At 69.8% G+C, this 57,671-nt stretch carries 43 protein-coding genes (1 of these 43 running past the window's edge); 26 read left to right on the top strand and 17 right to left on the bottom strand.

What is annotated here, in order from left to right:
• Together BQ8420_RS00475 and BQ8420_RS00470 are read left to right on the top strand one after the other, a co-directional pair.
• Window positions 1-2,970, top strand: partial view of a BTAD domain-containing putative transcriptional regulator gene (locus tag BQ8420_RS00475; protein WP_160049259.1) — the 3' portion only. The gene continues 138 nt to the left of window position 1, outside the view; only the last 2,970 of its 3,108 coding nucleotides appear in the window; its start codon lies beyond the left edge, outside the window; the stop codon is at window positions 2,968-2,970.
• 374 nt (window positions 2,971-3,344) lie between these two features.
• Entirely contained in the window at window positions 3,345-4,586 is a 1,242-nt protein-coding gene (locus BQ8420_RS00470; RefSeq protein ID WP_087095794.1) for a hypothetical protein, read from the top strand.
• A gap of 405 nt (window positions 4,587-4,991) precedes the next feature.
• Here the strand turns inward: BQ8420_RS00470 and BQ8420_RS00465 are convergent, their stop codons facing one another.
• Entirely contained in the window at window positions 4,992-7,127 is a 2,136-nt protein-coding gene (locus tag BQ8420_RS00465; protein WP_235005842.1) for a tetratricopeptide repeat protein, read from the bottom strand.
• Window positions 7,128-7,380: 253 nt separating this feature from the next.
• Here BQ8420_RS00465 and BQ8420_RS00460 point away from each other — a divergent pair, with 253 nt between their 5' ends.
• Entirely contained in the window at window positions 7,381-7,644 is a 264-nt protein-coding gene (locus BQ8420_RS00460) for a GlsB/YeaQ/YmgE family stress response membrane protein (RefSeq protein ID WP_087095793.1), read from the top strand.
• Between the two features lie 23 nt (window positions 7,645-7,667).
• Here BQ8420_RS00460 and BQ8420_RS00455 read toward each other — a convergent pair whose 3' ends face one another.
• The gene (locus tag BQ8420_RS00455) at window positions 7,668-8,603 is read right to left on the bottom strand and encodes a Gfo/Idh/MocA family protein (RefSeq protein WP_087095792.1); all 936 of its coding nucleotides are present in this window, start codon (window positions 8,601-8,603) and stop codon (window positions 7,668-7,670) included.
• An 84-nt stretch (window positions 8,604-8,687) separates the two neighbouring features.
• Here BQ8420_RS00455 and BQ8420_RS00450 point away from each other — a divergent pair, with 84 nt between their 5' ends.
• The 3 genes from BQ8420_RS00450 (at window position 8,688) to BQ8420_RS00440 (ending at window position 12,680) form a co-directional block, all read left to right on the top strand.
• Window positions 8,688-9,866 carry a macrolide family glycosyltransferase gene (locus BQ8420_RS00450; RefSeq protein WP_087095791.1) on the top strand — a complete coding sequence of 393 codons (1,179 nt, stop codon included), beginning with the start codon at window positions 8,688-8,690 and terminating at the stop codon, window positions 9,864-9,866.
• Between the two features lie 325 nt (window positions 9,867-10,191).
• A complete protein-coding gene (locus tag BQ8420_RS00445) occupies window positions 10,192-11,223 on the top strand; it encodes a tetratricopeptide repeat protein (protein WP_143847035.1) in 1,032 nt (343 codons plus the stop codon).
• Between the two features lie 302 nt (window positions 11,224-11,525).
• On the top strand, window positions 11,526-12,680 hold the full coding sequence (locus BQ8420_RS00440) for a polysaccharide lyase family 1 protein (protein WP_087095789.1): 1,155 nt from the start codon (window positions 11,526-11,528) through the stop codon (window positions 12,678-12,680).
• An 82-nt stretch (window positions 12,681-12,762) separates the two neighbouring features.
• Here the strand turns inward: BQ8420_RS00440 and galK are convergent, their stop codons facing one another.
• Genes galK through BQ8420_RS00420 form a run of 4 tightly spaced genes read right to left on the bottom strand, consistent with a single transcriptional unit; the run spans window position 12,763 to window position 16,704 of the window.
• Window positions 12,763-13,929: a galactokinase gene (galK, locus tag BQ8420_RS00435; RefSeq protein WP_235005841.1), complete on the bottom strand. Its 1,167-nt coding sequence runs from the start codon at window positions 13,927-13,929 to the stop codon at window positions 12,763-12,765.
• Complete coding sequence (gene galE / locus BQ8420_RS00430) at window positions 13,926-14,891, bottom strand: UDP-glucose 4-epimerase GalE (RefSeq protein ID WP_087095788.1); 966 nt, start codon at window positions 14,889-14,891, stop codon at window positions 13,926-13,928. Before galE ends, galK begins: the two co-directional genes overlap by 4 nt.
• Window positions 14,888-15,919 (bottom strand): galactose-1-phosphate uridylyltransferase, encoded by a 1,032-nt coding sequence (gene galT / locus BQ8420_RS00425; RefSeq protein ID WP_087095787.1) that lies wholly within the window; start codon window positions 15,917-15,919, stop codon window positions 14,888-14,890. The genes galE and galT overlap by 4 nt, the downstream gene beginning before the upstream one ends.
• A complete protein-coding gene (locus tag BQ8420_RS00420) occupies window positions 15,916-16,704 on the bottom strand; it encodes a DeoR/GlpR family DNA-binding transcription regulator (protein WP_087095786.1) in 789 nt (262 codons plus the stop codon). Before BQ8420_RS00420 ends, galT begins: the two co-directional genes overlap by 4 nt.
• A gap of 223 nt (window positions 16,705-16,927) precedes the next feature.
• Here BQ8420_RS00420 and BQ8420_RS00415 point away from each other — a divergent pair, with 223 nt between their 5' ends.
• Together BQ8420_RS00415 and BQ8420_RS00410 are read left to right on the top strand one after the other, a co-directional pair.
• The gene (locus BQ8420_RS00415; protein ID WP_087095785.1) at window positions 16,928-19,078 is read left to right on the top strand and encodes an alpha-galactosidase; all 2,151 of its coding nucleotides are present in this window, start codon (window positions 16,928-16,930) and stop codon (window positions 19,076-19,078) included.
• A complete protein-coding gene (locus BQ8420_RS00410; protein WP_087095784.1) occupies window positions 19,078-21,990 on the top strand; it encodes a glycoside hydrolase family 2 TIM barrel-domain containing protein in 2,913 nt (970 codons plus the stop codon). Before BQ8420_RS00415 ends, BQ8420_RS00410 begins: the two co-directional genes overlap by 1 nt.
• Here the strand turns inward: BQ8420_RS00410 and BQ8420_RS00405 are convergent.
• Entirely contained in the window at window positions 21,898-22,872 is a 975-nt protein-coding gene (locus tag BQ8420_RS00405) for an EamA family transporter (RefSeq protein WP_087095783.1), read from the bottom strand. The two genes, BQ8420_RS00410 and BQ8420_RS00405, sit on opposite strands and share 93 nt — an antisense overlap.
• A 129-nt stretch (window positions 22,873-23,001) precedes the next feature.
• Between BQ8420_RS00405 and BQ8420_RS00400 the strand changes: the two genes are divergently transcribed.
• Window positions 23,002-23,529: a MarR family winged helix-turn-helix transcriptional regulator gene (locus BQ8420_RS00400; protein ID WP_087095782.1), complete on the top strand. Its 528-nt coding sequence runs from the start codon at window positions 23,002-23,004 to the stop codon at window positions 23,527-23,529.
• 59 nt (window positions 23,530-23,588) lie between these two features.
• On the opposite strand, the gene BQ8420_RS00395 is transcribed toward BQ8420_RS00400, so the two are convergent.
• The 3 genes from BQ8420_RS00395 to BQ8420_RS00385 all read right to left on the bottom strand — a co-directional run bounded on the left by BQ8420_RS00395 (window position 23,589) and on the right by BQ8420_RS00385 (window position 26,161).
• Window positions 23,589-23,786 carry a CsbD family protein gene (locus tag BQ8420_RS00395; protein ID WP_087095781.1) on the bottom strand — a complete coding sequence of 66 codons (198 nt, stop codon included), beginning with the start codon at window positions 23,784-23,786 and terminating at the stop codon, window positions 23,589-23,591.
• A gap of 121 nt (window positions 23,787-23,907) precedes the next feature.
• Complete coding sequence (thiD, locus tag BQ8420_RS00390) at window positions 23,908-24,702, bottom strand: bifunctional hydroxymethylpyrimidine kinase/phosphomethylpyrimidine kinase (RefSeq protein WP_087095780.1); 795 nt, start codon at window positions 24,700-24,702, stop codon at window positions 23,908-23,910.
• A 160-nt stretch (window positions 24,703-24,862) separates the two neighbouring features.
• Entirely contained in the window at window positions 24,863-26,161 is a 1,299-nt protein-coding gene (locus BQ8420_RS00385) for an NAD(P)/FAD-dependent oxidoreductase (protein WP_087095779.1), read from the bottom strand.
• Window positions 26,162-26,268: 107 nt separating this feature from the next.
• Here BQ8420_RS00385 and BQ8420_RS00380 point away from each other — a divergent pair, with 107 nt between their 5' ends.
• The 3 genes from BQ8420_RS00380 to BQ8420_RS00370 all read left to right on the top strand — a co-directional run bounded on the left by BQ8420_RS00380 (window position 26,269) and on the right by BQ8420_RS00370 (window position 29,357).
• Window positions 26,269-26,934 (top strand): TetR/AcrR family transcriptional regulator, encoded by a 666-nt coding sequence (locus BQ8420_RS00380; RefSeq protein WP_087095778.1) that lies wholly within the window; start codon window positions 26,269-26,271, stop codon window positions 26,932-26,934.
• Window position 26,935: 1 nt separating this feature from the next.
• Entirely contained in the window at window positions 26,936-28,135 is a 1,200-nt protein-coding gene (locus tag BQ8420_RS00375; protein ID WP_087095777.1) for a DUF418 domain-containing protein, read from the top strand.
• A gap of 67 nt (window positions 28,136-28,202) precedes the next feature.
• Window positions 28,203-29,357 (top strand): hypothetical protein, encoded by a 1,155-nt coding sequence (locus tag BQ8420_RS00370; protein ID WP_087095814.1) that lies wholly within the window; start codon window positions 28,203-28,205, stop codon window positions 29,355-29,357.
• A 32-nt stretch (window positions 29,358-29,389) separates the two neighbouring features.
• On the opposite strand, the gene BQ8420_RS00365 is transcribed toward BQ8420_RS00370, so the two are convergent.
• Complete coding sequence (locus tag BQ8420_RS00365; protein ID WP_087095776.1) at window positions 29,390-30,208, bottom strand: TIGR03084 family metal-binding protein; 819 nt, start codon at window positions 30,206-30,208, stop codon at window positions 29,390-29,392.
• A 105-nt stretch (window positions 30,209-30,313) separates the two neighbouring features.
• On the opposite strand from BQ8420_RS00365, the gene BQ8420_RS00360 reads away from it, so the two are divergent.
• The 3 genes from BQ8420_RS00360 to BQ8420_RS00350 all read left to right on the top strand — a co-directional run bounded on the left by BQ8420_RS00360 (window position 30,314) and on the right by BQ8420_RS00350 (window position 32,692).
• Window positions 30,314-31,477 (top strand): acyl-CoA dehydrogenase family protein, encoded by a 1,164-nt coding sequence (locus BQ8420_RS00360; protein WP_087095775.1) that lies wholly within the window; start codon window positions 30,314-30,316, stop codon window positions 31,475-31,477.
• A 40-nt stretch (window positions 31,478-31,517) separates the two neighbouring features.
• Window positions 31,518-32,141 carry a TetR/AcrR family transcriptional regulator gene (locus tag BQ8420_RS00355; protein WP_087095774.1) on the top strand — a complete coding sequence of 208 codons (624 nt, stop codon included), beginning with the start codon at window positions 31,518-31,520 and terminating at the stop codon, window positions 32,139-32,141.
• A gap of 119 nt (window positions 32,142-32,260) precedes the next feature.
• A complete protein-coding gene (locus BQ8420_RS00350) occupies window positions 32,261-32,692 on the top strand; it encodes a DUF2000 domain-containing protein (RefSeq protein ID WP_087095773.1) in 432 nt (143 codons plus the stop codon).
• Here the strand turns inward: BQ8420_RS00350 and BQ8420_RS00345 are convergent.
• Window positions 32,667-33,500: an AraC family transcriptional regulator gene (locus tag BQ8420_RS00345; protein WP_087095813.1), complete on the bottom strand. Its 834-nt coding sequence runs from the start codon at window positions 33,498-33,500 to the stop codon at window positions 32,667-32,669. The two genes, BQ8420_RS00350 and BQ8420_RS00345, sit on opposite strands and share 26 nt — an antisense overlap.
• 192 nt (window positions 33,501-33,692) lie before the next feature.
• Between BQ8420_RS00345 and BQ8420_RS00340 the strand changes: the two genes are divergently transcribed.
• The gene (locus BQ8420_RS00340; protein ID WP_087095772.1) at window positions 33,693-34,547 is read left to right on the top strand and encodes a trypsin-like serine protease; all 855 of its coding nucleotides are present in this window, start codon (window positions 33,693-33,695) and stop codon (window positions 34,545-34,547) included.
• Between the two features lie 294 nt (window positions 34,548-34,841).
• Entirely contained in the window at window positions 34,842-35,501 is a 660-nt protein-coding gene (locus BQ8420_RS00335) for a peptidoglycan-binding protein (RefSeq protein ID WP_087095771.1), read from the top strand.
• Window positions 35,502-35,602: 101 nt separating this feature from the next.
• Here BQ8420_RS00335 and BQ8420_RS00330 read toward each other — a convergent pair whose 3' ends face one another.
• Complete coding sequence (locus BQ8420_RS00330) at window positions 35,603-40,315, bottom strand: hypothetical protein (protein WP_087095770.1); 4,713 nt, start codon at window positions 40,313-40,315, stop codon at window positions 35,603-35,605.
• 87 nt (window positions 40,316-40,402) lie between these two features.
• Between BQ8420_RS00330 and BQ8420_RS00325 the strand changes: the two genes are divergently transcribed.
• From BQ8420_RS00325 to BQ8420_RS00315, 3 genes are all read left to right on the top strand, one after another.
• Entirely contained in the window at window positions 40,403-41,137 is a 735-nt protein-coding gene (locus BQ8420_RS00325; RefSeq protein ID WP_087095769.1) for a DUF6882 domain-containing protein, read from the top strand.
• Window positions 41,138-41,266: 129 nt separating this feature from the next.
• Entirely contained in the window at window positions 41,267-43,654 is a 2,388-nt protein-coding gene (locus BQ8420_RS00320; protein ID WP_087095768.1) for a M20/M25/M40 family metallo-hydrolase, read from the top strand.
• An 80-nt stretch (window positions 43,655-43,734) separates the two neighbouring features.
• Window positions 43,735-45,129, top strand: a complete 1,395-nt coding sequence (locus tag BQ8420_RS00315; RefSeq protein ID WP_087095767.1) for a CoA transferase — start codon at window positions 43,735-43,737, stop codon at window positions 45,127-45,129.
• 56 nt (window positions 45,130-45,185) lie between these two features.
• On the opposite strand, the gene BQ8420_RS00310 is transcribed toward BQ8420_RS00315, so the two are convergent.
• Both BQ8420_RS00310 and BQ8420_RS00305 read right to left on the bottom strand, forming a co-directional pair.
• On the bottom strand, window positions 45,186-47,612 hold the full coding sequence (locus BQ8420_RS00310) for an FtsX-like permease family protein (protein ID WP_087095766.1): 2,427 nt from the start codon (window positions 47,610-47,612) through the stop codon (window positions 45,186-45,188).
• A complete protein-coding gene (locus BQ8420_RS00305) occupies window positions 47,609-48,373 on the bottom strand; it encodes an ABC transporter ATP-binding protein (RefSeq protein WP_087095765.1) in 765 nt (254 codons plus the stop codon). The genes BQ8420_RS00310 and BQ8420_RS00305 overlap by 4 nt, the downstream gene beginning before the upstream one ends.
• Before the next feature lie 111 nt (window positions 48,374-48,484).
• Here BQ8420_RS00305 and BQ8420_RS00300 point away from each other — a divergent pair, with 111 nt between their 5' ends.
• Both BQ8420_RS00300 and BQ8420_RS00295 read left to right on the top strand, forming a co-directional pair.
• Entirely contained in the window at window positions 48,485-49,690 is a 1,206-nt protein-coding gene (locus tag BQ8420_RS00300; protein WP_087095764.1) for a sensor histidine kinase, read from the top strand.
• Window positions 49,687-50,340, top strand: coding sequence for a response regulator transcription factor (locus BQ8420_RS00295; protein ID WP_087095763.1), 654 nt, complete (start codon window positions 49,687-49,689; stop codon window positions 50,338-50,340). The genes BQ8420_RS00300 and BQ8420_RS00295 overlap by 4 nt, the downstream gene beginning before the upstream one ends.
• Window positions 50,341-50,648: 308 nt before the next feature.
• Here BQ8420_RS00295 and BQ8420_RS00290 read toward each other — a convergent pair whose 3' ends face one another.
• The gene (locus BQ8420_RS00290; protein WP_087095762.1) at window positions 50,649-51,260 is read right to left on the bottom strand and encodes a helix-turn-helix transcriptional regulator; all 612 of its coding nucleotides are present in this window, start codon (window positions 51,258-51,260) and stop codon (window positions 50,649-50,651) included.
• Between the two features lie 148 nt (window positions 51,261-51,408).
• On the opposite strand from BQ8420_RS00290, the gene BQ8420_RS00285 reads away from it, so the two are divergent.
• A complete protein-coding gene (locus BQ8420_RS00285; RefSeq protein WP_160049258.1) occupies window positions 51,409-52,896 on the top strand; it encodes an alpha/beta hydrolase in 1,488 nt (495 codons plus the stop codon).
• Window positions 52,897-53,051: 155 nt separating this feature from the next.
• On the opposite strand, the gene BQ8420_RS00280 is transcribed toward BQ8420_RS00285, so the two are convergent.
• Entirely contained in the window at window positions 53,052-53,867 is an 816-nt protein-coding gene (locus tag BQ8420_RS00280) for a hypothetical protein (protein ID WP_087095760.1), read from the bottom strand.
• Window positions 53,868-54,014: 147 nt separating this feature from the next.
• Here BQ8420_RS00280 and BQ8420_RS00275 point away from each other — a divergent pair, with 147 nt between their 5' ends.
• The 3 genes from BQ8420_RS00275 to BQ8420_RS00265 are packed head-to-tail and all read left to right on the top strand — an operon-like array spanning window position 54,015 to window position 57,025.
• Window positions 54,015-55,808 carry a carbon starvation protein A gene (locus BQ8420_RS00275; RefSeq protein WP_087095759.1) on the top strand — a complete coding sequence of 598 codons (1,794 nt, stop codon included), beginning with the start codon at window positions 54,015-54,017 and terminating at the stop codon, window positions 55,806-55,808.
• 3 nt (window positions 55,809-55,811) lie between these two features.
• Window positions 55,812-56,093: a cory-CC-star protein gene (locus tag BQ8420_RS00270; RefSeq protein WP_087095758.1), complete on the top strand. Its 282-nt coding sequence runs from the start codon at window positions 55,812-55,814 to the stop codon at window positions 56,091-56,093.
• Complete coding sequence (locus BQ8420_RS00265; RefSeq protein WP_087095757.1) at window positions 56,084-57,025, top strand: ArsA family ATPase; 942 nt, start codon at window positions 56,084-56,086, stop codon at window positions 57,023-57,025. The genes BQ8420_RS00270 and BQ8420_RS00265 overlap by 10 nt, the downstream gene beginning before the upstream one ends.
• The last annotated feature ends 646 nt before the right edge of the window (window positions 57,026-57,671 follow it).

Genomic DNA, 57,671 nt, shown 5'->3' with positions numbered 1-57,671 from the left:
ATCGACCGTGTCTGGGGCGAAGCGCCGCCCGACTCGGTGCACACGAGTGTCTACGCCTATTGCAGCCGGATTCGGAGAAGCCTCAAGGACGCGGGCGTGCCGACCGACATCAAACGTCGGTCCAGGACCTACACCCTGGAGGTCGATCCCGACGCGGTCGACTGGCATCGGGCCCGGAGCCTCTCCGCCCAAGCACGCAAGCTCACTCAACGGGGAGAGCACGCGGCGGCATTCGCGCTCCTGGAAGAGGCCCTGGAGCTGTGGGACGGCGAACCCCTCACCGAGTTCTCCGGGGTGTGGGCGGACTCCCTGCGGCGGCGCATGGCGCAGGGGCACCGCCGTCTGCTCGGTCAGTGGGCGGAGGTGGGGCTCGTCCTCGGTGGTCCCGAAGAGACCCTCCTCCGGCTGGAGGACCACCCTGGTGACGAGACCTTGGCGTACCTGCACATGAAGGCCCTGGAGATGTGCGGTCGGCACACCGAGGCGATCGAGTGTTACACCGATCTACGGGATCACACGATCGCCGAGTTGGGCATCCAGCCCAGTCCCCGAACACGAGCGCTTTTCCAACGAATCCTTACCGAGGCCGACGGCGATGAAGGCCAATGGGTCGAACCCGTTCCCCTCGCGGAGCCACGTCGGGAGGTAGTGGACACTCTTCGAGCCGACGTCTCCGACTTCCTGGGGCGGGACGAGGAACTGGAAACCCTGCTCACTTCAGTGCGTGCTTCCGAGGGTCGAACAGCGGTGCACTTGATCCATGGCTTGGGAGGAGTCGGTAAGACGACTCTGGCCGCGCACGCCGCTCATCGCCTGCGAGACGCCTTCGACGTCAGATTGCAGACCGATCTGACCGGAGCGAGTTCGGACCAGGTCCTCTTCCGCCTGTTACTGATGCTCGGGGTTTCGGGCAGCGGTATCCCCACAGAACCCGAGGCGCGTGTGGCGCTGTGGCGCAATCAGGTCGCGGGTCGGCGGGTGCTCCTTCTTCTGGACAACGCGGACCACCACGACCAGGTGATGCCGGTGATTCCGGGGGCCGCTGGGAGCGTCGTACTCGTGACCAGCAGACGCAGCCTCGCCGGACTCCACGGAGCTCGTCGGCTGTGGCTACGACCTCTGGACGAAGAAGACGCCATACGGATGTTCGCCGTCTTCAGCGGGCGTGACGTCGAGGAAGAGGGCATGAGCCGAGTCGTGGCCTTGGCCGATCGGTTGCCGCTCGGGTTGTGGATCGCTTCGGCCCAGCTGCGGCGCCGATTCACGTGGAGCCTGGACCGTCTCGCAAATCACCTTGAGAGGCATACGAGGGCGTCCGAACAAGGTGCGGATTCGGAGGCTTTGGCGGTCTTCATCGACACCTACGAAGCTCTGGACGTATGGGCCCGACAGGTCTTCCTTTGTGTGGGTCTGCACCCCACGACGGTGGTTCCGGATCACGCGGCGGCGGCATCCGTAGGTGACTGGGACAAGACGGAGAAGGCCCTGGATGAGCTGATCGACGTCCATTTCCTGGACGAGGTCAGCCCAGGGCGTTACCGGATGCACGATTCCGTGAGGCGATTCGCCCGCCAACGTGCGGCTCGGACGATGTCCGAGCGACAGCGGTGGGAGGTGGAACGGCGCATCTTGGACTACTACCTGGCCACCGTGGACAACGCCGATCGCACGGCGATGCCGGGGCGCCGCCGAACGGAGCGCCCGATCACGCGTAGTTCGGCCACTCCGGGCTTCGAGAGCCCGAGAGAGGCACGAGAGTGGTTCGCGGACACCTTTCCATCGGTGGAGAGGGTCATCGAGCACGCCCGGGAACGAGGGTTCACGGAGTACGTGGCGAGGATTCCACTGGCCATGGCCGGGCTCTTGGAGACCAACGGCCCCTGGGACCGGGCGGAAAAGCTCTTCGTCGATGCGGTGGAGGCCTGGCGTGGGTTGAGAGATCCCCTCGGCACGGCGGACGCTCTCTACGAGTTGGCCGTCATGCGGTTGAAGCTGATGGATCGGGGTGAGGTCGAGGAACTCCTCGGTCGTGCGATCGCGCTGTGGGAGGAGTGCGGTCGTCGGCAGAACATCCCGTATGCCCGGGACCAGGTCGGTCTTCTCCACGCTGACCAGGATGATCACCTGCGAGCGATCTCCGAGTACAGGGCCTCTCTCGACGAGTTCCAGGCTTTGGGGGACCAAAGGGGCATCGCGAAGGTCTACAACCATCTCGCGCTGAGTCAGAGCGAGACCGGAAGGCATCACCGCGCCTCCAGCCACTTCCTCGTTTCCAAACAGCTCTACCAGGCGTTGGGGGATGAGCACATGGCGGCACGCGTGGCCATGAACCTCTTCCAGATGCGCTTCGGGGAGGGACGTCACAGAGAAGCACGCGCGATGAACGAGCGCTGTATGTGGGTGTTCCGGGCCCACGGCGACGCTCTCGGTATCGCGAGCACTCAGCACAACAGGGGTCTTCTGGAGAGCTATCTGGGCAGGTACGGGGACGCCTACGACAGTTTCCAGTCGGCCCAGAGAGGGTTCTGGTCCGCCGGCGACGTCACGGGGATGATCAGGAGCAAGGTCGGTGTGGGAACCGCTCTGTTGGGTCTGGGCAGGATTTCCGAGGCCGAGCGGACCTTGTTGAACGGTCTCGAACTGGCCGAGACGCATGACCTCGCCCTCCCGAGATCACCCCTTCTGCGAGCTCTCGGGGATGTGCGGTCGGCACAGCAGCGTCGTTCCGAAGCCGAGGTGATGTACCAGGAGGCCAGGGGAGTCGCCGCCAGAACGGGTGCGCATCAGAACGAGGGGATGTGCTGCTCACGTCTGGGAGACCTCAGCAGCTTGAAGGGCGACTCGGAAAAGGCGTTGTCGTACTGGGCGGCGGCGGTGCGGCACCTCGAACGGAAGCCGACGCCCTACCTGGAGCAGGTGCGTTCCAAGATCAAGTGGTTCCAGTACGTAAGGGGCCAAGCGGTGGGTTAGGGACCTTCGGGAGGACTTTCTCCAACCACCTGCGGTGCGGACAGATGTGCGGTTAAGGTGCCTGCTGGTACTGGAGCAATGTGGCTACCGGTGCTTATTTCCCCCCTTCCCTGGAAAGTCCTGCCTTGTTCGCTTCGCAGAGCACCGTTGCCCCGGATCTGACCCCTCTTCCTTCGCAGGTGTCCAGCGACGACTCGATAATCGTACACAAGTGAGCTGAAAGCGGACATACCTCGACAAGGTCCGTGCAAGGTCGGGGCTTGTCCGCGATGAGGTTTTCAAGCTCTCTGCAAGGTCTCCCACCAGCCCCTGTTCAGCCGGTCGGCGCAGGGTGGGACCCGGATTGAGTCATCAACCGGGAAGGTCCACAGGCGATGGGGCACACGCAGCACTGGAGACGAGACAATCACGGACCGGTCGCCCCGGTCACCCTGCCCACAGACAAGACGGTCGCGGTCGTGGTGGAGAACCACCAGGCCGGAGACCGGTTGGGAGACGTCGTCTCCCTCTTCGAACACGACCCCAGGATCCAGGTCGTGTACGTGTTGGCTCAGAACTCCAGGTTCTCTCCGAGCGCGGCGAGCTACCTGGAGCGATTCGACGGGCTGCTCCTGACCTGGGAACAGGCTCTCCGCTACGACTTCGATCTCGCCCTTGCCGGTAACAACGGGCACAACAGCCACCTCGAACAACTGCGGGCCCCGGTACTGGTGACCCCGCACGGCATGGGGTTCAGCAGTGTGGTCCCCCCGGGTGCCGGGTTCGGGCCACCGCTCAGGAAGCCCCCCATCGTCGACGCGATCTACTCGACCCTGGTGCGCTATGGCCGGGTGTCGGCGGCGGCGATAACGGTTCCCCACGTGAACCACAGGCACACGATCGGTCGAGTGGTCGCCGAGGCCCTGGAGATCACCCACGTGGTGGGGGATCCGGCCTATGACCGGGCCGCCTCTTCCGCTTCGGAACGAGACCGCTTCCGACAGGCCGCCGGTGTCGACGCGGACGAGAGGCTGGTCGTCCTGTCGACCACCTGGGGCGGGGAATCCCTGATCGGCATGGAGACCGGCCTGGTCGAGCGGGTGATGACGGAACTCCCCGACGACCACGTCGTGGCACTGCTCGTCCACCCCGGCGTGTGGTCGGCCCACAGTCCACGGCAGCTCCTGGCCTGGCTGGCCACCGCGCGTCGACGAGGGCTGCGGGTGTTGGAACCGAACTCCTCATGGCTGGGGCTGCTCATGGCCGCCGACGTGGTGATCGGCGACCACGGCAGCACCACCTACATGGCCGCTGCACTGGGGAACCCCGTTCTGTTGACGGGAGGGGGCCTGGAGGGGGTGGCGCCGGGGTCCCAGTCGGAGGTGCTGTTGCGGATGGAACGGCGTCACGACCCGGAGAGGTCGTTGCCGGCCCAGCTGGAGACCGTGATCAATCGGCACGACCCGGGCGTGACCGACCTCTACCGCTCGCTGCTGACCTCCGAGCCCGGTCGGGCCGCCGCGTTGGTGCGCGAGCTGATCTACCGCCTCCTGGACCTCCCGGAACCGGGTGACACCGCCGTGCCGGCTCCGCTCCGCCCGCCCACCTTCTTCCACTACGGAACGGAGGACCGGTGAGAGCCCCGGCGGAGGGCTCGGCGCCCCGGGTGACGTGGTGCGCGGTCGAGTTGCGCTCGACCCGTGGCGGAAGCGGTTTCGTCGACGAACACCTGTTCGTGGTCGCCGACGGACGGCCGGCGGATCGGTGGCTCCGGGCGGCCGACGTGGTCCTGTCCATCCAGGGGCAGGCAGCGGACGCCGATCGTCTCCTGGCCGTCCTCCCAGGGTGTGCGGTCGTGGCCGGGCCGGACGGAGGAATCCGTGCCAGGGCTTGGACGGACGATGTTCGCCGGCGTCTTCCGTGCCTACCCGGGGAGGAAGCGGGACAGGGCGTGGCGCGGCTGCTCGCGTCCTTCGCCCACGCGTGGTGGTCGTGGAATCTCATGGGGGTCGCACCGGGCCGTTGGCCGATCGGGTTCGACCTCACCCGTCCTCGTTGGGAGCCAGGGAGTCGAGTCGCCGTCGGGTTCCTTCGGTCCGAGGATCTGCGAGTGATGTGTAGATGGCGAGTGCCCGAGTGAGTTCCACGCGTGCGCCGTCGGCGTTCCCACTCATGAGGAACGCGTCGGCGCGCATGACCCTCAGCCCGGCGATCTCGGCGGAAGCGCCGACCCTCGTCGCCAGGGTGAGCGCTTCGTCCAGGTGTTCCTCCGCCCGCACCGCGTCTTCGAGCGCGAGGTGGGCGGCGGCGAGTTCGCCAAGGGTCCTGGCCCTCATGTAGGCGTCGTCCTCGGCGCCGAAACCCTCCAGAGCCCTCAGGAAGTAGGGAATGGCCGCTCGGTACTCGCCCGAGTCCCGGGTGGCCCTCCCCAGACGACGCAGCATGAGGGTGACCCCGCGTTCCGGACCGGCGGCCTCGTATATGTCGATCGCCTTCCGGAAGTGCGGTATCGCCCGGGCGGGCCTGCCCAGGTCCAACTCGCTCATCCCGCATCCCTCCAGGCTGCTGGCCGCACCATCGAGATGACCGATGCGCTCCCACAGTTCCAAGGAACGGTGGTAACCGCCGTAGGCCTCCTCCGGGTCTCCCATGCTCCGTTGGGCGTCGGCCAGGGCCAGCAGCATGCAGGCCTGCACCCCCGCGTCTCCGAGTGCGTCGCCGGAGGCCAGGCCGATCGTGTAACACTCGTGCCAGATCAGGTAGTGCCGTCGCAGGGTGAACAGGTTGCGGAGGGTCTCGCACAGCTGCCAGCAGGTCGAGTGACGTCCGCTGTCATGGGCGGCGTGCACGCAGGACCGCAACGAAGGCAGTTCCTCCGATAACCAGTTCAGGGCATCGTCATGGGTGTCGAAGTCACGGACGGGTGTGCGATCGAAGACCGGTGCCAGAACCCAACGATGGGGGTTGATCGTCCGGTCGGCCGCGGCGGCGGTGGTCAGGTAGTACTCCAGCACCCGATCCAGGGCGTCCTCCACAGCTCCCGCCGGCTCGTCCTCCTCGGCCCGCGCGCGGGCGTGCAGCCGGATCAGGTCGTGCTGACGGAACCGGCCTCCCGGGATCTCCTCCAGGAGGTTGGCCGCCATCAGGTGAGCCAACAGGTCCTCGGCGTCGGGCGGGTCCGTGGCCAGCAGCGCCGCCGCGACCTCGACGGTCAGGTCGCGGGCCGGCAACACTCCGAGCAGCCGGTACAGACGTCGGTCGGGTTCGGCCAGCTCCCGATAGGAGGTGGTGAACACGCTGTCCACGGAGGGCTCCCGGGTGTGGCTGAGCGCGGCGAGACGCTCGCCCTCGTCGGTCAGACGCGAGACCAGTCGATCCAGGGGTTGGTGGGGCCGCAGGGCGAGGCCGCTGACGGCGGCGCGCAGGGCCAGGGGAAGCCGTCCGCACAGGCCCACGAGACGCCGGGCCGAGGCGGGATCGGTGTCGGCGCGGTCGTCGCCGAGCATGCTCGTGACGAGTTCGAGGGCTTCCTTCTCACCCAGTGGCCGGATGTCCAGGAACTCCGCCCCGTCCAAACGCAGGCCGGTCAGGTGCAGCCGTGTGGTCACCACGACCAGATGCCGCCCCTGTCCCGGGGTGAGCGCCCTGACCTGGGCCGCCGACATGGCGTTGTCCAGCAGGAGGGCGATCCGTCCGCCGTGGGTGCGGCTGCGGAAGGCCGCTGCCCGGGCGTCGAAGGACCGGGGGATCGCGGCGGGATCGGTCCCGAGGGCTCGCAGGAAGGTGTCCAGGACGTCGGAGGTGTCGGTGGGTCCGGCCTCGGTGAACCCCTGGAGGTCGGTGTACAGGGTGCCGTCGGGAAAGTGCTCCGCGATCGTGCCGAGGAAACGGGTGGCCAGGGCGGTCTTGCCCACGCCTCCGGTGCCGGTGAGCACCATGATCCGTCCGTGTCCCTCACCGACGATCTCGTGCCGGAGGGTCTCCAAGCGACGGAACTCGTCCTCGCGGTCGGTGAAGATCCGCGGCGGCATCGGTAACTGTCGGGGGACGGGGTCGGAACGGGTGGACGCCAGGTGCACGGAACCGTGGATGGTCCCGGTCTGGATCACCGTTCCGCCGTGCACGGCCCCCGTGGTGTTGTCGACGGGGGTGCGCCGGTCACCTTCCTGAGGGGGCATGACGGGCTTTTCTCTCGACATCGACAGAGGGGATCGACAGAAAGGATTGTGCCCCGAGACGTCGGATGTATTCCGTGCACAGTCATATGCACATGCAGTCGCGCGGCATGCACGGAGCGAGGGTGCTGGAAGGGAGTGAAGTGTCCAAAATGCGGCAAAGGCTTCGAATCGAGGGCGATGTAGACGGGTGTGAGCGGGATTCAACCCGGTGTGTTCGGGAACGAGGGGGGTGCGTCCAACTGTGGGAGGACTTGTGGAGATCACCGGCATTATCACCGCACTCATCGTCGGTCTCATCATCGGTGCCCTGGGGCGGCTCATCGTCCCCGGTAAGCAGCACCTACCGATCTGGCTGACCTTGGTGCTGGGCATCGTGGCCGCGTTCCTGGGCGGGTGGATCGCCAGCTTCTTCACCACCGCTTGGTTCCTGGTACTGATCGTCCAGGTACTGGTGGCGGCGGCGATCGTCTACCTCGCCGACGGGATGTATTCGAAGAACACGGGCAAGACCGCCTGACCGCCCGCGTTCACTCACGACTCTCAGCCCGAGGTCACCGGATCCGATCCGGTGGCCTCGGCCACGTGTACGGTCCGACCGGAACGCGCGGACTCCTCGGCGGCGACCAGCACCGCCACGACGTCGCGGCCGAACCTCAGGTCGCAGGGGTCGCCCAGGTCCCCCTTCGCCTGGGTCAGCAGTCGGTCGATCGCGACTCCGAAGGCCTCCGCGGCGCTTCGATCACCCCCGGGGACCGAACGCCACCCGGGCTCCCCGTACAGGTCGATGGCGAACGCTCCGGCCTCGGGGGCCGCGTCCAGGGTGACCGAGAAGGAACCGACGGCCCCGTCCCGGTGGCGGGTCAGCAGGTGGACGCTGTCCCGTGGGCCGTTCAGCGCGGTGACCTCCTCGACCGGACCGAGCACGGGCAACACCACCGAGAGCAGGTGCGGGCCCACGTCCCACAAGCCGCCCTTCTCTCGACGCCAGGGCGACGCGCCGTACGGGTTGCCGGGCTGGAAGATCGAAGCGAACAGGGTGGCGCGGGCGCCGTGCCACCCGCCCTCGGACGTGGCGGTGCGCAGGAACTCGTTCACGTTGTCGGAGAAGCGGTTGGTGAAGAACACCACCGACGCCAGCCCGCGCGACTCGACCTCGGCCACCAGCTCGTCGGCCACGTCCAGGCCCAGGGACACCGGTTTGTCCAGCAGCAGGTGACGGCCGGCCCTGGCCGCCCGCAGCGCCAGGTCCCCTTGGACGTTCGGGGGCAGGGCGATGGCGACGGCGTCGACATCGGCGATCAGCGCGTCCACGTCGTCGTAGGGCCGAGAGCCCAGGTGACCGGCCAGGTCGGCGGCCTTGGCGGGGTCGCGGCCCCATACGCCGACGAGCTCCACCTCCGGGTGGGCGGCCAACGCCGCTCCCTGTGTCTCGCGGGCCCAGTAGCCGGTGCCCAGCAGTCCGAATCGCAGTCCCATGCGTCTCTCCCAGGTCAGGAATCCACTCTGAGCACCTTGACGTATGGGAACGCTCCCAACAAGGGGGAGGGGTAGATTGCCCGCATGGCCCACATCGCCTTCTTCGCCCCCAACGGTCCCGGACACGTCAACCCCCTGCTCGGACTGGCCACCGAGCTCGTCCGGCGCGGGCACCGGGTCACCTTCGCCGCCCCCGAGTCCTTCGCCGACCGGATCACCGAGACCGGCGCCGAACACGTGCCCACCCCCACGACCTGGAAGGGGCAGGGCGAAGCCCCGCAGATGCACGGCGCGGAGCTGATCCGCGCCATGGGATCGCTGCTCACGGAGATCAAGGTCGTCCACGCCGACCAGGTCGATCGGCAGGCCCCCGACCTGGTCGTGCACGACGCCACCCTCGCCTGGTGGGGGCGGCTGCTCGCCCATCGTTGGGGCGTCCCGGCCGTCGAGAACTGGCCCAATCTGGTGAGCAACAAGCACTGGTCGCTGCACCACGACTACACCACGATCAAACCGATGAACCCGAGGTTCCTGCTCACCGTGTTCCGGATGATCCGCTACGCGCGCTCCCAGGGGTACACCGACGGGGGTGCGTTCATGACGGGCACCAACGCGGCGTTGCGCCTGGTCACCCTGCCCAAGGACTTCCAGTACGAGGGCGAAGCCTTCGCCGACACCCACCTGTTCGTCGGCCCGACCCTCACCGACCGTTCCTTCCAGCGGGACTGGACGCCACCCTCCGACGACCCGGTCCTGTTGGTCTCGTTGGGCACCGCCTACAACGAGCGTCCCGACTTCTACCGGGAGGTCGCCCGCGCCGCACGGGAGCGCCCCTGGCACGTGGTCATGTCGATCGGCGGGACGGACCCCGCCGAGCTCGGTGACCTGCCGCCCAACGTCGAGGTCCACGCCCAGGTGCCTCAGCTCGCCGTCCTGCGGCACGCCACCGTCTTCGTCACCCACGCCGGGATGGGCGGCACCATGGAGGGTCTCGCCCACGAGGTGCCCATGGTCGCTCTGCCCCAGATGGCCGAGCAGCGCGCCAACGCCGACCGGATCGAACAGCTCGGACTCGGCCGCGCCCTGGACCCGGACACGGTCGACGGCGCGTCCCTGTGGAAGGCGGTCGAGGAGATCGCCCACGATCCGAGCGTTCGGGAACGCCTTCGGTGGATGCGTGGACGGATCGACGAGGCGGGTGGCGCCGAGGCCGCCGCCGACGCCGTGGAAGGGCTTCTCGACGGGGGCACGGCCACGAGCTGACGTGGCCGGATGCGGACGCGGCCCCGCGACCGTCATCGACGAAACCACAGGTCGTCCGGGCTTTCGCCGACGCGCGAGCACCGCGATGGCCGGCGCGGATTCCGTAATGGCCTGGTGGTTCCCCTTCGCCTCCCCCATCATGGGTTCTCTGGGACCCAGCGTCGAGGAACGGACCGGAAAGGGAGCCGGCGTACCTCGGCCCGAGGGAGGGAAGCGCGCGGAGGGGGATACCCCCGCCGCGCGCGGTGTTCCCGCCTGTCCAACCCCGATGAACGCTCCCCGACGCACCCCGCATGCTCTGCGCTCACCATCCAAGGGGGACGACATGGTGAGACTTGACCCGATGAGCCTCGACCCCGAGCCGACCGTGGACCGGGAAGCGCTCGAATCCGTGTTCGCCGATCACCTGTCCGAAGCCGCGGTCCGTGCCGCCGCCCTCCTCTCCGGGGGGTGGAGCCTCGCCCTGCCCGACGAGTCCGCCCACCTCGACCTTCCCGTTTTCGCGGACGCGGCGGACGCCGGGAACTGGATGGCCGCCAACACCGAGGCCCTGGTCTCCTGCGCCCGTGGGGCGAGGGAGAGCCGCAACCATCTGACGGTCTGCCGGATCGCCGAGTCGCTGGAGGTGCATCTGCGAGGTACGGGCCGATCCTCGGAACTGGTGGAACTGCTGCGATCCGCGTCGGCGTCCGCCCGCGACCTGGAGGACACGGCCTGGGAGGCCCGCACACGCAACCTCCTCGGCCTGTCCCTGCTCGAAACCGGAGAGCTCGCCGGCGCCGACCGGGAGTTCGAGACCGCCCTGGCCCTGGCCGACACCGACGAGGACGACCGTGGACGTGCCACCGCCCTGGAGGGGCGGGGCATCGTGGCCCAGCGGGACCGCCGGGACGACGAGGCGCTGGCGCTGTTCGAACGCGTCCGCCCCCTCAAAGAGGCGCTGAAATGGACACACGGGATCGCCGTCCTCGACCTGTTGGCCGGTCGCTCGCTGCTCAACTCGGGCAGGTTCGAGCACGCCATGGAGCGGTTGGACGCGGCCATGGCGGTCTTCGACGCCACGGGTGAGGACGCCGTGCCGGACGAGGTGAACGCGGCCAAGGTCCGATCGGAACGAGGTCGGGCGCTCATCGCCGCGCGCAGGTTCGTCGACGCCCGCGAAGAGCTGTACGAGGCACGGGAGGGTTTCGAGAAGCACGACCAGGTCTCGCCGTCGGCCCGGGTATGCGAGCTCCTGGCCGGTCTGGGCCAGCTGAATCGGGAGGACGGCTGGCGCAGGCACCTCGTGGAAGCGGAACGACTCTACGAGCGCATCGGCGACACCGCCGCCGTCGAACGGGTCCGCCGCCACCTCTAGCGTCGCGTCAGGCGGGGGGCGGGGAGGTCCGTCGTCCCCGACCCGGACGAAGAAGGGGTTCCCTGGTAGGGCGGCTGTCCTCTGGGTGCACCCGTTCTCAGGACGATCCGGAGCGTCCACGGTTCCCGGGTTTTCGCGGGGCACCGCCCTTGACAGTGAGTGCGCGGGCCTTCACGATGGGGCGACTGCAACCGTTTGCACCTTCTGGTCGCATTGTCGGTTGCAGAGATGGGTCACACGGCCGGTGCGGACGACCCCCGCTGACGTATCCCTCACCCCCACCGGCAGAGAGAGGCACCCCCATGTCCATCCAACGCAGGAGACGACCCACCACCGTGGCCATGGCCGCCGTGGGCGGCGCGGCACTGCTCGCCGGAGCCTGGTTCGTGGTCCCCGGCCAGCAGGCCGACGGCGAACTCACCTCGGGCTCGGACCCGCAGGCCCTGGCCGACCCGCATAGCGACACCCCCGTCGGCTACGCCTCGATGAACGGCGGCACCACCGGCGGGTTCGGCGGCGACGGCGTCGAGGAGTACGTCCTCAGCGAGTACGCCTCCTGGAGCGAGGAGAGCACTCCGGGCGAGGCGCTGTACGAGCTCCTCAACGACCACGACGACGGTGGCGACGGAGTGGTCGTCCACGTCGACGTCACGGTCACCTCCGACCAGGTCGACGAGCAGAAGATCGACGTCAAGGACCTCGCCAACGTGTCCATCCTCGGCGTCGGCGACTCGGGCGAGTTCGACGGGATCGGCTTCAAGGTCACCCGTTCGGAGAACGTCGTCTTCCGCAACCTGAACATCCACCACGTCTCCCAGGGCGAGGGCGATGCCCTGGAGGTCACCGAGCAGAGCTCCAACGTGTGGATCGACCACAACGACTTCGGCAGTGAGAAGGAGGGCGTCGACAAGGACTTCTACGACGGCCTGGTCGACATCAAGCACGGCTCCGAGTACGTCACCGTCTCCTGGAACCGGTTCAGCGACCACTGGAAGACGTCGCTGGTCGGCCACAACGACTCGGCCGACGCCGCCCCGGACCTCATCACCTACCACCACAACCACTTCAGCAACCTCAACACCCGAGTGCCGCTGATCCGGCACGCGGACGTGCACATGCTGAACAACGTGTTCGAGGACATCGACGGTTCGGCCATCAACGCCCGCATGGGCGCCCAGGTGCTGGTCGAGGGCAACCACTTCGACAACGTCGGCTCCGGTGACACCGACAGCCAGGACGGCCAGATCGAGGGCCCGGTCGGCTGGTGGTACGGCAGCTCCGAGACCGGCTACTGGAACTTGGTGGACAACGAGTTCACCAACGGAACCCCGCACGAGCACCTGGAGTCGACCACCGACTTCACCGTGCCCTACGACTACACCGCCCAGAGCCCGGCGGACGCCAAGGCGGACGTCGAGGCGTACGCGGGCACCGGGGTCATCGACACCACGTCCTGACCCGGTTCGATCGATCGGTGGCGCCGGACTTTTTCGGATCCGGTCCGGCGCCACCCCACAAACGCTTGCAAGAACCCAACGCTCAGCGCAGTCGGCGTGCTCCCCTGGAGGGCAGCGCGGTGAACACCTCCGGAGCGCCGAAACCACGTTCGGCGAAGGCCGCGCGCACCGCTTCACCGCAGGGGTCGACCCGGTCGTCGTCCACGAGCGCGATCACGCAGCCGCCGAACCCGCCTCCGGTGATCCGCGCGCCCAAGGCTCCGGCGGACAGCGCGGCCTCCACCGCGGTGTCGACCTCGGGGACGCTCACCTCGAAGTCGTCGCGCAGGGAGACGTGCGAGGCGGTGAACAGCGCGCCCGCTTCGCGCGGGCGACCCCCGCGCAGCAGCTCCACCGTCGTGAGGACCCGGTCGTTCTCCGTCACGATGTGCCGGGTCCGGGCGCGGGTGAGCTCGTCGGGCAGCTCCGCCAAAGCTTGGGGCAACGCCTCGACGGTGACATCGCGCAGCGCCCGTACACCGAGGATCTCGGCGGCCCGCTCACAGGTCCGGCGGCGTTCGGCGTAGGCGCCCTCCACCAGTCGGCGCGGTGCCTTGGTGTCCACCACCAGCAGGGCCATGCCGTGCGCGGCGAGGTCGAACGGTTCCTGTTCGGTGGCCAACGAACGGCAGTCCAGGAACAGCGCCCGTCCCTCGGTGGACAGCATCACCGCGGACTGGTCCATGATCCCGCAGGGCATGCCGACGAAGTCGTTCTCGGCCCGTTGGGCCAGACGCGCGACCTCGGCCGGCGCGGGCTCGTCGCCGTACAGTCCGGTGGCGGCCAGGATCGTCGCGCAGCACAGCGCCGCCGAGGTCGACAGGCCGCTGCCGGTCGGGATCGTACTGTCCACCAGTAGATCCAGCCCGCCGATCTCGTGCCCCTCGTCGATCAGGGCCCACAGGGAACCCGCCTGGTAGGCGGCGCCCTCCGGGACCGTGCCCGGGGCCAGACCCGCCAGGTCGAACTCGTGGGTGCCGGGGAACCGCAACGACCGCGCGCGCACCCGACCGTCCGTGCGGCGGGCCGCCGCGATGGTCAGGCTGTGCGGCAGGGCCATCGGCAGCGCGAAACCGTCGTTGTAGTCGGTGTGCTCGCCGATGAGGTTGATCCGCCCGGGGGCGACCCACACCCCTTCGGGATCATGACCGAACGCCTCCCGGAAGCGGGCCGCCAAACCGGCCTCGTTCACGTACGACGTCCCACTCACGTCTCCACCTGTTTCCGCTTCCGGGTGAACTCCCAGGCGTCGGTGACGATCTCGTCCAGGCCGCGGGCGGGTTCCCAGCCGAGTTCCGAGCGGGCCCGGTCGTTGGCGGCCACGAGCACGGCGGGGTCGCCCGCGCGACGGGGGCCGTCGACCACGGGGACGGGATGGCCGGTGACCCGCCGGACCGCGTCCAGGACCTCGCGGACGCTGTATCCGCCGCCGCTGCCCAGGTTGTGGATTCGGTGCGTGCCCGGTTCCAGGTGCTCCAGGGCGCGCGCGTGTGCGTCGGCCAGGTCGCGTACGTGCAGGTAGTCGCGGATCGCGGTGCCGTCCGGGGTGGGGTAGTCGGTGCCGTGCACCGAGGCGTGTTCCACCTCCCCGGTGGCCACCTTCAACAGGTTGGGGATGAGGTGGGTCTCCGGGTCGTGCCGCTCGCCGAGCCCCCCGTACGCACCGGCGACGTTGAAGTAGCGCAGGCTGATGGCGCCCAGACCGTGGGCGCGCGCCCATCCGCCGAGCATGTGGTCCACAGCGAGCTTGCCCGCACCGTAGGGGTTGGTGGGCGAGGCCGGGTCGGTCTCGCGCAGCGGTGCGTCCGAGGGCGGATCGCCGTAGGTGGCGGCGGTGGAGGAGAACACGAGCCGGTCCACACCGTGTTCGCGCATGGCCTCCAACAGGGCGAGGGTGCCGCCGACGTTGGTGTGCCAGTACGGTCCGGGGTCCTGCACGGACTCGCCCACCAGGGACTTTCCGGCGAAGTGCAACACGGCGTCGAAGGAGGGATCCAGGACACGGGCCGCGTCCTGGACGTCCCCTTCGACGAACGAGGCTCCGGCGGGGACGGCGTCGCTGTGGCCCGCGGAGAGCACGTCGAGCACGGTGACCTCGTGCCCGATCTCCAACAGGAGCGCGGTGACGACACTGCCGACGTATCCGGCACCGCCGGTGACGAGGAGTTTCATCGAGTGGCCTCTCGGATGCGCTGGGCGGTGGTCTCGGGCGCGATGTCGTTGATGAACACGCCCATGCCGGACTCGGTGCCGGCGAGGTACTTGAGCTTGTTCTCGGCGCGACGAATGGAGAAGATCTCCAGCCGCAGCCGGGAGAGGTCCCGGGCCTCGGGGTCGTGGACGGGTGCCTGGTGCCAGGCGGAGATGTAGGGCAGTGGCTTGTCGAAGAGCCGGTCGAGCCCGCCGAGCAGTGCGCTGTACAGCTCCGCGAAGGCGTCGCGTTCGGCGTCGTCGAGCGAGGGCAGGTCGGGGACGGGCCGGTGCGGGTAGACGTGCACCTCCACCGGCCACCGGGCGGCCTCGGGCACGAACGCGGTCCAGTGCTCGTTCTCCAGGACCACGCGCGGCCCCTCGCGTTCGGCGGACAGGATGTCCTCGAACAGGTCGCCGCCGGTCTCCTCCCGGTGGGCCTGGGCCGAGGCCACCACGTCGGCGGTGCGGGGGGTGATGAACGGCAGCGCGTAGATCTGACCGTGAGGGTGGTGCATGGTCACCCCGATCTCCTCGCCCCGGTTCTCGAAGCAGTACACCTGCTCGATGCCGGGCTGCTCGGCGAGCGCCGCGCTGCGGTCGGCCCAGGCGTCGACGATGGTGCGCACGCGTGCGCTTCCCAGCCGTGCCATCGAGGTGTGGTGGTCGGAGGAGAAACAGAGGACCTCGCAGCGGCCCTCGTCCCCGCTGAGCGAGGGGAAGCGGTTCTCGAACGCGACCACGTCGTAGTCGGTGGAGGGGACCTCGGTGTGCCGGTCGGCGGTGGAGGGGCACAGCGGGCACTGGTCGCTGGGCGGCAGGTGGGTACGGCCCTGGCGGTGGGCGGCCACCACCACCTGCACGCGGGTCAGGGGGTCCCGGCGCAGTTCGGAGCCTGGAGCCCGTTCGGGCAGGTCGCGAGGGTCGTGGACCTCGCGGTGCGTGTCGTCGGATTCGTCGAAGTAGATGATCTCCCGGCCGTCGGCCAGGCGCGCGGTGGTCTTTCTCATCCGGTCTCCCGAGGGACGTCGGCGACCACGAGGCTGTCCACGTGGTCCTGAAGGGTGTGTCGGGCGTCCGTCGCGAGCCCGTCGTCGGTGACGAGCACGTCGCAGCGGTTCAACGGGATGATGGTGCTGATCCCGACGGTGCCCCACTTGCTGGAGTCGGCGGCGACCACCAGGGTCTCGGCCGCCTCCACCAGGGCACGGTTGGTCTCGGACTCCATCAGGTTGGGTGTGGTGAACCCGGCCCGTTCGTGCATGCCGTGCACGCCCAGGACCAGGGTGTCCAGGTTGATCCCGTGCACGGAGGCGAGGGCGAGCGGGCCGACGAGGGCGTCGGAGGGGGTGCGGAACCCGCCGGTGAGCGCGACGGTCTGGTCGGAGCGTTCCGAGTGGTGGAAGACCTCGGCGACGGGCAGCGAGTTGGTGATGACGGTGAGGCCGGGGGTCTCGCGCAGGTACTCGGCGACCAGCGCCGTGGTGGTTCCGGCGGACAGCCCGACGGCGCTGTTCGGTTCGACGAGGTCGGCCACGGCTCGGGCGATGGCGTGCTTCTCGGCGGCCTGCCGGGTCGACTTGGCCTGGAAGCCGGGTTCCTCGGTGCGGGGGCCCTCGGGGGCGACCGCACCGCCGTGCACCTTGCGCAGGGCCCCGCGTCCCTCCAGGGTGTCGAGGTCGCGCCGGATGGTCATGTCGGACACGGCGAGGGTCTCGACCAGGTCGGTGACGCGGACGCTCCCGTCCTGTCGGAGCCGATCGAGGATCAGCCCCTGTCGTTGCGCTGCCAGCATCCCGCCCCCGGATGATCGAAAATGTTGGATTCTGTTGAATCATAGTCTCATCTGCTGATCGATCGCTGTCAATGGGGGGTGAGATTCGGGTGTGCGTGTGGGAAACCGTTGATAAGCGTTGACATTTCGCTGGTGCAGTGTCGACGATATGGATGTTCGTGTCGGCACTCACACCTTCGGTGGATCCTCGCTTGGGCGGACCGATTCTGGGAGCGATCAAGGAATGACCAACCAGCGCACCATCACCCTGCGGGCCGCCGGGACCGCCCTGGTCCTGCGGGTACCCGACACCGGGCTCCCGCACGTCCTGCACTGGGGTGCGGACCTGCCCGACTTCGAGGGGCTGGCACTGGCGGCCGAACCCCCCGCCGCCAACAACGGCGTCGACGTGCCCACCTACGTCTCCCTGGTGCCGACACAGGGGGAGGGGTGGCGCGGCCATCCCGGGCTGGCCGGGCACCACGAGGGTCGGGTCACCTATCCGGCGTGGTCCAGGGTGGAGGTCGACGTCGACCCGCTGGAGAACGCCGGCCCCGAGGTGGGCGGCCGTGTCACCGTCACCGCCGAGGGCGGTGGGCTCACGCTCCGCACCGAATTGCGTATGGAGGCCGAAGGCCTGGTCCGGGCCCGGCACACCGTCACCAACCTCGATCCGACCCCCTGGACCCTGGACACGCTCAACGTCGTCCTTCCGCTGCCACGGGAGGCCGAGGAGGTCCTGGATCCGACCGGTCGTTGGGTGCGCGAACGCGTCCCGCAACGCTCGCCGTTGGGCATGGGCGCCCGGACGAGGGCTTCGCGCCGAGGCCGTACCGGCCACGACGCCCCGCTCGTGCTCACCGTCGGAACCCCCGGTTTCGGGTTCCGCGAGGGTGAGGTGTGGGGCGTGCACACCGCCTGGAGCGGTGACCACGTCCACCTGGCCGAACGCCTTCCCGAGGGCGCGGGGCAGGCCGACGCGGTCATCGTCGGCGGCGAACTCCTCCACCCCGGCGAGGTACGTCTGGGCCAGGGCGAGTCCCACACCACCCCGTGGGTGTTCCTGAGCTGGTCGGATCAGGGACTGGACGGGCTGTCCGGCCGCTTCCACCGGTGGTTGCGCGCCCGCCCCGAACACCCCTCCTCACCACGTCCGGTGGTGCTCAACACCTGGGAGGCGGTCTACTTCGACCACGACCTGGACCGACTGAGGGAACTCGCCGACACCGCCGCGCGCATCGGTGTGGAACGGTTCGTCCTGGACGACGGCTGGTTCCGTGGCCGCCGCGACGACACCGCCGGCCTCGGCGACTGGACGGTCGACGACGAGGTATGGCCGGACGGACTGCACCCGTTGTTCGACCACGTGCGCTCCCACGGGATGCAGGTCGGGTTGTGGGTCGAACCCGAGATGGTCAACCCCGACTCCGACCTCGGCCGCGCCCACCCGGAGTGGTTCCTCGCCCCGGAGGGCCGCCCCGCCCTGCCCAGCCGCAGCCAGCAGGTGCTGGACCTGGGACGTCCCGAGGCGCTGGAGCACGTGTTCGAGCACCTGGACGCCCTGGTCACCGAGTACCGGCCCGACTACCTCAAGTGGGACCACAACCGCGACCTCCTGGAAGCCGTGCACGCGCCCACCGGTTCCGCCGGGGTCCACCACCAGACCCTCGCCGTGTACGCACTGCTCGACCGGTTGCGGGCCCGCCACCCGGGGTTGGAGATCGAGTCGTGCTCCTCCGGGGGTGGCCGCGTCGACCTGGGCATCCTCGCCCGCACCGACCGGGTGTGGGCCTCCGACAACAACGATCCCCTGGAACGGCTCGCGATCCAGCGGTGGACCGAGCTGCTCCTGCCCCCCGAGCTCATCGGCGGCCACGTGGGCGCCCCGGAGTCGCACACCACCGGCCGGGTCGCGTCACTGCCCACCCGGCTGCTCGCCAGCCTGTTCACCCACGCCGGGATCGAGTGGGACGTCACCACCTGCGACGAGAGCGAACTCGCCGCGCTGGCCTCCTGGATCCGGCTGTACAAGGAAATGCGCCCGCTCCTGCACTCGGGCGACGTGGTGCACGCGGACACCCCCGACCCCGCCGAACAGCTCGACGGCGTGGTGGCCGCGGGCGGTGGCGAGGCGCTGTTCCGGTACGCGCGACCGGAGGCGTCCGTGCGCGCGCTGCCGGGCCGGGTCCGCCTGCCGGGACTGCGCCAGGACCGCCGCTACCTGGTGCGGTGGCGGCAGGAGACGGGGTGGCCCTCGACCATGCAGCAGGTGATGCCGGAGTGGTTCGGCGGTGAGCCCCGCGAGTTCTCCGGGGCGGTCCTCGCCCGTGCCGGACTCCAGATGCCCAACATCAACCCTGGTCAGCTGATCCTGCTCCACCTGAAGGAGGTCTGATGCCCGAGGACACCGCGCTGGAGGGGTTCGCCCCGTCGGCCGGGGCCCGTGCCCCGCGCGCCCGCCTGCGCTCCGACGCGCCCACCCTGGACCTGAACGGCACCTGGCGGTTCCGACTGCTGCCCGAGGCCCCGGAGATCTCCGGGGACACCGGGGCTCCCGGTGGCTTCGAGGCGCCCGACTTCGACGACACGACCTGGAACGACCTCCCGGTGCCCGCCCACTGGCAGCTGCACGGGTACGGGACGCCCGCCTACACCAACGTCCACTATCCCTTCCCGCTCGATCCGCCGTTCGTGCCCGACGAGAACCCGACGGGGGAGTACCGTCGCGCGTTCGACCTCCCCGGGGACCGGCCCGCGGGCGGCGACGCGGTGTTGCGCTTCGACGGCGTGGACTCCTTCTTCCGGCTGTGGGTCAACGGCACCGAGGTGGGGTTCGCGACCGGCAGCCGGCTGGTGAGCGAGTTCGACGTGGGGCACCTGTTGCGTCCGGGACGCAACGTCCTGGCGGTGCGGGTGCACCAGTGGTCCGCCGCGAGCTACCTGGAGGACCAGGACATGTGGTGGCTGTCCGGGATCTTCCGCGACGTCACCCTGCTGGACCGGCCCGCCGAGGGGATCGAGGACGTCGCGGTCGTGGCCGACCACGACCACACCACCGGCATCGGAACCCTGCGCGTGGACGTCGAGGGCTTCCCCGGCGCCCGTCTCCACCTGCCCGAACTCGGACTCACCGACCTCGAACCCGGGGTCGTGCACCGGGTGGGCCCGGTCGAACCGTGGTCGGCCGAGACACCGAGGCTCTACGACGCCGAGGTGGTGGCCCCCGGTGAACGGGTCCGGCTGAGGGTGGGCTTCCGTACCATCGCGATCGAGGACGGGGAGCTGAAGGTCAACGGTCGGCCCCTGCTGCTGCGCGGGGTCAACCGGCACGAATGGCACCCCGACCACGGCCGCGCGGTGTCCCTGGAGGCCATGCGCGAGGACGTGCTGCTGATGAAACGGCACAACGTCAACGCGGTGCGGACCAGCCACTACCCGCCGCACCCGGACTTCCTCGACCTGTGCGACGAGCTGGGCCTGTGGGTGGTGGACGAGTGCGACCTGGAGACCCACGGGTTCGAGGTGGTCGACTGGCGCGGCAACCCCTCCGACGACCCGCGTTGGCGCGACGCCTACCTGGACCGGATCCGGCGGACGGTGGCCCGGGACCGCAACCATCCGTCGATCATTCTGTGGTCGCTGGGCAACGAGTCCGGCCGGGGCGAGAACCTGCGCGCCATGGCCGACTGGGTGCACGAACACGAACCCTCCCGTCCGGTGCACTACGAAGGCGAGTGGGACAGCTCCCACGTGGACGTGTACTCGCGGATGTACCCCGAGCACGACGAGGTCGAGACCATCGGCAAGGGAGAGGAGCCGGTGACCGAGGACCCGGAGGTGGACGACCACCGGCGTTCCCTTCCGTTCGTCCTGTGCGAGTACGCACACGCCATGGGCGCCGGCCCCGGAGGGCTGGAGGAGTACCAACGGCTCTTCGAGCGCCACCCGCGCCTCGTCGGCGGGTTCGTGTGGGAATGGATCGACCACGGGATCCGCCGGCGGGAGCCCGACGGCACCGAGTGGTTCGCCTACGGGGGCGACTTCGGGGAGGTGCTGCACGACGGCAACTTCGTGGCCGACGGTCTGCTGCTGCCCGACCGCACCCCGAGCCCCGGACTGACCGCCCTGGCCCGCACCTTCGCCCCGGTGCGCTTCGCGGTGGACCCCGGGGCGGCGACTGTGGCGGTGGAGAACCTGCTGACGTTCGCCGACACCGCCCACCTGGCCTTCGATTGGGAGGTGGCGGAGGAGGGTGAGGTCTTCGGTGGAGGGACCCTTTCGGTCCCGGTGCTGGCCCCCGGCGAACGGGTCGAGGTGCCGCTGCCGGAGGTGCCCCGAGGTGAGGGCGCGGAGGTCTGGCTGACCGTCACCGCGCATCTGGCCGCCGACCTTCCGTGGGCCGCGATGGGGCACGAGGTGGCCTGGGGACAGGCGCCCCTGGCCGACCGCGGGCCCGCGTCCGAGCAGGCGCCGGCGTATCCGTTGCTCGACGGCGGGGGACTGCGGCTCGGTCCCGGGCTGTTCGACGTCCGAACCGGCCGGTTGCTCTCGGTGGGTGGTCTCGACGTGGGCGAACCCCGCGCGGGGGTGTGGCGTGCCCCCACCGACAACGACGAGGGTCTGCACGGCATGGGGCTCGCCCCGTTCTGGCGGGCGTTCGGACTGGACCGGCTCACCGAACGTCGGGTGGCGGTGAACGTGGCCGACGACGCCTTGGAGGTGCGTACCCGCCTCGCCCCGGCCGCCCGTGACCTGGGCCTGGACGTCGCCTACCGGTGGACCGCCGACGCCCATACGCTCTGGCTGGACCTGACCGTGACGGCGACGGGGGAGTGGATCTGTCCGCTGCCGCGCCTGGGTCTGGACCTCACCCTGCCCGGTGACCTGGGAGCGGTGGAGTGGTTCGGGTACGGGCCCGGTGAGGCCTATCGGGACGTGGCCCAGGGTGTGCGCGTCGGCCGGTTCACCGACACGGTCGACGGACTACAGACCCCCTACCTGCGTCCGCAGGAGAACGGTCGACGTCTCGGCACCCGGTGGTTGGAGCTGTGGGACGAGGCCGGTTCCGGGCTTCGGATCCAGGGCGACCCCGAGTTCGAGTTCACCGCGCGACGGTGGAGCGATCATGAGCTGGACGCGGCCCGGCACCCGCACGAGCTGGTCGCGGGGGACCGGGTCCACCTGCGGGTGGACACCGATCACCACGGGATGGGTTCAGCGTCCTGTGGTCCGGGTGTGCTGCCCGTCCACGGGCTCCTCGCGGGGACCCACCGGCTCCGCGCGGGCTTCACCCGTCTTCGCGGCTGAGGCGGTTCGGCGCGGCGGTCGGTGCGCGGTGAGCTGGACCAGCAGCACCGCCCCGACCGCCGTCAGCGCGCCCAGCCCCTGGAGCGGGGTGAGGGTCTCGTTCAGCACGAGGAAGCCGAGGAGCGTGGCGGTGAGCGGGCTGGCGAAGGACAGGAAGGACACCGCGAGGGCGGGGAGCCGTTCGATGCCGCGGAACCACACCGCGTAGGAGAGCAGCGCGCCGAACAGGCCGAGGTAGACGTAGCCGCCCAGGTTGGCCACGGTGATCGAGGAGGGCAGGCCCTCCAACAGCAGGGTCGGGGGCAGCAGCACGAGTCCGCCGGCGGTGAGCTGCCAGCCGGTGGTCGCGAGCACGCTCACCCCCTCGGGTCGGCCCCAGCGTTTGACGAGCACGATCCCCGAACCCATGCACACCGCGCCGAGTAGACCGGCCCCCACACCGATCGGGTTCAGCGCCGCCTCGGGACCCACCACGAGCAGGGCCACCCCCAAGGCGCCCAGGAGGCAGGCCAGGACATGGGCCGGACGGATGGCCTCGCGCAACAGCAACGTACCGAGCAGCAGCACGATCACCGGCTGGACCGTCATCACCAGGGCGGCGACCCCGCCGGGTAGCAGGTAGGTGGCCACGTAGAGCAGGTAGAGGAAGGCGCCGATGTTGAGGGTGCCCAGGACGAGCGCGCGCCACCACCACACGCCCTTGGGCAGGGACCGGGTGATGAGCAGGAGGAGGAGCCCGGCGGGCAGGGCGCGGGTGAGCGCGGCCAGGAGCGGTCGGTCGGGCGGCAGGAATTCCGTGGTGACCAGGTAGGTGCTGCCCCAGACCATCGGGGCGAGCGCGGTGATCAGGGAGTCGGCGGTGGTCCGCCCACGGCCGCTCACGGTGTTTCCCGGGCGGACTCGGTGACGGAGGGGGCCATCGATTCAACCTTTCGATGTCGAAATGTTCGATATCGAAAGGTTAGGTCGAGTCGATCGGGTCCGTCAAGCGGGCACCGTTATGATCGCGGCATGAACGACGCCGTCGACCTCTACCTCGCCCAGTGGAACCGGGAACGCCCCGACCTCGACGTCTCTTCGATGGCGATCCTCGGCCGGATGAACCGCCTGCATCAGCTCCTGAACCGGGGGGTCGGCGATCACCTGGCCGGGCACGGCCTGGAGCGATGGGAGTTCGACGTGCTCGCCACCCTGAGACGGTCCGGTGCGCCGCACCACCGGCTCAGCGCCAAGGACCTGGTGCGGATGACCATGGTGGGTTCCTCCGCCATGACCAACCGGGTGGACCGCCTGGTCAAACGCGGCCTGGTGCACCGGGAGGTCGACCCCGACAACCGTCGCCGCGTCCTGGTCGGCCTCACCGAAGAGGGGTTCGCGATGGTCGATCGGGTGGTGGAGGACCACGTGGCCAATCAGGCCGGTCTGCTGGAGGGGCTCGACCCGGGCGAAAAGGGACAGCTCGTCCAGCTGCTGCGCAAACTGCTGCTCTCCCTCGGCGACGGCGCCCCCGAAGAGGAGCACCTCCGGACCCGGACATGACGAACAGGGCATGACGAAGGGGAGGCCCCGTCGGGACCTCCCCAGCGTTGGTATTCGGGCTATCGGCCGCCCTTGGGCTTGTCGTCCGGGGACAGGGCGTCCTTGACCTTCTCGCCGGCCTGCTTGAGCTTGGACTTGCTCTGCTCGGTCTTACCCTCGGCCTTCCACTGATCGTTGTCGGTGGCCTTGCCGAGATTCTCCTTGGCCTTGCCCTTGACCTCGTCGAACTTGTTCCCGGCCTTGTCGCTCTCCGACACGGTGGCCTCCTTCGATCGGTTCCACTTGTACCCCTGTCCGATCCGAGCGCGTGGCAATCATGTCGCGGGCAACGGATGTGTCGGGAGCGGTCGGAAGTGAGGGAGGACACTCCGTGGGAGATCAGGGGGCGATGGGCACGACCGAGGCGAAGGGGGCGTGCGTGGACAGCCGCTGCTCGATGCCGCCGCGGACCATCGTCTTGGCGGTGCGGACGGCGTCACCGACGGCCGCGCCCTTGGCCAGTTCGGCGGTGATCGCGGCCGCGAAGGTGCAGCCGGCGCCGCTCACGCGCTCCTCACCGATCTTCGGTCCGCTCAGCACGGTGGCCTCTTCGCCGTCGAAGTAGACGTCGACCGCGTCGGGCCCGGGCAGCTCCGTACCGCCCTTGACGACCACGTGCTTCGGGCCGAGCTCGTGGATGCGACGGGCCGCCTCGATCAGGTCGTCGACGGTCTCCAGGCTCTCCATGCCGGAGAGGGTGCGGGCCTCGAAGTGGTTCGGGGTGATGACGGTGGCCAGCGGCAGGATCTGCGCGGTCAGGGCCTTGTCGGTGTCCAGGGCCGCGCCCGGCTCCTGCCCCTTGCAGATGAGGACGGGGTCCAGGACCACGTGCCGCCAGGTCTGACGCTGGAGCGCCTCGGAGACGACATCGATGGTGTCGGGGGTGCCGAGCATGCCGATCTTCACGACGTCCAGGTCGTGGCAGCTGGTGGCGGCCTCGATCTGGTCGGTGATGACACCCGGGTCGACCGGTACGAATCGGTGGCCCCAGCCGTTCTTCGGGTCGAAGGAGACGATGCAGGTGATCGTTCCGACGCCGTAGACGCCCAGTTCCTGGAAGGCCTTGAGGTCGGCCTGGATGCCGGCGCCACCGGTGGCCTCCGACCCTGCGATCACGTACGCGCGGTTGGTCATCGGATGCCAACCTCCCTCTGCTCGTTGTGCGGTTGCGCGGTGTCGGGGCCCTGACGGGTCACGAACCCTCTGAATATTGCACCACAGCTGGTCATATCCGGCATATCGGATGTCCGTCGTAGTGCGGTCATCCTGAAAAGTCTAGTCGGCGACCACTGCCTCACCGTTCGGTGAGGAGCCGGTCGGTGCTGTCGTACCCGCTCGCGTAGGCGCCCTCCACGGTGTTCTCCCCTGTGGTCGGCTCACCCGCGAAGTACAGCGCGCCCTCCAACGGAGCGGCCAGCGTGGGCGGGGCGTCGTGCGCGCCGGGCGGGACGTACAGGTACGCGCCCCGGCTGAACTCGTCGGCCGCCCAGTCGTGCGTGGTCCGCGCGACGGGTTCGGGCACTTCCTCCCCCAACGATTCCGACAGCGCCGCGATTCCGGCGGCGAACCGCTCCTCGATCCCCAGGTCCAGCAGACGTCGAGCGTTCTCCCCGGCCGACCATGCGACCACGACCTCCGGGTCCTTCCGGGACAGACACCAGAAGACGAACCCCGAGTCCTCGTCCCAACCGAGTACGTCCTCGTCCTCGGGGAAGACCGCCCGATCGAACTCGTACACGAGCTTGAGGGCGTCGGTCCGGTCCAGTGACTCCACCGCGTCGCGGTACGCGCCCGGCAAGGCGGGGTCGAAGACCACGTCCCCCTCCTTCAGCACCCCGATCGGCAGCGCGACCACACAGCGATCGGCGCGCACCTCCAACGTCCCCCGGGGGTTCTCCGCGAACACGTCCACGCCCCCGCCCGACCAGCGCACCCGGCGTACCGCGTGCGAGAGCCGAACGTCCAGGTCATAGACGAGGGGCGGCAGGATCCGGTCGTAGCCGCCCACCACCCGGAAGTTCTCTCGGGGCGCCGACCACCAGTCGAACAGGCCGGACCCGCTCATCCACAGCGCGCTCCACCGGTGCAGCGGTTCGTTGTCGAGGGACACCGGCGGCCACCGCTCCTCCGGCACACCCATGCGGCGCAGGTACGCGGCGGCGTCCTCGATCACGTTCGGTGGTTCGGGGGTCTCCAACGGTCGATGGCTCCCGGACCCGTGGCGCACGCGGACGGTCTCGGCCCGGGCCTCCTTCACCAGTTCCCAGGTGTAGGCCTCCCGTCCGTGGATCAGGCCCGCGCCCAGTTCCACCGGCACGGAGGTGAAGTCGTGGTCGGTGTGCAATTGGCCGCCGATCCGGTCCTTGGCCTCCAGGACCACCACGGACAGACCGTGGTCGACGAGGTTGCGCGCCGCCGACAGACCGGTCACCCCGGCGCCCACCACGACCACGTCCCACCGTTCCCGGCGCCGGGCGGTGTCACCGGCCGGCAGGAGCGCGCCGCCCAGCAGTACACCCCCGCCCAGCAGTACGGATCTGCGGCTCGGCGGGCGCGATGCGTGATCACCCGCCCGTGGAACGTCCGCCTTCATGCCGCCTCCCGCGCCTCGCCGAGGTCGCACCCCCGGCGGGTACGCCACCCCGGCATTATCCAGGGTTCGGGCTTGCGCTCATAAAAATATGCCCGTAATATTTTTATATGCCACGCACCGCCGACCACGACGAGAGAAAGCGGCAGGTCGCCGAAGCCCTGCTGCGCACCGTTGCCCGCAAGGGCCTGGCCAAGACCACGCTGGCCGACGTCGCCGACGAACTCGGTGCCTCGGTCGGCCTGGTCCAGCGCTACTTCCGGAGCAAGAGCGCTCTACTCCGGTTCGGGATCGAACACATGTACCGGCGCAGTGAGGAGCGATTCCGGGAGGTGGAGCTGGATCCCCCGCTGCGCGACCTCCTTCAGAGGCTGGCGCTGACCCTTCTGCCCCTGGACGAGGAACGACGCCTGGAACTCACCGTCTGGCTGGAGTTCCTGCCCGCCACCATCACCGATCCCGAGATGGCCGAGCTGCACGCCTACGCCACGGGCCAGGTCGTGTCGGGCTTCGAACAGGTGCTCACCGGGGCGGGGAAGACGGGTGAACTGATCGAGGGGCTGGAGCCCGGACCGGAGGCCCGAGCCCTCTACGCGCTGGTGGACGGCCTGACCATCCACCAGCTGACCAACCCGGACCTCTACGACGACACCGGAGCCCGGCTCATGCTCCGGCGCCACATCGACCGGCTCTTCGGCGTCACCGAGACGGCTGATACCGACGAGACCGCCGAGGGCGCCGACGGAGACGACGGCGTCGACGCGAAGGAGTCCTGACATGACCCGTGTCACGGGGGCCACGGAGTCCCGGAACACAGCACGTACGAGCGGACGACTGCCCCTGATCGACGTCCTGCGCGGGGTGGCCATCCTGGGCACGCTGGCCACCAACGTGTGGCTGTTCACCGCTCCGGGCGGTGAGTCCGTGATGCTCGCCGGTAACGGCGAGCTGGGGCCGATGTCCGCCTTCCTGGAGAACCCATCGGCGGGCACCTTCGCGGAGGGGCTCTTCCGAGCGGCCGCCAACGGCAAGTTCCTGGCCCTGCTCACCCTGTTGTTCGGCGTGGGACTGGCCATCCAGTTCGGTTCGGCTGCCAAGAGGGGCACGCGGTGGCCAGGGCCCTACAAGTGGCGGGCGCTCTTCCTCTTCGTCGAGGGCGCGGTGCACTTCACCCTGGTCTTCGCCGCGGACGTGCTCATGGGGTACGCGCTGGTATCCCTGCTGGTGGCGTGGCTGCTCACCCGGTCGGAGAGGTTCCGCGACACGGTGATGTGGTTGTCCTTGGCGGTGCATCTGGCCGTGATGGGACTGTTGACCACCGCCCTGGTCCTCCTTCCCACGTCGGACGAGGGGGTACCGAGGGAGTGGGTCGACCTCTACGCGCACGGCTCCTACATCGACCAGATCGCCTTCCGCCTGGACAACGTCGTGTCCCTGCGGGCGGAAGCGATCATCACCTTCGCGATGATGGTGTTCATGTTCCTGGTGGGCGTTCGTCTGTTCCGGGCCGGCGCCTTCGGAGCGGACCCGACGGGACGGCGGATCCGGTCCCGGCTGTTGGGCTGGGGCATGGGCCTGGGGGTGCCGCTGACCCTGATCGCCTCCCTGGCCGGCCCGGACTGGTTCCTGGTGGATCGCTACGTGGTCGCCCCGTTGGTGGCCCTGGGCCTGATCGGCCTGGTGGGTCGGCTGCTGGACCGTGTCGGGGGAGACGGGCCGGTGGCGACTTCGATGAGCGCGCTCGGCCGGATGGCGATGACCGGATACCTGGCGCAGAACGTCATCCTGATGGTCCTCTGCTATGGCTTCGGCCTCGGGCTGGCGGAGCGGGTGGCCGGTACCGGGCCATGGTGGGTCCTGGGCCTGTGGTTCGGGGTGTCCCTGTTGCTGTTGGTCGCCTCGACCCTCTGGCAGCGCCGATACGATCATGGACCGATGGAGGCCCTGCAGAAGCGGGTGCTGTCCCGTGCGCGCTGAACGAGAACGTCGACAGGAAGGGCGGATCGAGGTGAACCACGGTCGTGTGGCGGGCATCCAACCCCATATGCCCGACACGAATCCCCAAGCGGCCTTCCTGAACCTCTTGGCCTCCACCTACGCCCGGTACGGCGTCGAGATCCAGGCGTTCCCACCCACCGGGATGCGTCTCCCACTGCCACCGAACGACCAGGGCCGCGACTCCTTCGACATCGACTACGCGGACACCGTCGCCCAGGTGTTCCAGTACCCGGAGGAGCAACACCCGGAGTTCGCCGAGCAGATCGTGTTCGGCATGATGCGGCAGCTGCGCTCGCGAGGCATCGCCTTCGGCACCCACTATCCGCCCCTGTCCACGGACCTGGCCCGACTTGCCATGCTGGCCGCGGTGGGTTCACGCGGGCTGAAGGCCCAGTTCGACTTCCCCGACTCCCTCCTGCTGACACTGCCGGACGGGGGCACGATAAGGAAGGACGTGGGCGGTCTCCTCCCCCTGCTCGAAGGGTTGGACGAGGAGCACGCCGTGGAGAAGGCGGTCGAGTTCGCCGCGGCCCTGGAGAACCAGGTCTCGGACATGGGAACGCCCGTCACCCCCGAGGGGAGGCTGCGCACCCGCCTCTATCCGGAGTCGTCCTTCCCCGAGGGCGTGCTGGCACAGATCGTGGCCCGGCCGCTGGTCCCCGGGGTGGCGGAGGTCGTGGTCCTCGACCTCCCCGACACCATCCGGCCGCTGAACCCGGGTGACCTCGAAAGGCTCGGCCTGAGCGCGGAGCAGGCCTTCGACCGGGCCATCGAAGGCGCCCTGAGCGAACCGGTCGAGGTCGCCCGCATGGACGCCCTGGGCACCCCCATCGTGCACATCGGCAGCGACAACGGCTTCTACGTCGGCTCCCACCTGCATGTCCTCGCCCGTCACCTGGGAGAGGCCCGATACGGGGCACTCGTGGTGTTCCCGTCTCCGCCCGTGGTGATGGCGCACGTCCTGGGCGAGAGCGACAATCCGCTCGGCGCGATGAGCACCCTCCAGGACCTGGCCGCGCGCTTCACCGCCGACACCGACAAGCCCATCAGCGACAAGCTGTACTGGTGGCGGCCGGAATCGGCCGCCGGCGGTCGCCCCCGCCTGGTGGAGGTCCGGGTCGAACTCGACGAGCAGACCCAGAGGGCGGGCGTGTACTCCGAGGACGAGGACTTCATCCCCCTCCTACGGTCGCTGAACTGACCGGTCCCCGTGGAACGAACCTGATGGTTCGGTCAACTTGATCGAGGGGTGTCGGCACGCTTCGGGAACTGTCCCGGCCGACGCCCCTCACCCGGTCCGCCCGCGTATGTCTGTCCGACACGCAGCCACTCCTCGGCCGCCGCGCCCCGTGTTCTCAGATCGGTGTCGGCGACGTGCCTGCGGCGGGTCAGTACCAGACAGAACTCCAGCGCGTCCCCGCTGACGACGTCCTCGGCCTCGTCGGGACCCAACCGCCAGAGCCCGCCGCCGGGCGCGGTCAACTCCACCCGCACCGGGCTCTCCGGGGCGGTGAGGCCGCGGGCGAGGTAACTGTAGGAACGCACCCGCAGCGCGAGATGGGCGACGTGCCGGAGCCGGTCGGTGGGCTCGCGCACCGCCCCGAGGGCGTCGACGACGTCCTGACCGTGCGCCCAGGTCTCCATCAGCCGCGCCGTGGCCTTGGACGCCACACTCATCGGCGGCCCGAACCAGGGCACGCGGGTCCCCGCGGGTGCCTCGACCAAGGCCTTCCGCAACGCCGACGAGACCCGTCGCCACTCCACCGACAGGTCGGCGGGGCCGAGCGCCGCCAGCGGCGCCGACGCCGTGTCCACGAACCCGTCCGGGTCCGCCATGGCACCGGTCAGAAGCCGGTCGAAACCCGCCGGGTCGGTCAGGGCGGTGAGCGCGGCCCCGTCGAAGAACGCCAGGTGCGCCACCTGGTCGGTGATGGTCCACCCGGGAGCGGGCGTGGGCCTCGCCCAGTCGGCGGGGTCGATCCCCGCCAGGAGCGCGGCGAGTCCCTCCTGTTCGGCGCGCAGGTCTTCGACGAGGGCGTGCGTGTCGACCACGGGAACTCCTCCAGGGGGCGGTCGGCCAACAGAGTTGACCAACGTGTCATGTTCTGTGCACCATAACAAAATGTGAAGTGGATCTCTCCGGGGAGAGGGTGCGAGATGAACACGACCGAGGCCCACGGGACCGACCGATGGAACACACCCGAGCGCGCCGCGCTGCGCGAGACCGTCCGTACCTTCGCGGCCAAGGAGATCCTGCCGCACGTGGAACGGTGGGAGGACGAGGGCGAACTCCCGCGCGAGCTGCACCGGGCCGCCGCCAGGATCGGGCTGCTCGGACTCGGCACACCGGAGTCGGTGGGCGGCGAGGGCGAGATGATCGACCAGCTCGTCGTGTCCGAGGAGGCCGTCCTGAACGGGGTGCCCACCGGGGTGCTGGCCTCCCTGTTCACCCACGGCATCGCGTTGCCCGCCCTGGTCGCCGACGGCCGTGAACACCTGGTGCGCGACTATGTCCGCCCCACCTTGGCGGGCGAACGCGTGTGCGCCCTCGCCATCACCGAACCGGACGCCGGATCCGACGTCGCCCACCTGCGCACCCGGGCGGTCCGCGACGGCGACGAATGGGTGCTCGACGGGGCCAAGACCTTCATCACCTCCGGCTACCGGGCCGACTTCGTGACCGTGGCGGCCCGCACCTCCGACACCGGGCACGAGGGCATCTCCCTGTTCGTCGTGGACCGCGGCACCCCCGGCTTCACCGCCACCCGCAGGCTCGACAAGATGGGCTGGCGCTCCTCCGACACCGCCGAACTCTCGCTGGTGGACGTGAGGGTCCCCGCCGATCACCTGGTGGGCCGGGTCGACCGGGGCTTCTTCCAGATCATGGACCAGTTCGCGAGCGAACGGATCGCGATGTCCGTGCAGGCCTGCGCGGTGGCGCGGCGTTGTGTGGACCTGTCCGTCGCGTGGGTGCGCGAACGCGAGGCCTTCGGCGGCCCGCTCTCCAAACGCCAGGTCCTGCGCCACCGCCTGGTGGAGATGCACCGCCGCACCGAGGTCGCCACCAACTACGTGCGTCGCGTCGCCGAACGGCTCCAGGACGGGGAACCCCTCATCGCCGAGGTGGCGATGGCCAAGAACACCGCCACCGAGGCCATGGACCACGTGGTCGACAACGCCGTTCAGCTGCACGGCGGCATGGGGTTCATGCGCGGGACCGAGGTGGAGCGGCACTACCGCGACGCGAGGGTTTTCAGCATCGGCGGCGGCACCTACGAGATCATGAACGAGGTCATCGCGAAGTTCCTCCCCTTGAGGTGACCGGACCGACTCGTGGGGAGCGAAGGGACGGGGACGACCAGTGCGAACCAGGACTCGGGCCGGACGACCGCCCACCGAACGCGGCCGCCGTAAACGGGGCGTCCTCGTGCAGGCGGCCCGGGAGGTCTTCGAGGAACAGGGGTTCGAGGACACTCGGATCGCCCAGATCACCGGGCGGGCCGGCGTCGCCTACGGGAGCTTCTACACCTACTTCGACTCCAAGGAGACGGTCTTCCACGAGGTCGCCAAGGGGGTGGCGGGGGAGATGTTCGACGCCGCCCGATCGGCGGCGCCGACCGGCACCGAACCGGTCGACCGGATCCGCCACGCCACCGAACGGTTCCTGGCGGCCTACCGGGACAACGCGCGGATCATGCAGGTCATCGAGCAGATCTCACCGCGACACCCGGAGTTCCGCAGCCTCTTCCTGGAGATCCGCGGTCTGTTCGTCGAACGGATCGTCACGGGCACACGACGGCTCCAAGAGGAGGGGCTGGCCTCCACCGACATCGACGTGCCCGCCACCGCGAGCATGCTCGGCGGCATGGTGGAGCACACCGCCCGCATGCTGTTCCTGTACGGCGAGGACCACGACCCCGACGTGGTGGTGGAGACCGCCACCCGGCTGTGGGCGCGGGGGATCGGCCTCGACAGTGCTTTTTAGAGGCCTGTGCAGAACCCTCTCCGGACCCGAACCGGTAACCCCCGTGGTTCCCTGAGCGGAACCTGGACCGGTGCGGAACGTACAAGACCCGCGGGCCGGTGCGGGGCGAGGATCTCCTCATGGAGACCACAGAGAAGCCCGTGCGCTTCGACACCAAGATCGCCGTCCTGCTCCGTGACGACCTGGCCGTCTGGCAGCGGCTCAACGTCACCGCCTTCCTGGTCAGCGGGCTCGGCACCCGGGTCCCCGAACTGATCGGGCGACCCTATGAGGACGCCGATGGCAACGGGTACCTGCCGATGTTCCGCCAACCGCTCCTGGTCTTCGAGGCCGACAAGGAGACCATCACCAAGGCCCACGCCCGCGCCCTGAATCGGGCTGTGGAACTCTCGGTGTTCACCTCGGACCTGTTCGGCACCGGCCACGACGACGACAACCGGGCCGCGGTGCGAGCGGTGCCGGCGAGCGACCTCGACCTGGTGGGAATGGCCGTGCACGGACCGAGGAACGGGGTGGACAAGATCGTCAAGGGCGCCCGGATGCACGGCTGAGCGTCCCGGACGGCCGGCGGGCCCGCGCGTAGCGTCCCGGTGGCAGACCCAACACCCGCGTGAAGTGCCGGTTCAGGTGGGCCTGATCGTGAAACCCCGCGGTCGCCGCGACGTCCTTGGGCGCCATCCCGTCGAGCAACAACCGGCGGGCCAGGTCCACCCGCCGACCCACCAGGTAGCGATGCGGGGGCATGCCGAACCGGCGGGTGAACACCCGTGCCAGGTGGGTGGGGTGGGCGTACAACGACGCCGAGGCTTCGGCCAGGGTCAGCCCCGGCACCGTTCGAGCGTCGAGGAGGTCGCGCAGTGCGTCGGCCAACCCGGGGTCGTCGGGACGCGGCGCGGGACCCACGGAATCGGCCAGGTGCAGGCGCAACCGTTCGCGGACCAGGGCCAATCGACTCTCCGCCTCCAGTTCGTCACCGGGCCGCAGCAGCGCCCCGTGCAGGAGGTGGATGCGGTTCCGCAACAGGAGGTCGTCGAACATGGGGTGGTCCACCGACCGTCCCACGAGCCCGGGGTCGATCTGTTCGGGCTCCAGGTACAGCACCCGTTTGCGCAGCCCCTGCTCGGTCATCGGGGTGCCGTTGTGCGGGACGTCCGGCGGCAACAGGGTGACCGTCCGGTCCAACGCCCCGTGCTCGTGTCGCCCCAGGTCGTAGCGGACCGTACCGGCGTCGATGATGAGCAGCGTCCAGGACCGGTGCGTGTGCATCGGGTAGGCGTGTCGGCGCATGTGGGTGTGGAACACCTCGGTGACGCCCTCGACCCCCGGCCGGAGGGCCACCGTGTCGGCGAGGCCGTCCATGGTCCGCATCTTAGATGACGGAGGCCGGTCCGATCGGCGACGGACGGGGCCTTCCGTAGCCCCTGGTCCGGTTTTCGGTCCGACCTTCGTAGGTGTGCGTTCTCGTTCCCGCGGTCGATGTTTCGGCCGGTTCCCGTCCGTAATTTTGTTGTCACAGCGAATGAAGTGACATCAACGCCGAAGGGTCGAGAAATGAGCCACAGCCGAGAGAAGCGGATCAGGACGCGTGTCGGTACGGTCGGTGCGGGAGCCCTGCTCGCAGCGATCGCCCTGAGTGCCCCGGCCAACGCCGTCATCGGTGGAACGGACGCGACCGAGGAGTACCCCTTCATGACGGCGCTCTACAACGATCAGGGCGAGCACTACTGCGGTGGTGCGCTGGTGGACGCAGAATGGGTGTTGACGGCGGGGCACTGCACCGATGCCGAGAACATCGCGGTGCGGGTCGGCAGCACCGACCGTGGCAGTGGCGGCAGCGAGCGCGAGGTGAGCGAGACCGTCCTGCACCCCGAGTACGAGGTCGAAGACGTGAGCGACGACCCCGACTACCCCATCTCGCAGTACCTGCTGCACAACGACATGGCCCTGCTCCGGTTGGACGCTCCGGTCGACGAGACCCCCATCGACATCGCCGCCGAGTCGGCCGCCCCCGGCACACCGGTGCGAGGACTGGGCTGGGGCATGGTCGACGAATTCGGTGAGGAGGAGAAGCCCACCGTCCTCCAACAGCTGGACACCGAGGTCATCGAACCCGACCGGTGCGCGGACATGGACGAGGACGGTGACCTGTGTTCGGAGCACCCCACCGAGGAGGCCCAGATGTGCATCTCCGACTCCGGCGGCCCGGTCGTGCGGGGCGAGGAGGGCGACTGGGAACTCGCGGGCGTGGTCAGCGGTGACGGTGACTTCGACGTCGACCCGTCCTGCGTGGGCCCGATGGTGCTGACCGACCCGGTCGCCCACGGCGACTGGATCACCGAGACCATCTCGACCGGTGCCCATGCCCCCGAGGCGCGCCGGGCCGGAGAACCGGTGACCACCTCCTGAGGGGCGGGACTCAGCGTAGGCCGAAGATCGTCCGGGCGACCAACGGACCGACCACGACCGACACCAGTCCATGCGGCGGCGACTGACGGAACAGGGCCGGTCGGGTCGGCTCCGAGGCCGCGCGGCGGGCGGCGGGCGCGGGCGCGCACGGACACGTTCGACCGTCACGGGTTGACGTGTCCGCCGGCATCGTCCGGAAACGGTCAGTACGGAACCGCAGGTCAACGAGAGCGGCGGGGCAGGGCGTCCCACCACGTGAACCCGGACCGTACGACGTATTTGGGGGAACAGTCCATGGGTGGCATTTCCAAGTTCACGAAGATCTCCGGCGTGGCCCTGCTGACCGCCGCGTTCATCGGAGGTGGCACGCTCACCGCCTCCACGGCCCTGGCCGACGACGAACCGATCGCCCCCGCCGACGCTCCCGAGATCATGGAGCGGCCCTGGCCCGAGTACCCGGCCGACGGCGAGACGCACAACAACATCTGGGTGGCGACGACCCTCCTGCACGCCCAGCCCGACCCGAGCGGTGACCCGTACTGGGACCAGGACTCGACCAACACCTGGAACCCGGAGATCGAGGAGGTCCTGCTCGGCTACCAGGACGACAAGGACCTCGGTGAGCACGGGGAACTCAAGGAGGAGATGTGGCAGCACTTCTCCGACATCCAGTTCCAGGACGGCGTCTCGTGGGGGCCCGGGAACAGCCGTGACTATTACGACACGGGTGACAGCGGTCCCGGCGTCTACGCCCTGCAATCCATGCTCATCGACCACGGGTACCTGGATTCGACCCAGCTGGACGGGCAGTACGGCGAGATCACCAAGCTGAACGTGACCCGGTTCCAGTCCGACCAGGTGTGCGACCAGGTGAGCGTCAGCGAGGCGGCCTGCGTCGACGGGCTGACCGGTGAGGTCACCTGGCGTGCCCTGGTCTCGGCCGACGTCGAGTGACACTCATCGAACGTGGGCTCCCCACCCGCCGTGGGGAGCCCACCCGGGGCCGGGCCGTTGAGGGAACACGGCCCGGCCCTTCTCCGTCGGTCGGCTCTCTGTCAGTCGGTCGTGGCCCCGGTCCGCCAGGCCTGGGCGAACATCTCGTGCGGGGGAGCGACCGGCAGCGCCCGGGTGAAGGGTCCCCGGCCCTGTTTCTTGCGGTCCACCCAGATCAGGTGGGTGGCGATCTTGGCCGACTCCATGGGTGGGAACGGTGCCTTCAGCTCGGTCCACTCACCGGGCAGGAAGAGCGTGCGCCCGGCCCTGGGACGTTCGCCGCGCAGCACGAGTCCGCGTTCCACGAGCGTTTCGGCGGCCTCGGAGTGCTGGGACGCGGTCCAACCGTTCCACCGGCGCACCCGTCGGTCGGTGGGGTGGGCCAGGGTGAGTAGCTGCAGGTAGAGGGCGACGGCGTCGGTGTCCAGATCGAGCTTCGCGGACACCTCCGCCACCAGGCCGGGCACGCTCACCCGTGGGTCGGTCTCGAACCGGCCGGCGGGCACCGGGGTGGCGGCGGCACGTTCGACCATGCGCGCCAGCCCACCGCCGCAGACCACCCCGGCCTGTCGCACCACCAGGGCGAGCCAGTCCATTTCCAGGTCGTCGAGGACACGGATGGACCGCTCGAACGACTCGGGGTCGAACAGGTGCGAGGTCGACAACAGGGGGTCGGGCCATCTGTACGCCTCCGGTCCCTCGGGGAGAACGAGGACCCCGTCGCTTCGGAGGGCCTGGCCGCAGCCGGGTTCGAACACACCCTCGGAGCCGACCCGGACAGGGGTCGCCCCCGCCGCCTCCGCCCACGCCGCCAACGTCGCGGGACGCAGGGGCACGCCCAAGGGGACGTACAGCTCGCCGGAACGTAGCGACTCCGTCATTCGCTCGTACAGGTCGGCGACCCCGGCCCGGCCGGGATCGCCCACCGGGAGCTCGGTCAGCGCCCAGGCCAGCAGGGTCGCGGTGTTCAGGTAGGGGCGGGCTCGATGCTTGTCGAAGAAGTGGACCTGGTCCCCGGTCCGGGCCTCCCGGACCTGTACCCCGTCGCGATCGTCCAAGGCCAGGGAACGGGCCCAGCCGGCGGTGTCGACCTCGGCCGGAGCGGTGAGCTCACGGGTCCACTCCGCCGCCAAGCCCAGGTCCCTTTCGATCAGGGTCGACAGCTCCGGGGTCCGTGGCTTGGTGGGTTTGACCCCGAGGAGTTCCACCCATACCCGAGCCATGCGTTCGGCGGCGTCGACCATGCCCCCGGGCCGCCACAGGTCGGCCGGGTCGTCCGGCATACCCGCCCCGAGCAGTCGCGCGACGGACTCGGCCGGCAGCTTCGCCCCGGTCTTGCGGTACTCGGTCAGGGCGCCCTTGCTCAGCGGGAACACCGGGTCCTTACGCCCCATCTGACCGGAGAGGACGAACGCGGCGAGCGCCCCCATGGCCTTGGTGCGCTGCTGGAAGGTCTTGACCGCTGTGGGTTCGGCCGTGACCGGGCCGTCGCGGTCCAGCAGTTCCAGGAAACGGCGCAGTCGCGCGGCCTCGTCGCGCTCCACCCGGATCACCCGTTCGTCGACGGCGTCTTCGGGAACGGGAGCGGACCCCACGCGCAGGTAGGTGTACAGGGTCTCCGGCCGGTATCGACCGGACCAGTGCGGGATGGTGGCGTTCGCGGAGCGCTGCTCCCGCGCCGGCGGGTCGGTGATCACCGCTCGTCCCTGGGCCAGGAGCGGCGCGAGGGCGGTGCCGGTGGCGGAGCCGACCGCCCACTCCGTCCCCTGTTCGGCGAACGGCTGTTCGGCCCAGGCGCTCAAGAGCGCGACCAGGGCCTCTCCTCGCTTGCCCGTCTCGGCCCCGGTGGCCAGCCGCCACATGATCGCGTCGACCAGACCGAGGAAGTGGGTCCAGGAGGTGGCCGGGGTGCCGGGAGGTGCCAGGCGTCGATCCACCTCGTCGACCAGGCCCGCCAGTCGGGCGCCGTCGGCCGCAAAGGCGGTCACCATGTTCGGGTGCTGGGGGAACCCGAACGTGAACACCTGTTCGGGGACGAGCCCGGACAAGGCGTCGGCCAGGTTCCGGTCCTCGGCCTCGCCGGTGGCGCGCGGCGGTGTCCCGGAGCGGATCCGGGCGGTGCGGTCGGCCATCCGGGTCACCCCGAGCCGGAGTTCGGCGGCCCAGAGCACGGTCTGGACCACACCCTCGGCGACGGCCGGTTCGGTGACCCCGGGAAGGAGACGCGGCAGGCACTCCCGCACCGCCTCACCCCGGGCCTGGGCCGCCTGTTCGGCGATCTCGGGCAGGGCCACCTGTGGTGCGGGGTCCTCGGGGACCGGGGCGGCGAGCGCCACCTCGACGAGCCGTCGGGCCGTGTCGGTGTCCAGCGTGCGCAGGGCTCGGCTGGACCCCGGGTCGCGCGGGGTGAGGAAATGCCAGAAGGCCGGTGGGGGCATGAAGGAACGCCGCCCCACGGCGTCGAGGTGTTCCAGTCCGCCCTTCGGGTAGGCCCAGGTCTCCCACAACAAGGTGTCGTCGGTAGTGTCCCGGCACTGGATCACGGTGTGCCCCGGCTGCCACCGGAAGGCGAGCAGCGCTTCGGTGGGGTTGTCGGGCATGCGCAGGACACCCCAGTACGTGAGGTCCCGCTGCTCGTCGAAGGGCGCCCGGCGACCGTCCGTCCCCTCAAGGGCGCGTTCGGCGTAGCGCAGGTACCGGTCGGGCCTTTCCTCGCCCGGTCCGAGCCACACCACACGGGCACCCGCGAGTCCGTCCCGGGCGCCCAACGGTGAGTCCGTCACTCCGTCGGGAAGGTGGATCAGGTGCAGGCGGGTGTCCAGGTAGTCCACGTAGTCCAGGCGCGCGTCCGGGAGGAGGAAGTCGGGGCTGGAGGGTTCCAACGCGGCACCGGTGGCGGGGTCGAGTTCGGTGGCGCCGTCGAACCACCGGTCCCCGTCGCCCCACACCCGGATGCCGTCGGTGGCGTGGTCGGCCGCGTACGCGATCCCGGTGCGGTCCCCGGGACGCAGGACACGTCCGGCGTCGTAGCGGCCCCCGTCCGGGCTTTGGAGGGTCAGTCCCAGGTCGTAGCGGTGCGCCGTGCCGGAGTAGAACAGGCCGGGGTCCGTGCCCGCGTCGAACACGTCGTCGGGGGACGAACACCAGAACGCCCGTGCCGGTTCCGACCCACGCCGGTGGGCGTCGTCACGGTGCACCCAGGACACCAGGAAGTCCCCGCCCACATAGTGCACGGCGTGCTTCGCGGCCTCTTCCGCCAGACCGAACGTGCGGGAGTCGCGCCGTCCCCGGTGGTCCACGGCGACGGCGGTGTCCCGACCGTAGACGGTGAGCACCGGCCAGGTGGAGGTCATTCCGAGCACCCCTCCCGGGCGGGCCCCCACCTCGGCGACCGCCTCCTCGAAGGCCGGCCATGTGTACTCGGCGGGGACGCCGAACCTCAGGGTGCGGGCCAAGGGCTCGGCAAGGTCGAGGCCCTCCAAAGCCTTCGGGAGTCCGTCCAACGTGTCCATCACGAAGTGGGTGAGACGCAGGTCGAGGTGGGCCAGGGCCTGCTCGACCTCGCCCAGGGGCGCGGTGCGCAGAGTTCGCAGCATCCCCTCCACCGCCTTGACCAGGGTGGGATCGGGGGTCCGGCGCGGGTGGCGGGCCCGGTGGGCGAACTGCCGGATCGAACGCGCCGTCTCCTCGTTCACGTCCACCTGGATCTCGTGGTCGTCGCAGACGATGAGCAGGCGATCTTCCAGTTGTGAGTGCCGGTACCTGCCTTCGCGCATGCGCACCGGGGTGTTCTCGGCCCGGATCCGTGGGGCGAGACGGGGCAGCAGGGTGAACAGTTCCTCCGGGAGCTTCTGCCGCGTCACCCCCTGGCCCACCCACCGATAGCAGTACATGTGGTGGAACTTGGAAAGCCAGGCGGAGTACCCGCCTTCGGGGCGGACCTCGCCTTCGACCATGGCGTCGGCGATGCCGCTGCTCTCCAACAGCCGTAGCCAGGTGGCGCCGTCGGTGACGGTGTTGGGGAAGAGCTTCGCGATCCCGGCCCGGTGCTCGGGTGCGGGCGGGATCTGGGCGAAGACCTGTGCGGCCTTGTCCAGGAGTCCGTCGGATACGGGGGTGCCGGGGAGGGCCGCCAGGACCCGGCCGAGGACATGGGAGATCTCCCGCGTGGTGGAGTGGGCGTCCAGACCCAGTGCCTTGACCGAGACGCGCACCCGGGTGACCAGGTCGGCTGGGGCCGACAGTCCCACCGAAGCACGAGCGTAGGGGTACATGACGCCGGCCACCACCGCTCTGCTTCCGGCGGCCCAGGCGTCGAGGAAACGGACGAACTCCCGGTGCGCCTCATCCGGGGGGAGGAGCGCGGCCAGCCTGCGCTGCTGTTCCTTGACCTCCGAGGAGGGAAGCAGGCCTTGGCGGGCGAACAGCAGGGCGTTCTCCACCGTGTGGTGCGAGTCCAGGGTGAGCCCGTGTTCGGCCTCCACCGTGCGGGCCCGCAGGTAGGCGGTGGTGGCGTGCCTGCCCGAGGAGTCGAACAGACGGTGGGCGATCGTGTCCAGCAACCAGGGGGCGTGCTCCTTCGGCAGCCCGGACTCGCTCAGGTGGGCCTCCATGTGTTCTCGCACGTACTCGGGTTTGCGCCGCCTCTCGTGCAACCGTTCGTCGAGGAGGTCGAGGATGTCGCCGACCTGAGGCGCGTGTTCGGGGGCGTGCGCCTTGGCCCAGTCCAGGTACAGGGTCGACGTCGAGGGATCGGTGGGGAGGGGAAGAGGCATGGGCGAAGCATGGCAGTGGCCTCGGACGGTCCGTCACGACGCGCCCCGGGCCCGGACCATGTCGGAACCGGGCAATAGCATCGCGGCATGAGCACGAAGCACACCCTCCCGGACATACTCGACGACGCGGCCTTGCTCTCCCTGGAACACCAGCTCCATCTGGAGGAGTTCCTCGGGGAGCACCACTGGAACGTCGACCTGCAGGAGCCCAGGTTCGAGTTCACCGGTGAACGCCCCCTGGTCTGCGAACGGTTCCACCTGTTGGGCAGCGCGGCCCCCGGCCCGCAATCCTGGATGTGGGGCTGGGCCAACCCCTCCGGCTTCCCCGCCGAACTGACCGGCTTGGGCGCGGCGGTGCGGGACTTCGGCCGGGACAACGACATCCCCGCCTTGGCCGAGGCCGAGGTCCCCTTCGGGACACTGCCGGGTTCGCCGGAGGAAGCGCACTTGGCGCTGTATCCGTTGACCGAGGCGGCCAAGCTCCTCACCGGCCGTTGGTTCGCCTACAACGGTGAGGCGGGCGGCGGCACCCGGGTCTCCTTCATCATCGAACATCCGGACCTGCGGCTTCCGCGGGCCACCCCCATGCGGGTCATGCGCATCCTTCAGGAAGGGGTGGCGGGCCTGCGCCTGTCCGACCACAAGCGTGCCGTGTACACCTATGCCCGGCTGCGCGGATTGTCGCCCCGCTTCACCGACGCGGACCGTCGGACGCTGTCCCTGACCGCTCCCGACCTCGGTGTGGAGGTGGGATTCGACGACCTGAACCGGGTCGTCAAGATCGGGGGGACCGTGACCAAGGCCGGGGAAGAGGGCCTCTAGGAGGCCCGGGGGAGGGGGACGGGTCTGGCCGAGAGCGGTCAGTTTCCGTGATGAGCGCGGCCCGGGCGGCTACGGTTCGGCTCTGGGAGGGGTCGGCCGATCCGGTCCCGAAGCGACGAGGGGCCGCGCATGTCCGAGGCGAGCACCGATCTCGAACAGACCGCCGACCGTGACCCGAGGGAGACGGGGCGGCCGGGTACCGCGGTCCGGCGGGTCGCCTTCGCCGGGCTGATCCTGCTCTTGGTGTTCGCGTCGCTCACTCTCTGGGACCTGCGTCCACCGGCCCCGGCACCGTCGACCGCGCCGGAGACGGAGTTCAGCGCCGAACGCGCGCACGCCCACGTGGAACGGATCGCCAGGGCCCCGCGCCCGACCGGTTCCGAGGAACACGAACACACCCTGCGGTACGTGGTCGACGAACTCGACGCCCTCGGCCTGGAGCCCGAGATCCACGAGTCGACCGGGGTCGCACCGATCCCCTTCACCTGGACGACCCCGCTCGCCCGGGCCCGGAACGTCGTCGCGGTGATCGAGGGCAGCGATCCCACCGGTCGGGTTCTCCTGGCCGCCCACTACGACTCGGTGGCCTCCGGGCCGGGCGCCAACGACGACGCGGTCGGGGTCGCCGCGGTACTGGAAGTGGCACGCGCCATGACCTCGGCGGACGAACCGCCGCGCAACGACGTCGTCCTGCTGCTGACCGACGCGGAGGAGGCCGGTCTGCTCGGTGCCGAGGCGTTCACGGACGATCACCCGCTGGGCGCCGAAGGTGGTGTGGTCCTCAACCACGAGGCACGCGGGGCGGGTGGCACCGTCATGCTGGTCCGTGCCACCCCCGGTAGTGGCGACCTGGTGCGGCTGTTCGCCGAGACCGCGCCCCATCCGGCGGGCGACTCCTTGACCGAGGAGCTCTTCGCCTTCCTGCCCAACGACACGGACTTCACCGCCTTCCGCGAGGGCGGGTTCACCGCCTTCGACTACGCGTACGCGGGACGCGGCGCGCTCTACCACAGCCCCCTGGACACCCCGGAGAACGCCGACCCCCGTTCGCTCCAGCAGATGGGCGACAACTCGCTCGCCTTCGGTCTGGCCCTGGCCGGGGAAGACCTCGCCCCGTACATGGCGGGGTCGGAGGCGGCGACGGAGCCCAACCCGGTGTACTTCAACGTCCCACCGGGGCAGCTGGCCCATTTCCCGGCCTCCTGGGCGCTGCCGATGGCGGGGGTGGCCCTGGCCCTGACGGTGGCGTTGGTGGTCGTGGCCCGACGTCGGGGACTCGTCACGATCCCCCGGGTCCTGGTCGCCTTCCTGCTCACCCCGGTGCTTCTGCTGCTGGGGGCCGCGGTGGGGTTCGGGTTCTGGCAGGGGCTGGTCGCGGTCCGTCCGGGTTTCGCGCACCTGCTGACGGGTTCACCGTACGAACCGGTGTGGTTCGCGGTCTCGGCGCTCCTGGTCGGACTCACCCTCGCCACCCTCTGGTTCCTCCTGCTGCGCCGGTGGCCGGGCGTGTACGCGCTCATGCTCGGTGGACTCCTAACCCTGGGGTCGATCGGTGCGTTGCTCGCGGCGGTGGCTCCCGGCGCCTCGTCGTTGCTGGTGCTGCCCGCGATGGCGGTCGCCGGAGGTGGCCTGCTCGCTTTGGCGGCCGGCCCCGATTCCCTCTGGCGCCCGCTGTTCTGGACGGTGGCGCTGGTTCCGACCGCGGTGCTCCTGTACACCGCGGTCTGGGGCAACCTGGACATGGGGTTGGCGGACGGTCTCGTTCTGGGGCTGCCGTTGCTACTGCTCGGTCTCGTACTGGTGGCACCCCTCCTGGAATCGGTGTGGCCGCGCCGACGAGCCTTCCTCCTGCCGGCGTCGGCGCTGGTCGTCGCGGTGGCCTGCGCCGGTGCGGGGATCGCGGTGAACTCCCACGACGCGGAGCGGCCCCTACCGGCCCGGCTGGCCTACACCCTCGACAGCGACGCGGACGCCGCCACGTGGTCGGTCCCGCTCGGCGAGGACGAGATCGAGATCCCCGCGGCCGAGTGGGCCGGCGATTACGTGGGGGAGGAGGTCGTGGACTCACCGTCGCGGGGGGCGGGGTTGCCACGAGCGAGAGTCGGTGCGGCCGAACCGGTCGACCTGCCCGCGCCCGAACTGGAGGTCGTGTCCGACACCGAGGTGGACGCGGGACGGCGGATCGAGCTCGAACTGTCCTCCCCCAGGGGTGCCGAGTCCTTGGGGCTGCGGCTGACGGGGATGGCGCCCCGGGGTCGGGTGGTGATGGTCGAGGGTCGACAGGTGCACGTCAACCCGGATGTAGAGGGCCGGTGGGGTTTCCGCTTCCTCGCCCCGCCTCCGGAACGGCCGGTCCAGGTCGAGTTGGTGGTCGGCTCGGATCCGGTCACGGTCACGGTCGAGGACAGCGACTCGCTTCCCACCGCCTTGGACGGACTTCCCGGCTATGAGCCACCACCGGAGGAGTACTACCTGCTGTACAGCGAACTGACCGTCCTGGCCGAACACGAACTGTGAGTCCTCGGGGGCGGCAGGACATGGGGCTTTCGGGACCCCGCCTTCCGCCACGGTGGAGGGGGTGTGGCCACAATGACGGCATGCCCCTCGACAAGATCGACGAGACGACCCTGCGAGCCTGGACCGCGATCGGAGGTGCGGCCGAACCACCGGCCGAGATCTCCCGTCGCACGGCCGGGAACGTGCTGCCCGCGGTACTTCCGGTGCGCGCCCTGGCCACGGCCACCGTCGGCGCCTGTTCCCTCGCCGCCGCCGAACTCCTGGCCGCCCGCAACGGTGGGACGGCCCCACGGGTTCACGTGGACGAGGGCGCGGTGGCCACCGCGTTCATCAGCGAGCGACACCTGCGCGTGGAGGGCCGTAAGCCCACCCCGTTCGCACCCCTGTCGGGGTTCTGGCGGACCTCCGACGGTTGGGTCCGTACCCACGCCAACTACCCGCACCATCGGGAACGCTTGCTCGACGCGCTCGGCATCGACGCGCTCGGCATCGACGCGGGAGGTGATCCCGACGCCTTGCCCGACCGGCTCGCCGCCGTCCTGTCCGGGCTTTCGGCCACCGAGGTCCAGGAACGGGTGTACACGGCCGGTGGGTTGGCGGTGGCGGTCGCCCCGTCGCCGGACAGGGGAGCGCCGGTGGCCGAACGTCCGCCCCTGGCCGAGGTCGCCCCGCATGGAGAGGCCGGCGGGCGACACCTGGAAGCGGCGGCGCTGCCCGCCGCCGGGGTCCGGGTCCTGGACCTGACCCGGGTCATCGCCGGTCCCGTCGCCACCCGCACCCTCGCGCTCTTGGGGGCGGACGTGCTGCGGATCGACCCGACCGGGATGCCGGAGGACCCCGACAGCCACATCGACACCGGCCCGGGCAAGCGTTCGGCCCTGGTCGACCTGGACTCGGCGGAGGGCCGAAGCGTCCTGGAGGGGTTGTTGGACACGGCGGACGTGGTGGTCACCGGGTACCGACCCGAGTCCCTGGACCGGCGTGGACTGTCGGCCGCGGACCTGGTCGCGCGCCGTCCCGGGCTCGTGGTGGCGCAGTTGTGCGCCTGGGATCGGAGCGGTTCCTGGTCGGGGCGCCGGGGCTTCGACAGCCTGGTGCAGGCGGCCACCGGTATCGCGTCGATCGAGGCGGGCGGGGACGAACGACCGGGTGCCCTGCCCGCGCAGGCGTTGGACCACGGCACCGGGTACCTGATGGCCGCGGGTGTGCTGCGCGCGCTCACCGACCGTCAGGTCGATGGGCGCGGGCGCCGGTTGAACTTCTCCCTGGCGGGCACCGCGTCCTGGTTGCTGCACGACATCGCCGAGCAAGCACCGGGCGAGGGAACCCACGACGCCGAGGAATGGCTCACCGAGGCCCCCTCCCCCTACGGGCGGTTGCGCTACGCCCTGCCACCGGTGCGCTACGAGGGCGGCCCCGAGGACTGGGCGCACACCGCCTCGCGGTGGGGCACCGACCCGGCGACCTGGCTCTGAACCCGGACGCCGGGCCGCCGTCGCGGACGTGGGGAACGTCCGCGACGACGACCCGTCTATTCGGGTTCGGCCACCATGGACGCCGGCGACCGGCGCAGGGCACGGGCCGCCGGTACCAGCGCGGACAGGACCCCGATCAGTAGGGAGACGGCGAACACCAGGCCGAGTTCCGGCCAGGGCAGCAGCACGGAGATCTCCGCCGGGCCCTGGCGCGGATCGAACTCGTCCCGCAGCCCGACGGTGAGCGCGTACAGGCCGGGCAGGGACAGTGCCGTTCCCAGGACCAGACCGATCGTGGAGACCAGGCCCGACTCCGCGGTCAACAACCCCAGGACCTGCCGACGGTGCGCGCCGGTGACCCGCAACAGAGCCAGGTCGCGGCGGCGCGCCGACGTGGACAGGGACAGGGTGTTGGCCAGGGATATCGCGGTGTATCCCAGGGACAGCGCCAGGATGATCCCGGCGAACAGGCGCAGCAGCCCGATTTCCGTGGCCACGCCCTCGTCGAGCAGCCGGTCGGTGTCCGCCACCCGCGCGCCCTGGTCGGCCAGGACCGCGGAGAGCGCTTCGACGTCCACCGGATCGAACGCCGCCATGATCGTGAAGGTGGCCGGGTCGTGCTCGCGGGCCACGTCGTGCGGCAGCGCGAGTTCCGCCCACATCTCCAGTTCGGGCGGGAACTCCCCGATCGTGATCGGAACCCGGCCGGCGGTGCCGTCACGCCAGGTCAGCTCCACGGTGTCGCCGTCCGCCCAACCGAACCGCTCGGCCGTTGCGGGGGAGGCCAACGCGGTCCCCTCCGGCACCGAGCCGGGCTGGAGACCCACGGACTCCACCCAACGACCGTCCACGTACACACCGGTGGCGAGGTGGCTGACGACCTCCCCGTCGGCGTGCTCACGGGTGCGTTCGAGAGCGATGTCGGTCAGACCGTCGCCACCGTCCGTCCGTACCACCATGGCCTCGCCGGGGATCTCGCCCCGTGAGTGCTCGTCGATCGCCCCGCCGAGAGTGTCGGTCTGGCCCAGCACGGTGACGGCGAGCGTGGACACCAACAGGGCAGGCAGCAGTGTCGACGCCAGACGTCGGGGACCGGTACGCGCTTCGGCGCGCAGCAGTTCGGTGAGCGGCGACCGCTCCGGCAGCAGACCGACGACGCGCGGCAGGTAGAGGGGTGCGGCGACGGCCGCCGCCACCAGCAGGGCCAGGCTCGACCCCAGGCCGTAGGCGATGGCCTGTTCCGTGTTCCCTCGCACGGTCGCGGCCACCAGGACGACCCCGAGAAGCCCGGCGGCGGACGCGATCCACAGCCGCCACTTCGACACCGTCTCGTCCTTGCCCCCTTCCGGTCGCAACGCTTCCAGGGGCGCGACCGCCGCGCCCCTGCGCGAGGCACCCAGGACCCCGGCGACCGCCGTGGTGGTCCCGAGCAGCACCGACACTCCGATGGGCAGAATGACCGAACGCACCTCCCAGTAGCGGGACAGCAGCCCGCCGTCGACCATCCAGCCGCCCAGCAGGTGCGCCCCGACGATCCCGAGCATCGCACCCACCAGGGAGGCGACCAGACCCACGACCGCGGCCTCCCCGAGCAGCAACCGGCGCACCTGCCCCGGGGTGGCGCCCACCGCGCGCAGGAGTGCCAGTTCACGCCGGCGCACCGAGACCTGGAAGGTGAACGTGGTGCCGACCACGAACACCGAGACGAACACGGCCAAGGCGCCGATCAGGACGAGCAGCTGTTGACCGACCCAGTTGTTGGAGGCGTCGAACTCCGACTCCATGGCGCCGCGTTCGTCGTCGGTGTACACGTCCGAGGCCGGACCCACCACGTCCCGTACCAGGTCACCCGTGGTCGTGGGATCGGTTCCGGGCGTCGAGACCACACCGATGACGGACACCCCGGTCGCACTCTTCTCGGCCAAGGGGTCCGGGACCAGGACGTCATCGCCGTCGGTGACCCCGGCAACGGTCATGGGCCACTCGGCGCCGGCCGTCAGCACGTTGACGGAATCGCCCACCGAACGTCCGTAGGAGGCGGGCAGTACGACCTCGTCGGCCCCGGACGGCTCCGCGCCGTCGAGCAGTTTCGTACTCCCGAGGAGGAAGGACGACCATCCGGCGCCGTGGGGATCACCGTCGACCGCGTCGCCCAGGATCCGGTCACCGTCCATGACCTGGACTCGAAAGCGCTGCTCGGCGACCGCGGCGGCGACCCCGTCGTCCCGGGCGATCTCCTCGACCAGGGCGTCCGCCTCGGCCGAGCCCCACACGGTGCGGACGACCGTGACGTCGTCGGACCGGGTCCCGGCCTCTCCGGGCACGGCCAGGGCGGTGGTGTTCTCATAGCGTGGCGGCACCGTCGGCAGCGACGAGGCGATGACGATCGCCGAGGCCGCCAACAGGGTCACACCCAGGGTCAACGCGACGAACCCGCCCATGACGGCGCGCAGACGGTGCCGGACCATAGCGAACGCGATCATGACTCCTCCAATCCGGCCATGCGCACCGCGATGCTCCCGGTGTCGAGCCGACCACCGTCGTGAGCGTCGATCTCGTCCACGATCCGACCGTCGGTCATGAACACCACCCGGTCGGCGCGCGCGGCCACGGCCGGATCGTGGGTGACCACCAGGACCGTCCGACCTTGTGTGTCCACGACCGCGCGCAGATGGTCCAGCACCTGACGGCCACGGGTGATGTCCAGGGCGCCGGTGGGTTCGTCGGCGCAGATGACCGCGGGGCGGGTGAGGACGGCGCGGGCGATCGCCACCCGCTGCTGCTCACCGCCGGAGAGCTGGTGCGGGCGGTGGTCGGCGCGATCGCGCAGCCCCACGTCGTCCAGCGCCTTGAGGGCGTCCTCGCGGCCCAGGGGCCGTCGTGCCAGCCGGGCCGGCAACAGCGTGTTCTGGGCGGCGGTGAGCGCGCCGACGAGGTTGTAGCTCTGGAAGACGAACCCGACCCGCTCACGGCGGAACTCGGTGAGCTCCCGTTCGTCGAGGTCGCCCAGCTCGATCCCGTCCACGACGATGCTTCCGCCGTCGGGCCGGTCCATGCCGACCGCGCAGTGCAGCAGCGTCGACTTCCCCGAACCGGAGGGCCCCATGATGGCGGTGAAGGTCCCCTCCCGCACGTCGAGCGACGCGCCGTCGAGGGCGGCGATCCGGTGGTCTCCGGTCGTGTAGTGCTTGGTCAGGGAGTCGATGCGTAGGGCGTCACGTGTGGCGCCGAGCGTGGCGTTCATATCTCAAGCACAGCGGGTCGGGCGGGTCCCGCGCGGGTGCCCGTGGTGGAGATTCGGAGGTAGACCCTGCTCTACCGCGCGACCATCCTCGGGCGGGCTACCGTCGAGCGGGTGAGCATCCCGAACCTGCGCGCGGCGATCACGCTCGCGCCCCACCGCTTCCTGCTGTCGGCGTGGCCATGGCGGGCCCTGGCGTACGTCCTGGCCGGCACGGTGGGCGGCGTGCTCATCGTCGGGAGCGTGGATCTCCTGGTGAAGTACACGCCCATCACCGAGTGGCCGTGGTACTGGGAGCCGCTCGTGCTCATCGTGGTCTTGGTGGCGATCCCCGCCAGTACGCCGCTGGTGGCGCGTTGGGGTCGGCTCTGCGAAGGGCTGGTCGGGGAACGGCCGGAACGGTCGGCGACCGCGCGTTCCACGTCCGGCCCATGGCGCGACCTCGGGTACACACTGCTGAGCCTCACGATGCTGTGCGTGCTGGACCTGGCGGTGCTCGGGGTGGCCCTGGGCGCTCCCCTCCTGGGCGTGCTCAACTTCGTCGACGCTCGACACCTGAACGTCTTCGAACGGTGGGCCTCCGTACTCGGATGGGCCGCCCTGTGGCCGGTCGGGCTCTACCTGATCGCGGGATGGGCGGTCACACGTTCGGAGATCGCCCGCGCCGTGTTGTCCCCGCGCGAGGACCGGTTGGTCGCCGAACTGCGCGACGTCACCAGTTCCCGCGCCGCGCTGGCGACCGCCTTCGACGAGGAACGTCGACGCATCGAACGCGACCTGCACGACGGTGCCCAACAACGCCTGGTCGCGGTGAAGACCTCCTTGGGGTTGGCCCGGCTGGACCTGCCCGCCGACTCCCCGGCCGCGAACGCCGTACGGGAGGCGCAAGAGCAGGTGACGCGGGCACTGAGCGAACTGCGGGACCTGGTGCGCGGCATCCATCCCCGAGTACTCACCGAGAGGGGCTTACAGGCCGCCCTGCTGGACGTGGCGGCCCGCGCCGCGTCCGAGGTGGAGATCGACCTCGACCTGCCCGAACGCCTCCCGGGAGCGGTGGAGTCCACCGCCTACTTCGTGGTCTGTGAGGCCATCGCCAACGCCGGTAAACACGCGCCCGGCGCCACCGTGCGGGTTCGGGGCGGGGTACGGGACGGGAGACTGTGGGTGGACGTGACCGATGACGGCCCCGGGGGCGCAACCCCGGACGGTGGCGGGTTGAGCGGCCTGCGCCACCGGCTGGCGGTCCTGGCGGGGGAGCTGACCGTGGACAGCCCTCGGGGCGGTCCCACCATCGTGCGATTGGAGATCCCGGAACGATGACGCGCGCACTGGACGTCGTGGTCGCGGACGACTCGATCCTGCTCCGCGAGGGCGTGGCGGGGGTGGTGGGCAGGTTCGGGCATCGGGTGGTCGCCGCCGTCGGCGACGCCGACGCGTTGGAGGACGCGGTGCGCGCACACGATCCGGACTTGGTGGTCACGGACGTGCGCATGCCTCCGGAGTACGCGGACGAAGGGTTGCTGGCAGCGGTGCGGATCCGCCGCGAGCGCCCTGGGCTGGGGATCATCGTGCTCAGCCAGTACGTGCAGCCCGCCTACGCGTCGGACCTGCTGGAGATCGACGCCCCGGGTGGGGTGGGCTACCTGCTCAAGGAGCGGATCGGTGACGTCACGGAGTTCGCGGAGGCGGTCGTCAAGGTCGCTTCGGGCGGCACGGTTCTGGACCGGGAGGTGGTCCGGGTGATGCTGGCGGCCCGTTCCAGTCCGCTGAAGCGGTTGGCGCCCCGGGAGCGTGAGGTGCTCTCCCTCATGGCGCGGGGCGAGTCCAACGCGGCCATCGCACGCCTGCTGGTGGTGTCGGACGCGGCGGTGAGCAAGCACATCGGGTCGATCTTCACCAAGCTGGACCTGGACCCCCGGATCGACGGCCACCGAAGGGTGCTGGCAGTCCTCGCCTACCTCGACCGCTGACCGGGGAAGCGACGCTCGCGGGGAAGGAATGTCCGCGGGGGAAGCAACGCCCGCGGGAAGGGATGTCTACGGACAAGCGAGGCCCGCCGGGGAAGCGTCGCCCATGGAGAAGCGCGGCTTGCGGGGAAGCGAGGTCCATGGGGGAGGGATACCTGCGGGCGGGCGACGCCCTTGGAGAAGGGCGGCTTGCGGGGAAGCGAGGTCCATGGGGGAGGGATGCCTGCGGGCAGGTGACCGCCATGGAGAAGTGACGCTTGCGGGGAAGGGACGCCTGGGGGCAGGAGAAGCGGGGTCTGCCGGGGCGGTGCTCAGGTCCGCTCGTGAGGGTCTTCCGGTTCCGAAGCGCTGTCCGGTGTGGTGGGGAAGGCCAAGAACCGGGTGACGACGGTGCGGGCGCCTTCGGGCGTCTCCTCCGGGGCGCGTTGGTAGCGCTTGAGCAGGCCGATGTACTCCTCGAAGAAGCCGGACAGCTCCTCCGGTGTCACCTGGATGCTTCCACTGGAGAAGGGGAACGCGTCCCCCCAGGTTTCGTCCTCGGCGGTGGCCTCCAGGGCGCTGTTGAAGTCCTCGAAGTCACGGGTGAACGCGGCCCGGGCGTACTCGTCCAGCGCCTGCCGGAAGGCCTCCTCCTGGGCGCTGCGCGGGGGGAAGCGCAGGTCGTGCCGGGGTGTGCGCCACCAGCGCTCCCGGCCGTGTGAACCCTCGGGCGGTTCGGTCTCCTCCACCAGCCCGTTCCGGGCCAGTTCCCGCAGGTGATAGCTGGTGGCGCCGGTGTTCAGCCCGAGCTCGCGGGCCAGGGAGGCAGAGGTCGCGGCGCCGTGCTCGCTCAACCGGGCGAGGATGCGCTGCCGGCGGGGGTGGGCGAGTGATTTCAGGACCGACGGGTCGTCGATCGTCCTGGGCTCCGGGGCTGGGCTCATGGGGCTCAACGTAGTTGTGCACAGGTTTCTGTGCAAGCCCTTGACCGGAAGTGTGGGGTGTGCACAATGAAGTGTGCACAGTCTTTTGTGCACAGGTTCTTGTGTGCGGAGAGCCATGCTCGATATCCGAACCGAGAGAGGTGACCCGATGTCCGCCCCCCGAAAGCGAGCGGTGCTCCTGAAGGCGCTGCTTCCCCTTCCGCTACTGCTCCTGGGTGTGTTCCTGGCGCTCCCGGCCCGATCCGCCCCCGACGATTCCGGTGCTCCGCCACGGGAGGAGCGTGAGAGCGGGACGTCAGGGGTGAGCAAGGAGGAAGTGGAGTTCACGGCGGGGGAGCGCACCGTGCGCGGGGCCGTGCTCGCCCCGGAGGGCACGGAGGACGAACACCCCGGAGTGGTGCTCGTCGCCGGCTCCGGCGAGGGCGTGCCCATGGAGACGTACCTGCCGGTGGCCGAGGCCTTCGCGGCGGCCGGCGTGGTCGCCCTGGTCTACGACAAGAGGGGGGAGGCCGACGGATACGGCCTGTCCGAGGCCTCACTGCCCGACCTCGCCGACGACGCCGTCGCCGGGGTCAGGTTGCTCCGGGAACGGCCCGACGTCCGTTCCGACCTGGTGGGGGTGCACGGCCACAGCGAGGGCGGCTGGACCGTCATCGAGGCGGGGGTCCGATCGGCGGAGGTGGACTTCGTGGTGGCGGCGGCGCCCAGTGCGCTGCCACCGGACCGCACACAGATCTGGATGAACCAGGTCCAGCTGCGCCACGCGGGGGTGTCCGACCGCCTGCTCGACGACCTGGGCGGGCGACTGACCCGCCACGTGGTGGGCGCCGACGCCTTCCGCCTGGCCGGCCACGACCCCCTGCCCGACCTGGCCCGGCTCGAACAACCCTTCCTGGGGGTGATCGCCGAACACGACCGCAGTACCCCACCCAGACAGACCCTGGAGCTGTACAGGGACACCCTGGAAGGGAGCGGGCACCCCCACCACACCCTCCGAGTGGTTCCGGGGGTCGGCCACGGGATGGAACCGAGCGCGGACGGCTTCGTCGAGGCCGACACCGATCTGGATTCCCTGTTCGAGGGCCTGGCACCGGAGTACGTGGACACGGTCACCGGTTGGGTGCGCGGACTGGCCGCCGGTGACCCGGGAGGCGGGTCGGACGCGCCGCCCGCTCAGGACCTGGAGAGCCTCCAACAGCCACCGGCGGGCCCTGGAGTGCTGTGGTTCCTGGTCGCGGCCGGCGGCGGCACCCTGGTCTGCTTCTCCGCCTACCTCGGGCTCGGCCTGATCGGCCGGGCACGTGGGCGCCGGAGCCGGTTGCCGGCGGCCGGGGCCCGAGGCACGTTGTCCGTCCTTGGGCTGCTGCTGCCACCCCTGACCGTGTCCTATCTGGGATGGATCATGATGACCGCCGGCATCGAGGCGGGCCCGGTGGTTCTCGGCCGACCACTACCTTGGTTGGGGTTGCAGGTGGGCGCGCTGGCCGCACTGGGCGCCACGGCGGTGCTGCTCCTGACCTGGAGGAACCGACCGGTTCCCCTGGGCGGGGCCGACCGGGTCCGGCTGGGTCTGCTGTCGGTGGGCGCGGTCGCCCTGCTCCCCTGGGCGGTGACCTGGGGACTGTTGACCCCCTAAGCCCCTGGAACGGCGAGGACGCGCCCTCTTCCGCGTGGAGTCGAGGCGAGGCGGGGTGGGGCGGGGCGGGGCCGGGTCTGTGGTCGGGCGGGGGTCAGTCGCTCGGCCTCGGCGATACCGCGACGGCAGGCCCGGGGTCCGTGGGCGAGCGGCGGTCAGTCGGTCGGACGTCGTCGCTCGGCCTCGGCGATGCCGCGACGGCAGGCCCGGGCAAGGGACCGGTGGTTGCCGTAGCGCTCCAAGAGACCGTAGGGCTGCAGCGGGCCGGAGGGCTCCCCACCCACGGGAGTGCTCTCGGCCCGGTCCACCAACAGGGACTCACCGCTGAGTCGGCCCGAACGGGACCAGCGTTCCCAACGTTCGAAGTCGGGGCTGTACTGGTGGGAAAAGGTGAACACCGGCTCGTCGGTCCCTGCCAGGAGCGTTCCACCGCGGGCCCACAATTCGATATCCGACCCTGATTGGTCCGACCACTGGTCGGCCGTGACCACGTCGATTTCCGGGTGACCGTGGCGGTCGCGGACCAAGAGCGCGTCCGTGGCTCGGGTGCGGGGATGGAGCTCATGGACGCTCTCCACGGAGGTGAGCGTCACGATCATCCTCGGCACCCACCACCAGTTCTCCCGACGGGCCATGAGGCTGTCCGCGCGGAGCCGGGTGGGAGGGTGCTTGAGCGCTTCCTGCTCCACCAGGGACTCCGCGAACTCCTGTCCGCCCAGGTCTTCGAGCACCTCGACGGGGCCACGGCCCACCAACCCCACCCGGCCGCCGGCCTCCTGGTCGGTCACACTGAACGCGGCGTGCCCACCACCGAGGGTGAGGGCGAGGTCGGCCATCGAGTAGGGCAGAGCGACGCACACCTGGTCGCGCAGGGTCAACGGGACCACCGGGATACCCGTGGGCCCGGACGGGGAGATCCAGCTGAGTTCCGCGACGGTGGATCGCTGCCAAACCGTGATCAGGTCAGTCAAGGTCAGACCTTATAAGTGAGGAATGTCGCATGTTAATTTCTGGTGACCCTAACCCATGGTCCGAGCAGGCGTGATCACCGGGAGACGGGTCCGGGTCGATGATCACGCCGCGCCTCGGGCCCGGAATGCGGAAGGTAGGCCACGGCCATGCCCGCAGCCCTCGTCCTACTCGCGTCCGTGGCGGTGTTCGCACTCGGCTACCGCTACTACTCGCGATACCTCGCTGAGAAGGTGTACGCGCTGGAACCGGGGTTCGTCACCCCCGCGCACACTTACAAGGACGGCGTCGACTTCGTGCCGACCAACCGTCACATCGTCTTCAGCCACCACTTCATCTCGGTGGCCGGTGCCGCCCCCATCGTCGGTCCGGCCGTCGCCGTGTTCTGGGGGTGGGGACCCGCGCTCGCGTGGATCCTCCTCGGCACCGTGTTCGCCGCCGGTGTGCACGACTTCGGCGCCCTCGTGGTGTCCGTCCGGCACAAGGCGCGCAGCATCGGCACCCTGGCCGGAGACGTCATCAGCAAGCGTTCACGAACGTTGTTCCTGGTGATCATCTTCTTCCTGCTGACCATGGTCAACGCGGTGTTCGCCGTGGTGATCTCCAACCTTTTCGTGGGCTATCCAGCCGCCATCCTCCCGGTGCTGGTAACGATCCCACTCGCGATCGCCGTCGGACAGATCGTCTACAAGCGCCGCACCGCCGCCCTGGTCCCGTCGATCATCGCGCTGGCGTTGGTGTACGTGTGCATCCCGCTCGGCGTGATGTTCCCGATCGACATCACCGGTGTCGCCGAAGCCATGGGGATGACCCCCAACACGGTGTGGATCATCCTGCTGTTCGTCTACGCCTTCATCGCCTCCCGCATCCCGGTGTGGATGCTGCTGCAACCGCGCGACTACATCAACCTGCACCAGATGTTGCTGGCCTTCGTGGTCATCTTCCTCGGTGTCGTCGTCGGCTGGGACACCATCGTCGCCCCGGTGATCAACAGCGACATCCCGGCGGACTCCCCACCGTGGTTCCCGCTGCTGTTCATCACCATCGCCTGCGGCGCGATCTCCGGCTTCCACAGCCTGGTGGCCTCCGGTACGACGGCCAAACAGGTCGACAAGGAGACCGACTCCCGGTTGATCGGGTACATGGGCGCCGCGGGCGAGGGCACTCTCGCGGTCTGCTCCATCCTGGCCTGCACCGCCGGTGTGGTCGCCGCCTCCACCTCCCCGCTGGCCGACTGGAACGGTCTGTACAGCGACTTCGGTTCGGCCTCCGCCGGCGCCACCGGCAACTTCGTCGAGGGCGTGGGACAGTTCGCCAACAACCTCGGCATCCCGCTGGAGATCGGTGTCATCTTCGCCGTCGTCGTGGTGGTCAGCTTCGCCGCGACCACCATGGACACCGGTGTGCGCCTGCAGCGCTACATCGTCCAGGAGATCGCCGAGATCGTCCGGTTCCGCCCGCTGGCCCGCAACCTCACCGTCGCGACGCTGATCGCCACGATCGTCCCGCTGGGCCTGGCGCTCATCCCGGGTGACTTCGCCTTCGGTACCCTGTGGCAGCTGTTCGGCACCACCAACCAGCTCACCGCCGGACTGGCGCTCGCCGTCATCGCGGTGTGGGTCACCAAGCGTCGCCGCAACCCGCTGGCGATCCTCATCCCACTGGTCTTCCTGTTGGTCATGACCTCGTGGGCATTGATCGTCAACCTGATCGCGTTCGTGCGCTCCGACGACGTCATCGACCGTTTCCTGTTGGCACCGCTCGACTTCATCATCTTCGCGCTGGCCATCTGGCTGGTCGTCGAGGCCACCATCGCGCTGCGCAAGGCCTTCGCCGAGCGCAACCTGCCACAGGCCGAGTCCACCGATTCCACTGATTCCACCGATTCCGTCGAGCCCGAGACCACCGAGGGCTCCGAGGCCTCCGACCCGAAGGAGAAGTAGGACGTGAACCCGCTGGGTGCGCTCTCCCGCGCACGCGACGCCTGGAAGAGGTTGGAGGCCTTCCACGAGGAGGTCTTCACCGCCAAATGGCGACAGGAGGTGCGCCGGGAGGCGCGCACCCAGCACGACACGCTGCGGGCCCTTCTGCTCCTGGAGACTCTGGGGGTGGAGGGGCCCGTGTCCTATGAGACCCTCGATCTGATCCCCTACATGGTGGCCGACCTGCACGAATGGCACCAGCGCATGGGGCGGGACGACCTGGGCGGACCGGGGGTGTGCTGTTGAGGTTCCGACGAACCGCGCGGGCGGAGAAGGTCCCCAAGGGCCCCGAGGAGCCCTCCATCGTCTTCTTCGGCGGCAAGGGCGGGGTCGGCAAGACCACCATGGCCGCCGCCCACGCACTCCACTTCGCCGACCGGGGGCTGCGCACCCTGCTCGTGTCCACCGACCCCGCGCACTCGCTCGGCGACGTACTCGCCATGTCCCTCGGCGACTCGCCCGTCCCGGTCGGCGAGAACCTGTGGGTGCGCGAACCGGACGCCGACGCCGCCCTGCGTCGCCGGGTCCGGCAGATCGGTGACGACGCCGCCCAAGCCCTGCCCCGCGAGATCCTGCCCGCCGTGTCCCGCCACCTTGAACACGCCGCGGCCGGTCCCGGAATGGCCGAGTCCGCCTTGGCCGACCTGCTCATGGACGCCATGGAGGAGGTCCCCGACCGCTGGGATCGCCTGGTGGTGGACAGTGCCCCCACCGGTCACCTGCTCCGTCTGCTCCACCTGCCGGAGCTGCTCACCCCCTGGGTGCGGGGACTGGCCCGTCAACGCGAGCGCGCCGTGGACGCCGACCGCTTCGCCGTCGGCGTCATCGGCGGCACGCAGGAGAACACCGACGACCCGCTCCTGGAGAAGCTGCACGCCCGTCGCCGCAAACTCGAACGCGCGGCGGCCCGGCTCCGAGAGGACGCCGAGGTCCGCCTGGTCCTGGTGCCCCGCCGCATGGTCCTGGCCGAGACCGACCGAGCCGCCAAGGAGTTGGCCGACACCGGTTTCCGCCTGGGCACCGTCGTGGTCAACCAGGTCCCCGCCGACGTCGACCCCGAGGTCATCGGGGACGTCCGTGCCCGCTTCGCCGAGCAGGGCACCGTCGAGTCACCCCTGACCGGTCACGAACCCATCGGCCCCGAGGCGCTCCGCGACCTCCTCACCCACTTGGCCTGAGCCCGCGACCCGTGCTGGAGTCGGTCGCGGGAGACCTCGTACCCCTGAACGGTCCGTGGCCCGGCTCAGGTCGGCAGGCGTTCGTCCGTGGGGAAGCGGTGACGAGGAGTGCTCCCGCACCGTTCGGTCGTCGAACGGCACCTCGCGTTCCCGGTTCCGGACCTTCTGGTTTGTCCGTAAGAGGGATTCTGTGGTCACCCTCGGTGGAGAGACATTTCAGGTGATCCTGGCATAGCTCTGATTTCGGGGAAAATGAGCGAAGGGTTTCGCCCGTATTTATGGGGCTTGATCTCCTTTTTGGGGTGGAATGTGACTCCTGGGTTCTGTTTGTTCGTGGGTGGGTCTGCATGTATGGGCAGGGGGTCGGGTATAGCCTTTTGTTTATGCTGTTTTGGGGAAAAGAAAAGAATTCCCATTCTCAGTGCGAGGGGTCTGGCAGTGTGGTCTCGTTGTCGAGGGTCGGCGGGATCGTGGATGAGACTTCCGTTCGACGCTCTTCTTTCCAATGGGTAATCATGTTCGAAAATGGTGGTGTTCTCGGTGACCGAGACGGTCGAGTCAAACCCTGTTCAGCGGGATGAACAGCAAATGAGTCTGGGGACGTCGGCGGCGCGGAATTTGTCGACGACGACGAAGTCGGCTCCTC

This window comes from Nocardiopsis sp. JB363 (assembly GCF_900143625.1).
Lineage (GTDB): Bacteria > Actinomycetota > Actinomycetes > Streptosporangiales > Streptosporangiaceae > Nocardiopsis.
Note: the sequence above shows the minus strand (reverse complement) of the source record. Positions and strands in the feature narration are given on the sequence as shown.

What these genes read in the sequence shown, in the direction of transcription:
- BQ8420_RS00340 (WP_087095772.1), top strand. Translation starts at nt 33,693, where the DNA reads ATGAGCCACAGCCGAGAGAAGCGGATCAGGACGCGTGTCGGTACGGTC.
- BQ8420_RS00370 (WP_087095814.1), top strand. Translation starts at nt 28,203, where the DNA reads ATGCCCGACACGAATCCCCAAGCGGCCTTCCTGAACCTCTTGGCCTCC.
- BQ8420_RS00450 (WP_087095791.1), top strand. Translation starts at nt 8,688, where the DNA reads ATGGCCCACATCGCCTTCTTCGCCCCCAACGGTCCCGGACACGTCAAC.
- BQ8420_RS00360 (WP_087095775.1), top strand. Translation starts at nt 30,314, where the DNA reads ATGAACACGACCGAGGCCCACGGGACCGACCGATGGAACACACCCGAG.
- BQ8420_RS00330 (WP_087095770.1), bottom strand. Translation starts at nt 40,315, where the DNA reads ATGCCTCTTCCCCTCCCCACCGATCCCTCGACGTCGACCCTGTACCTG.
- BQ8420_RS00305 (WP_087095765.1), bottom strand. Translation starts at nt 48,373, where the DNA reads ATGAACGCCACGCTCGGCGCCACACGTGACGCCCTACGCATCGACTCC.
- BQ8420_RS00325 (WP_087095769.1), top strand. Translation starts at nt 40,403, where the DNA reads ATGAGCACGAAGCACACCCTCCCGGACATACTCGACGACGCGGCCTTG.
- BQ8420_RS00455 (WP_087095792.1), bottom strand. Translation starts at nt 8,603, where the DNA reads ATGGGACTGCGATTCGGACTGCTGGGCACCGGCTACTGGGCCCGCGAG.
- BQ8420_RS00275 (WP_087095759.1), top strand. Translation starts at nt 54,015, where the DNA reads ATGCCCGCAGCCCTCGTCCTACTCGCGTCCGTGGCGGTGTTCGCACTC.
- BQ8420_RS00290 (WP_087095762.1), bottom strand. Translation starts at nt 51,260, where the DNA reads ATGAGCCCAGCCCCGGAGCCCAGGACGATCGACGACCCGTCGGTCCTG.
- BQ8420_RS00315 (WP_087095767.1), top strand. Translation starts at nt 43,735, where the DNA reads ATGCCCCTCGACAAGATCGACGAGACGACCCTGCGAGCCTGGACCGCG.
- BQ8420_RS00320 (WP_087095768.1), top strand. Translation starts at nt 41,267, where the DNA reads ATGTCCGAGGCGAGCACCGATCTCGAACAGACCGCCGACCGTGACCCG.
- BQ8420_RS00410 (WP_087095784.1), top strand. Translation starts at nt 19,078, where the DNA reads ATGCCCGAGGACACCGCGCTGGAGGGGTTCGCCCCGTCGGCCGGGGCC.
- BQ8420_RS00400 (WP_087095782.1), top strand. Translation starts at nt 23,002, where the DNA reads ATGAACGACGCCGTCGACCTCTACCTCGCCCAGTGGAACCGGGAACGC.
- BQ8420_RS00310 (WP_087095766.1), bottom strand. Translation starts at nt 47,612, where the DNA reads ATGATCGCGTTCGCTATGGTCCGGCACCGTCTGCGCGCCGTCATGGGC.
- BQ8420_RS00465 (WP_235005842.1), bottom strand. Translation starts at nt 7,127, where the DNA reads ATGCCCCCTCAGGAAGGTGACCGGCGCACCCCCGTCGACAACACCACG.
- BQ8420_RS00415 (WP_087095785.1), top strand. Translation starts at nt 16,928, where the DNA reads ATGACCAACCAGCGCACCATCACCCTGCGGGCCGCCGGGACCGCCCTG.
- BQ8420_RS00335 (WP_087095771.1), top strand. Translation starts at nt 34,842, where the DNA reads ATGGGTGGCATTTCCAAGTTCACGAAGATCTCCGGCGTGGCCCTGCTG.
- BQ8420_RS00380 (WP_087095778.1), top strand. Translation starts at nt 26,269, where the DNA reads ATGCCACGCACCGCCGACCACGACGAGAGAAAGCGGCAGGTCGCCGAA.
- galE (WP_087095788.1), bottom strand. Translation starts at nt 14,891, where the DNA reads ATGAAACTCCTCGTCACCGGCGGTGCCGGATACGTCGGCAGTGTCGTC.
- BQ8420_RS00350 (WP_087095773.1), top strand. Translation starts at nt 32,261, where the DNA reads ATGGAGACCACAGAGAAGCCCGTGCGCTTCGACACCAAGATCGCCGTC.
- BQ8420_RS00440 (WP_087095789.1), top strand. Translation starts at nt 11,526, where the DNA reads ATGTCCATCCAACGCAGGAGACGACCCACCACCGTGGCCATGGCCGCC.
- thiD (WP_087095780.1), bottom strand. Translation starts at nt 24,702, where the DNA reads ATGACCAACCGCGCGTACGTGATCGCAGGGTCGGAGGCCACCGGTGGC.
- galT (WP_087095787.1), bottom strand. Translation starts at nt 15,919, where the DNA reads ATGAGAAAGACCACCGCGCGCCTGGCCGACGGCCGGGAGATCATCTAC.
- BQ8420_RS00445 (WP_143847035.1), top strand. Translation starts at nt 10,192, where the DNA reads ATGGTGAGACTTGACCCGATGAGCCTCGACCCCGAGCCGACCGTGGAC.
- BQ8420_RS00285 (WP_160049258.1), top strand. Translation starts at nt 51,409, where the DNA reads ATGTCCGCCCCCCGAAAGCGAGCGGTGCTCCTGAAGGCGCTGCTTCCC.
- BQ8420_RS00385 (WP_087095779.1), bottom strand. Translation starts at nt 26,161, where the DNA reads ATGAAGGCGGACGTTCCACGGGCGGGTGATCACGCATCGCGCCCGCCG.
- BQ8420_RS00470 (WP_087095794.1), top strand. Translation starts at nt 3,345, where the DNA reads ATGGGGCACACGCAGCACTGGAGACGAGACAATCACGGACCGGTCGCC.
- BQ8420_RS00375 (WP_087095777.1), top strand. Translation starts at nt 26,936, where the DNA reads ATGACCCGTGTCACGGGGGCCACGGAGTCCCGGAACACAGCACGTACG.
- BQ8420_RS00420 (WP_087095786.1), bottom strand. Translation starts at nt 16,704, where the DNA reads ATGCTGGCAGCGCAACGACAGGGGCTGATCCTCGATCGGCTCCGACAG.
- BQ8420_RS00295 (WP_087095763.1), top strand. Translation starts at nt 49,687, where the DNA reads ATGACGCGCGCACTGGACGTCGTGGTCGCGGACGACTCGATCCTGCTC.
- BQ8420_RS00345 (WP_087095813.1), bottom strand. Translation starts at nt 33,500, where the DNA reads ATGGACGGCCTCGCCGACACGGTGGCCCTCCGGCCGGGGGTCGAGGGC.